Source organism: Pseudothioclava alba, assembly GCF_033100795.1.
Classification (GTDB): Bacteria; Pseudomonadota; Alphaproteobacteria; order Rhodobacterales; family Rhodobacteraceae; genus Pseudothioclava.
Genome location: NZ_JAWLVI010000001.1, coordinates 314,088 through 371,037, shown reverse-complemented (window position 1 = coordinate 371,037; position 56,950 = coordinate 314,088). Strand labels below are relative to the sequence as shown.

At 61.8% G+C, this 56,950-nt stretch carries 52 protein-coding genes (2 of these 52 only partly in view); 28 read left to right on the top strand and 24 right to left on the bottom strand.

What is annotated here, in order from left to right:
* Positions 1-1,686, bottom strand: partial view of a hypothetical protein gene (locus tag RYZ20_RS01800; RefSeq protein ID WP_317670162.1) — the 5' portion only. It extends 534 nt beyond the left edge of the window; the window shows 1,686 of its 2,220 coding nt (coding positions 1-1,686); its start codon is at positions 1,684-1,686; the stop codon falls past the left edge of the window.
* A gap of 165 nt (positions 1,687-1,851) precedes the next feature.
* On the opposite strand from RYZ20_RS01800, the gene RYZ20_RS01795 reads away from it, so the two are divergent.
* The 3 genes from RYZ20_RS01795 (at position 1,852) to RYZ20_RS01785 (ending at position 6,346) form a co-directional block, all read left to right on the top strand.
* Positions 1,852-4,182, top strand: coding sequence for a glycosyltransferase family 2 protein (locus tag RYZ20_RS01795; RefSeq protein WP_317671297.1), 2,331 nt, complete (start codon positions 1,852-1,854; stop codon positions 4,180-4,182).
* Positions 4,179-5,216, top strand: coding sequence for a glycosyltransferase family 2 protein (locus RYZ20_RS01790; RefSeq protein ID WP_317670161.1), 1,038 nt, complete (start codon positions 4,179-4,181; stop codon positions 5,214-5,216). The genes RYZ20_RS01795 and RYZ20_RS01790 overlap by 4 nt, the downstream gene beginning before the upstream one ends.
* Before the next feature lie 179 nt (positions 5,217-5,395).
* A complete protein-coding gene (locus RYZ20_RS01785; protein WP_317670160.1) occupies positions 5,396-6,346 on the top strand; it encodes a phosphoadenosine phosphosulfate reductase in 951 nt (316 codons plus the stop codon).
* Here RYZ20_RS01785 and RYZ20_RS01780 read toward each other — a convergent pair.
* Both RYZ20_RS01780 and RYZ20_RS01775 read right to left on the bottom strand, forming a co-directional pair.
* Positions 6,343-6,678 carry a hypothetical protein gene (locus tag RYZ20_RS01780; protein ID WP_317670159.1) on the bottom strand — a complete coding sequence of 112 codons (336 nt, stop codon included), beginning with the start codon at positions 6,676-6,678 and terminating at the stop codon, positions 6,343-6,345. The genes RYZ20_RS01785 and RYZ20_RS01780 overlap by 4 nt on opposite strands.
* A gap of 115 nt (positions 6,679-6,793) precedes the next feature.
* Entirely contained in the window at positions 6,794-7,018 is a 225-nt protein-coding gene (locus RYZ20_RS01775) for a DUF1127 domain-containing protein (protein ID WP_317670158.1), read from the bottom strand.
* A 185-nt stretch (positions 7,019-7,203) separates the two neighbouring features.
* On the opposite strand from RYZ20_RS01775, the gene pyrC reads away from it, so the two are divergent.
* The 3 genes from pyrC to RYZ20_RS01760 all read left to right on the top strand — a co-directional run bounded on the left by pyrC (position 7,204) and on the right by RYZ20_RS01760 (position 10,662).
* Positions 7,204-8,265, top strand: coding sequence for a dihydroorotase (gene pyrC, locus RYZ20_RS01770; protein ID WP_317670157.1), 1,062 nt, complete (start codon positions 7,204-7,206; stop codon positions 8,263-8,265).
* A gap of 10 nt (positions 8,266-8,275) precedes the next feature.
* The gene (locus RYZ20_RS01765) at positions 8,276-8,956 is read left to right on the top strand and encodes an orotate phosphoribosyltransferase (RefSeq protein ID WP_317670156.1); all 681 of its coding nucleotides are present in this window, start codon (positions 8,276-8,278) and stop codon (positions 8,954-8,956) included.
* A gap of 221 nt (positions 8,957-9,177) precedes the next feature.
* Positions 9,178-10,662, top strand: a complete 1,485-nt coding sequence (locus RYZ20_RS01760) for a replicative DNA helicase (RefSeq protein ID WP_317670155.1) — start codon at positions 9,178-9,180, stop codon at positions 10,660-10,662.
* On the opposite strand, the gene RYZ20_RS01755 is transcribed toward RYZ20_RS01760, so the two are convergent.
* Complete coding sequence (locus tag RYZ20_RS01755) at positions 10,659-11,072, bottom strand: DUF6314 family protein (protein WP_317670154.1); 414 nt, start codon at positions 11,070-11,072, stop codon at positions 10,659-10,661. The genes RYZ20_RS01760 and RYZ20_RS01755 overlap by 4 nt on opposite strands.
* An 82-nt stretch (positions 11,073-11,154) precedes the next feature.
* Between RYZ20_RS01755 and purB the strand changes: the two genes are divergently transcribed.
* From purB to gap (RYZ20_RS01730), 5 genes are all read left to right on the top strand, one after another.
* Entirely contained in the window at positions 11,155-12,459 is a 1,305-nt protein-coding gene (gene purB, locus RYZ20_RS01750) for an adenylosuccinate lyase (protein WP_317670153.1), read from the top strand.
* A gap of 171 nt (positions 12,460-12,630) precedes the next feature.
* On the top strand, positions 12,631-13,698 hold the full coding sequence (locus tag RYZ20_RS01745) for a flagellar motor switch protein FliG (protein WP_411572305.1): 1,068 nt from the start codon (positions 12,631-12,633) through the stop codon (positions 13,696-13,698).
* A gap of 230 nt (positions 13,699-13,928) precedes the next feature.
* Positions 13,929-14,930 (top strand): type I glyceraldehyde-3-phosphate dehydrogenase, encoded by a 1,002-nt coding sequence (gene gap, locus RYZ20_RS01740; protein ID WP_317670152.1) that lies wholly within the window; start codon positions 13,929-13,931, stop codon positions 14,928-14,930.
* Positions 14,931-14,972: 42 nt separating this feature from the next.
* A complete protein-coding gene (locus tag RYZ20_RS01735; protein ID WP_317670151.1) occupies positions 14,973-15,116 on the top strand; it encodes a hypothetical protein in 144 nt (47 codons plus the stop codon).
* A gap of 105 nt (positions 15,117-15,221) precedes the next feature.
* Positions 15,222-16,223, top strand: coding sequence for a type I glyceraldehyde-3-phosphate dehydrogenase (gene gap / locus RYZ20_RS01730; RefSeq protein WP_317670150.1), 1,002 nt, complete (start codon positions 15,222-15,224; stop codon positions 16,221-16,223).
* Positions 16,224-16,289: 66 nt separating this feature from the next.
* Here the strand turns inward: gap (RYZ20_RS01730) and coaD are convergent, their stop codons facing one another.
* The 3 genes from coaD to RYZ20_RS01715 all read right to left on the bottom strand — a co-directional run bounded on the left by coaD (position 16,290) and on the right by RYZ20_RS01715 (position 18,281).
* Positions 16,290-16,781 carry a pantetheine-phosphate adenylyltransferase gene (gene coaD, locus RYZ20_RS01725; RefSeq protein WP_317670149.1) on the bottom strand — a complete coding sequence of 164 codons (492 nt, stop codon included), beginning with the start codon at positions 16,779-16,781 and terminating at the stop codon, positions 16,290-16,292.
* 94 nt (positions 16,782-16,875) lie between these two features.
* Positions 16,876-17,310, bottom strand: coding sequence for a CBS domain-containing protein (locus tag RYZ20_RS01720; RefSeq protein WP_317670148.1), 435 nt, complete (start codon positions 17,308-17,310; stop codon positions 16,876-16,878).
* Between the two features lie 68 nt (positions 17,311-17,378).
* Positions 17,379-18,281: a LysR family transcriptional regulator gene (locus RYZ20_RS01715; RefSeq protein WP_317670147.1), complete on the bottom strand. Its 903-nt coding sequence runs from the start codon at positions 18,279-18,281 to the stop codon at positions 17,379-17,381.
* A 107-nt stretch (positions 18,282-18,388) separates the two neighbouring features.
* Here RYZ20_RS01715 and RYZ20_RS01710 point away from each other — a divergent pair, with 107 nt between their 5' ends.
* From RYZ20_RS01710 to RYZ20_RS01685, 6 genes are all read left to right on the top strand, one after another.
* The gene (locus tag RYZ20_RS01710) at positions 18,389-19,888 is read left to right on the top strand and encodes a CoA-acylating methylmalonate-semialdehyde dehydrogenase (protein ID WP_317670146.1); all 1,500 of its coding nucleotides are present in this window, start codon (positions 18,389-18,391) and stop codon (positions 19,886-19,888) included.
* Positions 19,889-20,057: 169 nt separating this feature from the next.
* Complete coding sequence (locus RYZ20_RS01705) at positions 20,058-21,203, top strand: acyl-CoA dehydrogenase family protein (RefSeq protein WP_317670145.1); 1,146 nt, start codon at positions 20,058-20,060, stop codon at positions 21,201-21,203.
* On the top strand, positions 21,203-22,237 hold the full coding sequence (locus RYZ20_RS01700) for an enoyl-CoA hydratase/isomerase family protein (RefSeq protein ID WP_317670144.1): 1,035 nt from the start codon (positions 21,203-21,205) through the stop codon (positions 22,235-22,237). The genes RYZ20_RS01705 and RYZ20_RS01700 overlap by 1 nt, the downstream gene beginning before the upstream one ends.
* A gap of 31 nt (positions 22,238-22,268) precedes the next feature.
* Positions 22,269-23,141, top strand: a complete 873-nt coding sequence (mmsB, locus tag RYZ20_RS01695) for a 3-hydroxyisobutyrate dehydrogenase (protein WP_317670143.1) — start codon at positions 22,269-22,271, stop codon at positions 23,139-23,141.
* A gap of 141 nt (positions 23,142-23,282) precedes the next feature.
* Positions 23,283-23,486: a YgaP family membrane protein gene (locus tag RYZ20_RS01690; protein ID WP_317670142.1), complete on the top strand. Its 204-nt coding sequence runs from the start codon at positions 23,283-23,285 to the stop codon at positions 23,484-23,486.
* A gap of 51 nt (positions 23,487-23,537) precedes the next feature.
* Positions 23,538-23,867: a hypothetical protein gene (locus tag RYZ20_RS01685; RefSeq protein ID WP_317670141.1), complete on the top strand. Its 330-nt coding sequence runs from the start codon at positions 23,538-23,540 to the stop codon at positions 23,865-23,867.
* On the opposite strand, the gene uvrA is transcribed toward RYZ20_RS01685, so the two are convergent.
* Positions 23,868-26,723 carry an excinuclease ABC subunit UvrA gene (gene uvrA, locus RYZ20_RS01680; protein ID WP_317670140.1) on the bottom strand — a complete coding sequence of 952 codons (2,856 nt, stop codon included), beginning with the start codon at positions 26,721-26,723 and terminating at the stop codon, positions 23,868-23,870.
* A 233-nt stretch (positions 26,724-26,956) separates the two neighbouring features.
* On the opposite strand from uvrA, the gene RYZ20_RS01675 reads away from it, so the two are divergent.
* Positions 26,957-27,319, top strand: a complete 363-nt coding sequence (locus RYZ20_RS01675; RefSeq protein ID WP_317670139.1) for a rhodanese-like domain-containing protein — start codon at positions 26,957-26,959, stop codon at positions 27,317-27,319.
* A 66-nt stretch (positions 27,320-27,385) separates the two neighbouring features.
* On the opposite strand, the gene lpdA is transcribed toward RYZ20_RS01675, so the two are convergent.
* The 5 genes from lpdA to RYZ20_RS01650 all read right to left on the bottom strand — a co-directional run bounded on the left by lpdA (position 27,386) and on the right by RYZ20_RS01650 (position 35,158).
* On the bottom strand, positions 27,386-28,780 hold the full coding sequence (lpdA, locus tag RYZ20_RS01670) for a dihydrolipoyl dehydrogenase (RefSeq protein ID WP_317670138.1): 1,395 nt from the start codon (positions 28,778-28,780) through the stop codon (positions 27,386-27,388).
* Between the two features lie 62 nt (positions 28,781-28,842).
* Positions 28,843-29,400: a DUF924 family protein gene (locus RYZ20_RS01665; RefSeq protein WP_317670137.1), complete on the bottom strand. Its 558-nt coding sequence runs from the start codon at positions 29,398-29,400 to the stop codon at positions 28,843-28,845.
* Between the two features lie 59 nt (positions 29,401-29,459).
* Positions 29,460-30,725 (bottom strand): MFS transporter, encoded by a 1,266-nt coding sequence (locus RYZ20_RS01660; RefSeq protein WP_317670136.1) that lies wholly within the window; start codon positions 30,723-30,725, stop codon positions 29,460-29,462.
* A gap of 60 nt (positions 30,726-30,785) precedes the next feature.
* Positions 30,786-31,844: a tRNA preQ1(34) S-adenosylmethionine ribosyltransferase-isomerase QueA gene (gene queA, locus RYZ20_RS01655; RefSeq protein ID WP_317670135.1), complete on the bottom strand. Its 1,059-nt coding sequence runs from the start codon at positions 31,842-31,844 to the stop codon at positions 30,786-30,788.
* Positions 31,841-35,158 carry an AsmA-like C-terminal region-containing protein gene (locus RYZ20_RS01650; RefSeq protein ID WP_317670134.1) on the bottom strand — a complete coding sequence of 1,106 codons (3,318 nt, stop codon included), beginning with the start codon at positions 35,156-35,158 and terminating at the stop codon, positions 31,841-31,843. Before RYZ20_RS01650 ends, queA begins: the two co-directional genes overlap by 4 nt.
* Before the next feature lie 95 nt (positions 35,159-35,253).
* Between RYZ20_RS01650 and RYZ20_RS01645 the strand changes: the two genes are divergently transcribed.
* From RYZ20_RS01645 to RYZ20_RS01635, 3 genes are all read left to right on the top strand, one after another.
* The gene (locus tag RYZ20_RS01645) at positions 35,254-35,730 is read left to right on the top strand and encodes a peroxiredoxin (RefSeq protein WP_317670133.1); all 477 of its coding nucleotides are present in this window, start codon (positions 35,254-35,256) and stop codon (positions 35,728-35,730) included.
* Between the two features lie 188 nt (positions 35,731-35,918).
* Positions 35,919-37,229, top strand: coding sequence for a DUF5930 domain-containing protein (locus RYZ20_RS01640; protein ID WP_317670132.1), 1,311 nt, complete (start codon positions 35,919-35,921; stop codon positions 37,227-37,229).
* Entirely contained in the window at positions 37,219-37,722 is a 504-nt protein-coding gene (locus RYZ20_RS01635; RefSeq protein ID WP_317670131.1) for a bactofilin family protein, read from the top strand. Before RYZ20_RS01640 ends, RYZ20_RS01635 begins: the two co-directional genes overlap by 11 nt.
* 60 nt (positions 37,723-37,782) lie before the next feature.
* Here the strand turns inward: RYZ20_RS01635 and RYZ20_RS01630 are convergent, their stop codons facing one another.
* The 6 genes from RYZ20_RS01630 to RYZ20_RS01605 all read right to left on the bottom strand — a co-directional run bounded on the left by RYZ20_RS01630 (position 37,783) and on the right by RYZ20_RS01605 (position 45,605).
* Positions 37,783-38,565 carry a DUF2189 domain-containing protein gene (locus RYZ20_RS01630; protein ID WP_317670130.1) on the bottom strand — a complete coding sequence of 261 codons (783 nt, stop codon included), beginning with the start codon at positions 38,563-38,565 and terminating at the stop codon, positions 37,783-37,785.
* Positions 38,566-38,770: 205 nt separating this feature from the next.
* The gene (locus tag RYZ20_RS01625; protein WP_317670129.1) at positions 38,771-39,310 is read right to left on the bottom strand and encodes a P-loop NTPase family protein; all 540 of its coding nucleotides are present in this window, start codon (positions 39,308-39,310) and stop codon (positions 38,771-38,773) included.
* Positions 39,311-39,315: 5 nt separating this feature from the next.
* A complete protein-coding gene (gene prfB / locus RYZ20_RS01620) occupies positions 39,316-40,443 on the bottom strand; it encodes a peptide chain release factor 2 (protein ID WP_317670128.1) in 1,128 nt (375 codons plus the stop codon).
* 74 nt (positions 40,444-40,517) lie between these two features.
* Positions 40,518-43,076, bottom strand: a complete 2,559-nt coding sequence (locus RYZ20_RS01615; protein ID WP_317670127.1) for a penicillin-binding protein 1A — start codon at positions 43,074-43,076, stop codon at positions 40,518-40,520.
* A gap of 105 nt (positions 43,077-43,181) precedes the next feature.
* Positions 43,182-44,408, bottom strand: coding sequence for an N-acetylmuramoyl-L-alanine amidase (locus tag RYZ20_RS01610; protein WP_317670126.1), 1,227 nt, complete (start codon positions 44,406-44,408; stop codon positions 43,182-43,184).
* Between the two features lie 54 nt (positions 44,409-44,462).
* Positions 44,463-45,605 carry a pyridoxal phosphate-dependent aminotransferase gene (locus RYZ20_RS01605; protein ID WP_317670125.1) on the bottom strand — a complete coding sequence of 381 codons (1,143 nt, stop codon included), beginning with the start codon at positions 45,603-45,605 and terminating at the stop codon, positions 44,463-44,465.
* Positions 45,606-45,775: 170 nt separating this feature from the next.
* On the opposite strand from RYZ20_RS01605, the gene RYZ20_RS01600 reads away from it, so the two are divergent.
* On the top strand, positions 45,776-46,522 hold the full coding sequence (locus RYZ20_RS01600) for a DsbA family protein (RefSeq protein WP_317670124.1): 747 nt from the start codon (positions 45,776-45,778) through the stop codon (positions 46,520-46,522).
* 88 nt (positions 46,523-46,610) lie between these two features.
* On the opposite strand, the gene ispG is transcribed toward RYZ20_RS01600, so the two are convergent.
* From ispG to hemA, 3 genes are all read right to left on the bottom strand, one after another.
* Complete coding sequence (ispG, locus tag RYZ20_RS01595) at positions 46,611-47,726, bottom strand: flavodoxin-dependent (E)-4-hydroxy-3-methylbut-2-enyl-diphosphate synthase (RefSeq protein WP_317670123.1); 1,116 nt, start codon at positions 47,724-47,726, stop codon at positions 46,611-46,613.
* Positions 47,727-47,810: 84 nt separating this feature from the next.
* Positions 47,811-48,995, bottom strand: coding sequence for a helix-turn-helix domain-containing protein (locus RYZ20_RS01590; protein WP_317670122.1), 1,185 nt, complete (start codon positions 48,993-48,995; stop codon positions 47,811-47,813).
* 112 nt (positions 48,996-49,107) lie between these two features.
* The gene (hemA, locus tag RYZ20_RS01585) at positions 49,108-50,337 is read right to left on the bottom strand and encodes a 5-aminolevulinate synthase (protein WP_317670121.1); all 1,230 of its coding nucleotides are present in this window, start codon (positions 50,335-50,337) and stop codon (positions 49,108-49,110) included.
* Positions 50,338-50,534: 197 nt separating this feature from the next.
* Here hemA and RYZ20_RS01580 point away from each other — a divergent pair, with 197 nt between their 5' ends.
* Together RYZ20_RS01580 and RYZ20_RS01575 are read left to right on the top strand one after the other, a co-directional pair.
* Positions 50,535-51,911, top strand: coding sequence for a M20/M25/M40 family metallo-hydrolase (locus RYZ20_RS01580; RefSeq protein ID WP_317670120.1), 1,377 nt, complete (start codon positions 50,535-50,537; stop codon positions 51,909-51,911).
* 316 nt (positions 51,912-52,227) lie between these two features.
* Entirely contained in the window at positions 52,228-53,169 is a 942-nt protein-coding gene (locus tag RYZ20_RS01575; RefSeq protein ID WP_317670119.1) for a Kelch repeat-containing protein, read from the top strand.
* 72 nt (positions 53,170-53,241) lie between these two features.
* Here the strand turns inward: RYZ20_RS01575 and RYZ20_RS01570 are convergent, their stop codons facing one another.
* The gene (locus RYZ20_RS01570) at positions 53,242-53,970 is read right to left on the bottom strand and encodes a GNAT family N-acetyltransferase (protein ID WP_317670118.1); all 729 of its coding nucleotides are present in this window, start codon (positions 53,968-53,970) and stop codon (positions 53,242-53,244) included.
* A 32-nt stretch (positions 53,971-54,002) separates the two neighbouring features.
* Positions 54,003-54,467, bottom strand: a complete 465-nt coding sequence (locus tag RYZ20_RS01565) for an outer membrane protein assembly factor BamE (protein WP_411572304.1) — start codon at positions 54,465-54,467, stop codon at positions 54,003-54,005.
* A 97-nt stretch (positions 54,468-54,564) separates the two neighbouring features.
* Between RYZ20_RS01565 and RYZ20_RS01560 the strand changes: the two genes are divergently transcribed.
* From RYZ20_RS01560 to RYZ20_RS01545, 4 genes are all read left to right on the top strand, one after another.
* Positions 54,565-55,143 carry a YceD family protein gene (locus tag RYZ20_RS01560; protein ID WP_317670117.1) on the top strand — a complete coding sequence of 193 codons (579 nt, stop codon included), beginning with the start codon at positions 54,565-54,567 and terminating at the stop codon, positions 55,141-55,143.
* 179 nt (positions 55,144-55,322) lie between these two features.
* Positions 55,323-55,529, top strand: coding sequence for a 50S ribosomal protein L32 (rpmF, locus tag RYZ20_RS01555; protein ID WP_317670116.1), 207 nt, complete (start codon positions 55,323-55,325; stop codon positions 55,527-55,529).
* A gap of 78 nt (positions 55,530-55,607) precedes the next feature.
* Positions 55,608-56,723: a phosphate acyltransferase PlsX gene (plsX, locus tag RYZ20_RS01550; protein ID WP_317670115.1), complete on the top strand. Its 1,116-nt coding sequence runs from the start codon at positions 55,608-55,610 to the stop codon at positions 56,721-56,723.
* A protein-coding gene (locus RYZ20_RS01545; RefSeq protein ID WP_317670114.1) for a beta-ketoacyl-ACP synthase III crosses the window boundary here: on the top strand, positions 56,720-56,950 show its beginning. The gene runs 744 nt beyond the window's last position; 231 of the gene's 975 nt are visible here — the first part of the coding sequence; it begins with the start codon at positions 56,720-56,722; the stop codon falls past the right edge of the window. The genes plsX and RYZ20_RS01545 overlap by 4 nt, the downstream gene beginning before the upstream one ends.

Below are 56,950 nucleotides of genomic sequence, written 5' to 3'. Positions count from 1 at the left end.
CATCGAGGCGCCATAGAATACCACGCGTTCGAACTGATTAAAGAAACCCTCGGTTGCCAACCGGTCGAACTCGGTCTCGACCCAAGCATCGCGATACCATGTCCAGCCCCCCGCCATCACGCCCAGCATCGACCAGCCCTGCTTTTCGATGAACTCGAACCCCCATGGGCGGCGCGTGTCACGCTTGTTCATCGCAATGTCGAGGTTGTCGAAGGTCACGACCAGCGTCTTGCCGCGCGGGATATAAAGGAAGCTATGCACCCCTTCGGCGGTATAGAACCCGTCCTTGCCAGCAAGCTGTTTGGCGATCCGCGCCCAATCCCCGTCGGGGGCGACCTCCTCGGGCGGCTTGGGCGTGAACAGAATACGCGAGATCGTGCTGCCGCCGTCATCCGCTACCGCCTCGACCTGCTCATTGGTGCCGAAATCACGCAGGAAGGGAAAGCTGCCAGAGCCTTTGCGAATATCCATCAGCATCCGGCTATCAGAGTGGAGCGCCGCATCAAGAACGGGCTTCAGATATTTGACTTTATTGACATCTCCGAAACCCGAAAGGTTCAGCAACAGATCCACAGGCCGCAGATCGGCGGCGCGCGTTACCACTTTGATGCGCGCCGGATCGACCCCGCAGCCCTCCAGATGCGCGATATAGCCCGCCACCCAGTCCGAGGGCGCCTCGGGCCAGCTTCCATCCGGTTTCAGATCAATCAGCGTGATGTCGCAATCCCATTTGTCATGTGCCGCAAGCGTCAAAAGCGGCGACGTCCCGCCCAGATCCGCAACCGAGGCCAGATCGCGTAGCCCCAGCTTATCCAGCAGCGCCGGGTCAGCGGTTTTCTGTTCGAACACCAGCTTCGCGCGCCCCTTGATCGGCGCGAATGCGGGCCGTATTTCGTGCTTTTTCAGCAGCTTGTCAAAGAACGATCCCTCGCGTGGGATACCGTTGAATCGCAAGCCCAATTCTCGCTTGTTCGAGGCCCAAAGATGCAGCGCCGTGGTCTGATCGGTCAGCTTCGCCTCGACCTTGTCGGCATCGCGGATCATCATCGTCCGTTCGCGGAAGGTCACGGGGTAAAAGGCCTCAAGCGGCTGCACCTTGTCGTGAAGCCCGTGCTTTTCGACGTAATGCGAGATCATCATCGGCCCCCAGACACCCCAGGGCTGCTGCGTCACATGCACCGGTTCCCCGCGTGCGGCCGCGTTGCGATATTCGTTCTGAAGCGCGGGCTTGATGAATGGCGGAATTGCATAACGATCGCCCATGAAGCCTATAATATCACGCAGAATTTCGCTATCCGCCGGAAGCCCCAACACCGCATTGTTCACCCGTTTCGAATTGGGCAGTTCGTAGCCGAAAACATAGTCGCTCTCATAGGTCATCGGCGCCCAGCAATAGACATCGGTATCGACCCAGATCAGCCCCGGATTCTGCGCGATCATATGGATGCGGAAATAATCGGCAAACAGCGCGAAGCTGTCCTTCTTTTCGTATTTGATAAAATCGTCGGTATCGAGCACCTCGCGCCCGTCACGACGGATCACCCCCTCGGGGACATTCGGAATGTCCTCGTAGGAAAACAGCGTAATCTTCTGTCCCGCATCGACAAAGCTTTTCAGGCAAAGCTGCTCCATCCACGACAGAGTCCCGCCAATCCAAAGCGTGCCAACTTCACGTTCCCGCGCCATTTCCCTGCCCCCTTGGAAAAGCCGTTCCGGTTAGATTTGTGCTAACTTGCCCGAGTTATCTTGGATTTCCAATGCCTAAGCTTGGGTAAATGCGTGCAAGATTTGCGTGGGGCGCAGGTTGTGTTAGGAAAGCGACATAATGGTGAGGCAGGAGTGTAAGTGAGCATGACGCAGGTGATCCGGCGGCAGATGGCGTGTGAGGCCAGCGCGGGCGATGCCCCTGCGCTGCTTGATGCGCTGTCATGGAGCGAAACGGTCGAGGGACAGCCACGCACCGCATTTCGCGCGTTTTTTGCCAACCCGTCCTCTGCGGCACAGATCGCGCAAGTGGAAGGAACCACGATTGCCGAATTACGGGATGTTTCCGGCTCGGTGATGGTGGTGGGCCACGCACCAATAGGGCAGGAAATTACCATCGGCCTAAGCACCGCGCCCGCCCTGCCCGATCAGCCCGCACCGGATTTCGCGCCCACGCGCATTACCGCCGACGCCCCCGAATGGGACATCCTTGAAGGCCGAAATTGCCTGTTTGGCCAGCGCCTTGAGGAGACTGTCGAGACCGTTCTTGACTGGCTGAGCTGGCACTTCGATCAGCACGGCGCGACGGGTGCGGTGATCCTTGACCGTTGCCCGCCAGACAGCGACGCCACGCGCGAGGACGACTTTGATACGGCGCTGCGCGAGGGGCTGGAGACGCGCGAGATCGACATGCGTGTGATCGTGCTTTCCGCGCCCCGCCCCTTGGGCAAACCGGGCTTCGGCCCCGAGAACCACCCGTTCCTCGCCCCCGACGCGCCCGGCAAGGACCGGATGGAGATCCCCGCCCCCGACGAATGGCGCGCGCCCTTGGGGCAAGGCATCGTCTTCGAGATCGTGAAATGGCGGTTTCTGGCGAAAGCGCGCGCGATAGTCACGCTGGATGTCACCGATATTCTGGCGCCCCAAGGCGCGCGGGAAAACATTTTCGATGCCTGCGTTGCCTCTGACAGCGGCGTCGTTCTGATGATCGGGCGGCGCGTCTATCCGTGGCGCGTGCGCGAGGGGCAGCCAGCCCGCTTTGCCGACCATATCTGCCGCCAGTTCGATGCCCGCCGCGGTATGGCGAAATGGGGCTGCGCGCCCGAAAAAGCGGGACTGGAGGCCACATGGCGCATGGTGCGCGTGGCTTATGCGCGCCCTGATCTGAGCGCCGTGCATCCGTTCTGGCGTGCGATGGCGCTGCGGGTGCCGGGGCGCAATGCCTCTGAACTTGCACCGAAAACCTCGTTGGTCGAAGACACCGCACTTCTGAACGCGGCGCGCGAGATCTGGGGCCACAAACCGATCCGCCCCCCCGTCTCAAAGGCCAAGCCCGCCCCTAAGCGCGCGATCGAAGCGGGCCGCACCGCGATTGTCACCACGATGAAGAACGAAGGCCCGTTCATCATGGAATGGATCGCCTATCACCGCGCGATCGGGGTGGACGATTTCCTGATCTACACCAACGATTGCACCGACGGCACCGACGAGATGCTGGATATGCTGGAACGCAAGGGTATCTGCCAGCACCGCGCGAACCCCTGGGTGCCGGGCGGAGAGCTGAAACCCCAGCATGCGGCCTTGCAAGCCGCCGAAGGTGAGCCAGTGATCCAGAACGCCGGATGGGCGATCTGCATGGATGTGGATGAGTTCATCAATGTGAAAATCGGCGATGGCACGCTGAAGGCGCTTTATACCGCGATGGGCGAGGCGAACATGATCTCGCTGACGTGGCGGCTGTTCGGCAATTGCGACGTGCACGACTACGAAGACCGCTATCTGCTGGACCAGTTCACCACCTGCGCCCCCGAGATCGCGCGCAAACCGCATCAGGCTTGGGGCTTCAAGACGCTGTTTCGCAACATTGATCTTTATAAGAAGCTGGGGGTTCACCGCCCGAAGGGACTGATCCCCGACCTTTGGGATCAGGTGAAATGGCTCAACGGCTCGGGCCGCCCGATGCCGCGCGAGATGTTCCGCAACGGCTGGCGCTCGACGCTGGAGACCTATGGCTATGACTGGGTGCAACTGAACCATTACGCCGTGCGCTCTGCCGAGAGCTTTCTTGTCAAACGTGACCGTGGCCGCGTGAACCACGTCGATCGCGACCAAGGCATGAACTACTGGTTCCGCATGAACCACAACGCCGAAGAGGAATGCTCGATCCAGCGGATGATCCCGAGGTTGCAGGCCGAATGGGACCGCTTGATGGCGGACCCCGAAATCCGGGCCGCACACGAGTATTCGGTCGCCGCCCACCGCGCCAAGATCGCGGAATTACGCGCGACCGAGAACTACGAGAAATTCTATGCCGAGCTTTGTTCCGAGAAGTTCGAACGCCTCTCGCGTATCCTGCATGTCTTCGGGTCGAACGTCTTCAACGTCGGGCCTTCGGTGATCCCCGAAGACCTGCATACGCGCGACCTGCCGCCCGATTTCTTCTTTACCGTCGAACATGCCGGGGAGGCCGAACATTGAGCTTTACCGCCATCACCGCAATGAAAAACGAAGGCGCATTCCTTCTGGAATGGGTCGCACATCTTGGGGTGATCGGTTTCGATAATATCCTCGTATTTTCAAACGATTGCGAAGACGGAACGGACGCGATGCTTGACCGGTTGCAGGCGATGGGGCGGCTCACCCATCTGCGCAACCCCGGCCCGTGGGACAAGGGGCCGCAATGGGATGCGCTCAAGGCAGCAGACAGGCATCCGTTGGTGAAAGCGGCCGAATGGATCATGTTCGTCGATGTCGACGAGTTCCCGAATATCCATGTGGGCGACGGCACGGTGCAGGCACTGGTCGCCGCCCTGCCCGAGGCGACCGCGATCCCGCTGACATGGCGGATGTTTGGCAATTGCGGTCAGGTCGCCTTCGAGGACCGCCCCGTCACCGAACAATTCATCCGCGCCGCGCCCGCGCGCATCCGCTGGCCGTGGCGGCTCCAGATGTTCAAGACGCTGTTTCGCAACGATGGCAGCTACCGCAAACTGGGCGTGCATCGCCCCCGCGCGCCCGCGCCCGACGCGACCCCTCGCTGGTTCGACGGATCGGGGCGCGAACTGCCCGAAGTGTTCCACAAGAACCGGCTGTTTTCGGTGACCGGCGAAGACAATTACCAGCTTGCCCAGCTTAATCACTACGCACTTGGCGCGATGGAAAGCTATATCGTGAAATGCGATCGTGGGCGCGCCAACCGCGAGGCATCGGCCTTTGATATGTCCTATTGGGTCGAGCGGAACTTCTGCGACACCGAAGACACGAGCATCGCGCGCTACGCCGCCACGTCCGATGCGGCGCGCATGACGCTTCTGGCGGATCCGGAACTTGCCGCTTTGCACGCACAGGCCGTCGCGTGGCGCAAGGCCCGTTTCGAGGCGCTGATGCTGAACGAGGAATTCCGCGCGCTCTTTGGCAGGCTACTGGTGACGCCCCCCTCTCGCCCGATGCCCAAAGCCCTCGAGGACCGGATCGTTCACTATGGTCAGCGCGCGAACGGGTTGATTTCGTGAACAATCCCCCTGACATCCCGCGACTGTTCCCGAATGCCGGACAATTCGCGGTTATTTCAACTTGTCCCCTTATTCCCGCCAGATTGTCGTAATGTTAGATTAACCATTATGGGGCTTGATCGTCTGAACAGACAGGGGAGCCCTGCGTTATGGATGGTGCAAGGGATTTTTATAAAACGATGCGAGAGCTGAGCGACAGCGAGTGGCAGGAGCGGATCGAGGAAATCGCCGAAACCGAGGGGTATTTCGAACCTTTGGGCGAAGATCATTTTGCCATGTTCGCCGACGAGGGGGCCGTTCTTCTCGTCTCGTTCGAATCGCGCGAGTCGATCCGTCGGCTGCGCGAAAACCAGCTTCCCCTTGGTGCAACGGTGGCGCGCGCGAACGGCTGGTCCAGCCTTACACTTGTCTGTAACCGCGACACATGGTTCCGCGAACCGCGCGTTTTCGCCTATTTCGATCGCCTCGTGGACGATGCATTTTTCGAAGATTTCGACAAAGTTGTTTTCTACGGCGCCGGTCCCTGTGGCTATGCCGCGGCGGCCTTTTCGGTCACCGCCCCCGGCGCGACGGTCCTGGCGATGTCGCCGCAAGCGACGCTCGACCCCAAACTGGCGGGCTGGGACGATCGCTTCCGCGAAATGCGCCGCACCTCGTTCGAGGATCGCTACGGATTTGCCCCCGATATGATGGAGGGCGTGGGCGAGGGATATATCTTCTTCGACCCGTTCGAACCCTTGGACGCGATGCACGCGGCCCTTTTCGCGCGCCCGGGCATCACGCTGATGCCGTGCCGCAATATGGGCAACCAGATCGAGGATATTCTCAGTTTCATGCAACAGCTCGAGCCGCTGTTGACCGCCGCCGGAAACGGCACCTTCAGTGCGCAGAGCTTCTGGAAAATGTATCGCGAACGCCGCAACAGCCCGCGCTATCTGCGCCGGATGGGCTATGCGCTGCAGGATCGCGGGCGCAGTGTGCTGGAGGCGATTTTGTGCCGCAATGTCGTCGAGCGGCTGCAGGGGCCGCGCTTTTTGCAGCGGTTCGAACGGCTGGAGGCACATCTGAAAGACCAGGGGATCACCCTGCCCCCGTCCCACGCGCTAGAACCATCGAAACGGGTCGGTTAGACCTGAGCGCTCGTCGCCTCGTCTTCGTCTTCAGGCTCGTCCCCGTGAAAGCGGCTGACATGGGTCGCGACGCGGCGGGTCTCGATCGAGCGCGAAACCTGTTCCAGAATCACCGTTTCCGGCACGAACAGCGGCGCAGGGGTGAAACTCTCGACTGTTGCGGCCAGTGATAGCCCAAGCGCCTCGAGCGCGCGGATCAGCATCTCGTCGGCGCGCACCAGAATACGGTCGGCCTCGATCTGGCACGGCGCTTGAAATTGGCCAACACACAGGGCCGCCAGCACCAGATCGCCACGCACTTCGGTCAGGGTTTCGTGATTGGAATCGGACATGGAGCCTCCTGTTCTCCGTTTCTGCGGAGCAACCCTAGTATCATGCGCCATAACTCACAGCGCAAGATGCCCGATCAGCGCAGGGCCACCCCCGAAAAGGCTGCCCCCCGGATCCTTACATATAAAAGCGGTCACGGAAGACGTGAAAAACGATGCGGTCGCGGGTCAGCCCCATTTCCGCAAGCTCCGCATCACTCAGGCGGTTCAGCCGGTCGATCTGGGCCGAACGCGAATTGCGCTCTGCGTAAAGGACAAACCCCTCGGCCACAGCATGTGCAACAGCGCGAAGCGTTTTGACGATACCGAAATCATGTCCGGCGTGAGCGGTCGTAAAAGCCATTTGGAACCCTCCTGAGGATTGTGGTCAGGCTGTTCCCTCCCTTGCATTCAACATACGTCACCAAGACTGACCTAACCACCGACAATCCGGCATTCCCGCCATGCAATCTCTGCAGTGCGGCGTTAGCGCTTAAGACGCGCAATCTGACTGGATTCGCGCGCGCGGGCGGTGTAACTGCGGGGATCATGACCCAGATCACCATCCCCCGCCCCGACGACTGGCACCTCCATCTGCGCGACGGCGCGATGCTTCAGGCGGTGCTGCCCGAAACCACGCGCCATTTCGCCCGCGCGATCGTGATGCCGAACCTCGTGCCGCCGGTCGTGACCGCCGCACAGGCCGCCGCCTACCGCGAGCGGATCATGGCCGCGATGCCCGAGGGCGCCACGTTCGAACCGCTGATGACGCTTTATCTGACCGAAGAGACCGATCCGGCAGATGTGGCTGCGGCCCATGCCTCGGGACTGGTCAAGGCGGTCAAGCTCTATCCGGCGGGCGCGACGACCAACTCGGCCTCGGGTGTGCGCGATTTTGACAAGGTGCGCCCTGTTCTGGAAAAAATGGCCGAGATCGGCCTGCCGCTGTGTGTGCATGGCGAGGTGGTGACGCCCGAGGTCGACATCTTCGACCGCGAGGCGGTGTTCATCGAGACCGTGCTTGATCCGGTGCGCCGCGCGACTCCGGGGCTGCGTGTGGTGATGGAGCATATCACTACCAAGGACGGCGTTGATTACGCGCGCTCGCAAGGCGATGATCTGGGCGCGACGATCACCACGCATCACCTGATTATCAACCGCAACCACATCCTCGTGGGCGGGATCAAGCCGCATTACTACTGCCTGCCGGTCGCGAAACGCGAAATCCACCGGCTTGCGCTGCGCGATGCGGCGACATCGGGTGAGGCGCGGTTTTTCCTTGGCACCGACTCGGCGCCCCACGCCGACGAGGCAAAGGAAAGTGCCTGCGGCTGCGCGGGGTGCTTTACCGCAACGAATACGATGGCTCTGCTGGCCCATGTCTTCGAAGAGGACGGCAAGCTCGATAACCTCGCGAAATTCGCAAGCCTCAACGGCCCCGCCTTCTATCGCCTGCCGGTGAACGAGGCGAAACTGACGCTGTCCAAATCCGACACTCCCGCCCAATGGCCCGAGAAAATCCTCTCGGGCGCTGGCCCCGTGACTGTTTTCAACCCCGGTTTCCCGGTCTATTGGACCGTGCAGGACCAAGCCGCCACACCAAAAGAATAAGGACCGGACCATGATCCCCAGCTCCTACCCCGCCCGCGAGGAAATCGCCCGCCTGACCGCCCGCATGTTGCTGGAAATCGGCGCGGTGAACTTTAACACCGATGAGCCGTATACGCTGGCCTCGGGCCTGCCCTCGCCGTCCTATATCGACTGCCGCAAGCTGATTTCGTTCCCGCGTATCCGCTCGACGCTGATGGATTTCATGGCCGTTACCGTGATGCGTGACGCGGGCTTTGAGGCATTCGACAACATCGCCGGCGGCGAGACCGCAGGCATCCCCTTCGCCGCGATGGTGGCCGAGCGTCTGGCGCTGCCGATGACCTATGTGCGCAAAAAACCAAAGGGTTACGGGCGCAACGCGCGGATCGAAGGCGCCATGACCGAAGGCCAGCGCGTGCTTCTGGTCGAGGATCTGACCACCGACGGCGGCTCGAAACTCAGCTTCGTCGATGCGATCCGCGACACTGGCGCGACCTGTGGGCATACGGCGGTGATCTTCTACTACGACATCTTCCCCGAGACCGAGAAAACCCTTGGCGATCATGGCGTGAAGCTGCATCACCTGTGCACCTGGTGGGATGTGCTGGCCGAAGCCCGCTCTCAGGGTGCCTTTACCAAAGAAACGCTGGACGAGGTCGAAACCTTCCTCAAGGCGCCGCGTGCCTGGCAAGAGGCCCACAAGAAGGGCTGATTTTTCTGTGGATCGTTTTGTGGACGATCTGGGGGTGATTTCGGGCGGGAATCGGAAACGGTTTCCGCCCGCTCCATATCTTGTGGTATGCTGCGCCCTGAACCACCAAAAATGCGACAAACCTGATCGGCAAACCCGAGTTATCCACAAAGATTTCCAGATACCCTTCGCCGCCGGAACTGGGCTATTGAACAGCCACACGAGGGGGAATCGAGGCACCTATGAACGACGCAAGCCTGCCGCAATCGGCTGAACCGGCCAATCAGGACACGCTTCCCCATAACATCGAGGCCGAGCAACAGCTGCTTGGCGCGATCCTGACGAATAACGATATTTTCGACCGGATCGCGGCCATCGTGAAGCCCGAGCATTTTTTCGAGCCTGTTCACCAGCGCATCTACGAAGTCACCATCGCGCGTATCCAGAAGAACGCTCTCGCCTCTCCGGTGACGCTAAAGGCGTTCCTCGAAGACGACACGGGGCTGAAGGAACTGGGCGGTCCGGCCTATCTGGCGCGTCTGGCGGGCTCGGCTATCGCGGCCTATGCGGCCAAGGATTACGCGCAGATGATCTACGAGCTTGCGATCCGTCGCGAGTTGATCCGTCTGGGCGGCGACATCTCGGCGCGCGCCAAGGAAGTCGCGGTCGATGACGACCCGAAAGAGCAGATCACCGCCGCCGAGCAAAAGCTGTATACACTGGCCGAGCAGGGTCAGGCCGACAAGGGTTTTGTGAGCTTTCTCAAGGCCGTAACGGAAGCAGTTCAATCAGCAAACGCCGCCTACCAGCGTGACGGCGGGTTGGCTGGCGTTTCAACCGGCCTGCGCGATCTGGACAAGAAACTGGGGGGGCTTCACCCCTCTGACCTTCTGATCCTCGCAGGGCGCCCCTCGATGGGGAAAACCTCGCTTGCGACGAACATCGCCTTCAACATCGCCAAAGCCTATAAGCGCGGCATCCGCCATGACGGCGTAGAGGGCGCAGTCGAGGGCGGCGTCGTGGGCTTCTTCTCGCTGGAAATGTCGGCCGAGCAACTGGCCGCCCGCGTGCTCTCCGAGGCCGCCGAGGTGCCATCGGAACAGATCCGCCGCGGCGACATGACGGAAACCGAATTCCGCCGCTTCGTCGAGGCGGCAAAGGCGCTTGAGACCTGCCCGCTTTATATCGACGACACGCCCGCACTGCCGATCTCGCAGGTTGCCGCGCGGTGCCGAAGGCTCAAGCGGACGCATGGCCTGGACGTGGTGATCGTGGACTACCTGCAACTGCTGCGCGGCACTGGTCGGGGCGAAAATCGCGTTCAGGAAATTGCCGAGATTTCAATGGGGTTAAAGGCCATCGCGAAAGAGCTGAACATCCCCGTGATGGCGCTCTCGCAGCTCAGCCGGACAGTCGAAAGCCGCGAAGACAAACGCCCGCAGCTTTCGGACCTTCGCGAATCCGGCTCGATCGAGCAGGACGCCGACGTGGTGATGTTCGTCTATCGTGACGAATATTATCACGAGCGCCTCAAGCCGCCAGAGGACGACCCGAACTTCGCGGAATGGGTGCAAAAGGCCGAGCGCGTTCACGGCAAGGCCGAGGTCATTCTGGGCAAGCAGCGTCACGGGCCGATCGGCACGGTCGAGGTCGCCTTTGAGGGCCGGTTCACCCGTTTCTCGGATCTGGCGCAACCCTGGCAGGGCGATGGCAGCGAAGGGTTCTAACCCTCCGCCCGCGTATAGACCGTGTGCATCGTGTAATCCTTGCGCGGGCCGGAGACGACCCATTCGGCGCGCCATTCGGGCCAAATGGAAAAATCATAGCACACCTTGTAAAGGTCTGGCGGGCAAAGGTGTTCAGCCACCGGATCGGCAGGGTCGAAGCTGTGGAACGGACGACCGTCGGCGTAATCCACCGCGATCCCAGCCCCGCCGCGCCGCCATGTATAACGCCGCTCGGCCTTCATCGGCTCGTGGCCTTCGAGGTGCAGCTCTCCCACCTCGTGATAGACCAGCGCCGCCCCCTCGCGGACAAAGCTGCACCGCCCCGAAAACCAGCCCTCTGCGGCGCCGTTCGGGCGGATCTGGCGCGCAATCACCCACGCGCCTTCGAAATCTGACAATCTTGGAACCATTACTCTCTAGCCTTTAACTTGCCCCCGGGGCGCGCGCAGTCTAGAAGCCCTGCAACTCCGCTACAACCGAAAGGCGCCGCCGATGATCCCGCGTTATGCCCGCAAGGAAATGGTCGATATCTGGGAACCCGCGACCAAGTTCAAGATCTGGTATGAAATCGAAGCCCATGCCTGCGACGCGCAGGCCGCTTTGGGTGTGATCCCGAAGGAAAACGCCGAGGCCGTCTGGAAGGCCAAGGACGTGGACTTCGACGTCGCCCGCATCGACGAGATCGAAGCCATCACCAAGCATGATGTGATCGCCTTCCTGACCCATCTGGCCGAGCATGTCGGCTCGGAAGAGGCCCGTTTCGTGCATCAGGGCATGACCTCGTCGGACGTGCTGGACACCTGCCTGAACGTGCAGTTGGTGCGCGCCGCCGACATTCTGCTGGCCGGTCTCGACAAGGTTCTGGCCGCGCTGAAAACCCGCGCTTACGAGCATAAAAACACCGTCCGCGTTGGCCGTTCGCACGGCATCCACGCAGAGCCCACCACGATGGGCCTGACGTTTGCGCGCTTCTACGCCGAGATGGACCGCAACAAGAACCGTCTTGAAAAGGCACGTTGGGAGGTTGCGACCGGCGCAATTTCGGGCGCTGTCGGCACCTTCGCCAACATCGACCCGGCCGTGGAAGAGCACGTCTGCGAGAAACTGGGCCTGCGCCCCGAGCCGATCTCGACCCAGGTGATCCCGCGCGACCGCCACGCGATGTTCTTTGCGACCCTTGGCGTCATCGCCTCGTCGATCGAAAACATCGCGATCGAGATCCGCCACATGCAGCGCACCGAGGTTCTGGAAGGCGCCGAGTTCTTCTCGATGGGCCAGAAGGGCTCGTCGGCAATGCCGCATAAAAAGAACCCGGTTCTCACCGAAAACCTGACCGGCCTTGCGCGCCTTGTGCGTATGACTGTGGTGCCCGCGATGGAGAACGTGGCGCTGTGGCATGAGCGCGACATCTCGCACTCCTCGGTCGAGCGCGGCATTGGCCCCGACGCGACGATCACCCTCGATTTCGCGCTGAACCGTCTGGCCGGTGTTGTCGAGAAAATGCTGATCTTCCCGCAGAACATGCTGGATAACATGAACAAATTCCCCGGCCTCGTGATGAGCCAGCGCGTGCTGCTGGCGCTGACGCAGGCAGGTGTGTCGCGCGAGGACGCCTATTCGATGGTGCAGCGCAATGCGCTCAAGGTCTGGGAAGACCGCGTCGATTTCCGCGAACAGCTTCTGGCCGATGAAGATGTGGTCAAGGCGCTTGGCGTCGACGCGATCAACGCGAAATTCGACATGGAATATCACACCAAACACGTCGACACGATCTTCAAGCGGGTGTTTGGCGAATAAGCCCTGCGCAGTTGACGAAACGCCCGGAGTGCCGCCCGCGCTCCGGGCGTATTCATTTTTACCTGTTGGCAGGCCGCGCGTAAGGTGCCCTTAACCGATTTCATGTGATCCTCCGGTTTCGTAACGGATTCGGAGGTTTTTCCGGTGAATGCTCTTGCCCCGCTGCCAGCTATGAATAGCGCTTTGTCGGCGTTCGACGATGCGGGGTTCGGTGCCGCCACGACCGAGGCGCCAAGCGCGCGTATGCGTCTGACGCGCAAGCAAAAAGCAGCGGTGATCGTGCGGCTTTTGTCTTCGGAAGGGGTGAAAATCCCGCTTAATACGCTGACCGACGACCAGCAAGAGGAACTGGCGCAAGAGATTGCCGATCTGCGCCTGATCGACCGAGATACGCTGCACGCGGTGGTGGCCGAGTTCTGCGAACAGCTTGAGGCCGTGGGCCTGGCCTTTCCGGGTGGCATCGACGGGGCGCTTTCGATTCTGGACGGGCAGCTCAGCCCCTCGGCAGCGACACGGCTGCGCCGGATGGCGTCGGGCACCTCGCGTGCGGACCCCTGGGAGCGGCTGACCGGCCTCGCACCCGAGGCGCTGGCTCCCGTGCTGGAGTTCGAAAGCAGCGAGGTTTGTGCCGTGGTCCTGTCCAAGCTCTCGGTCGCCAAAGCCGCCGATCTGCTGGGCAGGATGCCCGGCGAAAAAGCGCGGCGTATCGCCTATGCCGTGTCGCTTACCGGAAATGTCGCGCCTGAAACCGTGCATCGGATCGGGCTGGCATTGGCCGCGCAACTTGATGCCCAACCCGCGCGCGCTTTTGATACCGGTCCCGTGGAACGCGTTGGCGCTATTCTCAACTATTCCGCCTCCTCGACCCGCGACGATGTGCTCAAGGGACTGGAGGAGGAGGATCAGGCCTTCGCCGAACAGGTGAAGAAGGCAATTTTCACATTCACCAATATTCCCGCCCGCATCGACCCGCGCGACATCCCGAAAATCCTGCGCGCTCTCGATCAGCAGCGCCTTGTGGTGGCGCTGGCGGGGGCAAAGGGCGAAGGGCAAAAATCGGTCGAGTTCATCCTCGCGAATATGTCGCAGCGCATGGCCCAAAACCTGCGCGAGGAAATGCAAAATCTTGGCAAGGTCAAAGACAAGGATGCCGAGGATGCGGCAGGCGAGTTGGTTAATGCGATCCGCGAACTTGAAGCAGCGGGCGAGATTTTCCTTGTCGCCGAGGATGAGGAATAGCACCCCGCACCCGATAGCTTTGCCATGCCTCTGGATTCGCGCGATGGCCCCGCACAACAGCCGATCCATACCGGATCGGCCCGCACCCAGCGTTGCGCCCTCGATTCCGAACGCTAACGTTATCGCAACCATCCGATGTTTGCGTTACCATCGGGATTCAGCGGCTTTCCCCCTGCCCCGTCCCCGTGGTATCCGCTCTTCAACTCAGGGACTGACCTCAGGAGAGCGCTATGACCGTCACCATCGGTATCAACGGATTTGGCCGCATCGGCCGCTGCACGCTGGCCCATATCGCAGAGGCCGCGCGCAATGACGTGCAGGTCGTCAAGATCAACGCCACCGGCCCGATCGAGACCAACGCCCACCTGCTGAAATACGACTCCGTTCATGGCCGCTTTGGCGGACCGGTCAAGATCGAGGGCAAGACCCTTGATCTGGGCCAAGGCCCGATCGAGGTGATGTCCACCTACAACCCTGATGATCTGAACTGGGACGGCGTCGATGTTGTGCTCGAATGCACCGGCAAATTCAACGCGCGCGACAAGGCGGCCGTGCACCTTGGCCGTGGCGCCAAGCGCGTGCTGGTCTCGGCCCCCGCCAAGAACGCCGACAAGACCATCGTCTACGGCGTCAACCACCGCGAGCTTCAGGCGCAGCACGAGGTTGTCTCGAACGGCTCGTGCACGACGAACTGCCTCGCGCCGCTGGCCAAGGTTCTGAACGACGCTATCGGCATCGAATCGGGCATCATGACCACGATCCACAGCTACACCGGCGACCAGCCGACGCTGGACCGCCGTCACAAAGACCTGTATCGCGCCCGCGCCGCCGCAATGGCGATGATCCCGACCTCGACCGGCGCTGCAAAGGCACTTGGCGAGGTTCTGCCCGAACTGATCGGCAAGCTGGACGGCACCGCAATCCGTGTGCCGACGCCGAATGTCTCGGCGGTTGACCTGACCTTCGTGGCAAACAAATCGGTAACCGTTGACGAGGTGAACGAGGTCGTGCGCGAGGCCGCGGCAGGCCATATGGGCATGGTTTTGGGCTATGATCCGGAGCCGAAGGTCTCGATCGACTTCAATCACACGACGCAATCCTCTATCTTTGCCCCCGACCAGACCAAAGTGACCGGCGGCAAGCTGGTGCGCGTGCTGGCGTGGTACGATAACGAATGGGGTTTCTCCTGCCGGATGGCCGATGTGGCCGCCGCAATGGGGCGCCTGCTGTAACAAACCGGGGGCAAGCGCCCTCGTATGAGGGGGCGCTTTGCCATGACCAATCCGATAGCCCTTTGGCTTGGAGCTCTGGTTCTGATCGCCGCTCTGGTCGATGCTTTTGCTTTCGACTGGGGCGGTTTCCTTTTTCTGGCGCGCAAAGCGGTGGAATTGATCCACTACGTCGCCTTCTGGCGCTGACGGGCGAATTGCCCGGTTGACTTCTGCTTCGTTTGGTGGTGTTAGCGGTAACACGAAATTCACGTCCCGGCCCGACGTGCCCACTCTTGTTCGAAGGAGACAGTCATGGCTGTTAAAGTCGCAATCAACGGGTTCGGTCGCATCGGCCGCAACGTGCTGCGTGCAATCATCGAGTCGGGCCGAACCGACATCGAAGTCGTCGCTATCAACGACCTTGGATCGGTCGAAACCAACGCGCATCTGCTGCAATTCGATTCCGTTCACGGCCGCTTCCCGGTCGAGGTGAAATGGGGCGAGGATCATATCGACGTCGGCCGTGGGCCGATCCGTGTGACGGCAATTCGCAACCCCGCCGAACTGCCCTGGGGCGACATCGACGTCGCGCTGGAATGCACCGGCATCTTCACCGACAAGGAAAAGGCGCAAATCCATCTGGAAAACGGCGCAAGCCGCGTTCTGGTTTCGGCGCCATCGAAAGGTGCTGACAAAACAATTGTTTACGGCGTGAACCACGACACGCTGACCGCCGAGGATCTGATCGTTTCGAACGCATCCTGCACGACGAACTGTCTCTCGCCGGTTGCGAAAACGCTGCATGACGCGATTGGTATCGTCAAAGGCTTCATGACCACGATCCACAGCTATACCGGCGACCAGCCGACGCTGGACACTTACCACAAAGACCTCTACCGCGCCCGCGCGGCGGCGCTCAGCATGATCCCGACCTCGACGGGTGCTGCGAAAGCTGTGGGTCTGGTTCTGCCCGAGCTGAACGGCAAACTGGATGGCGTCGCGATCCGCGTGCCTACCCCGAATGTCTCGGTCGTTGACCTTGTGTTCGAAGCCTCGCGCGATACCACCGTCGAAGAGGTGAACGCCGCCATTCGCGCCGCCGCCGATGGTCCGCTCAAAGGTATTCTGGGCTATACCGACCGCCCGAATGTCTCGACAGACTTCAACCACAACCCGCATTCCTCGGTCTTCCACATGGATCAGACCAAGATCCTTGACGGGCGGATGGTGCGCATTCTGTCGTGGTATGACAACGAATGGGGCTTCTCGAACCGCATGGCGGATACCGCTGTGGCGATGGGCAAGCTGATCTGATCGCGGCCCTTCCGAAACAAGAAAAGCCCCGGACAATCCGGGGCTTTTTCAATTTATATCAGCGTGTTACGCGAATTTCTTAAGAAGCTCGTTTTTGACCATCGGCGGCACGAATTTCGATACATCCCCGCCAAGCCGCGCGATTTCCTTGACCAGCTTCGAGGCAATCGCCTGCCGACGCGCATCCGCCATCAGGAACACCGTCTCGATCGAGGCATCCAGCGCGCGGTTCATGCCGACCATCTGGAATTCATACTCAAAATCGGCCACAGCGCGCAGCCCGCGCACGATGACATTCGCGCCAACCTCGCGCGCGCAGTCAATCAACAGGTTCTCGAACGGATGCACCACAATCTCGCCGCCGCATCGCGCGGTGATGGCGGCACATTCGCGCTCGATCATCGCGACCCGCTCTTCCAGATCAAACAATGGCCCCTTGTCACGGTTGATCGCCACGCCAATTACCAGGCGATCAACCAGCGCCAGCCCGCGCTCGATAATGTCGATATGACCCAGAGTGACCGGATCGAAGGTTCCGGGATACAAGCCGACACGCATGGGCAACTCCTTTGCATCAGGGGCGCAATTCCGTTACGCGCACGCAACAATATTGCGCAACGAATTGCAAGCACTCAGATGCCGCGTCGCGGCGTCAGTTGCCCATGATCATGCCGGTGAGCGCCTCTTTCTCCATGTTCAGCTTGGACAGCTGCGCTTTCACCACGTCGCCAATCGAGATCAGGCCGATCATTTCGTCGCCCTCCATAACCGGCATATGGCGGAACCGCCCCGAGGTCATCCGTTCCATTACGCTATCGGTGTCATCCGAGCGTGTGCAGCTTTCGATCTTGGCGGTCATGATCCCGTCAACCGCGCCTGACAGGCAGCCCGAACCACTGCGCCCCAGTTCGCGCACGATGTCACGCTCTGAAAGGATGCCCGCGACGCGCTTGCCATCGGGCGAGACAATCACCGCACCGATCCGGCGCGCCGACAAAAGTGCGGCCGCATCGCCAACCGTGGTCCCGGGCGGAACCGTTACCACGCCATCGTCGCCTTTATCCTTCAGAATGTGCTGAACCTGCATCGCAACCTCCCAATTGCTTCGTGTGAACGCTCCCTGAGTGCAAGCGTCCCACGAGGCGCGATAATCTGTCAAGCGGCCTCGCGTGCAAGATTTTCCAGCCGCGCGACCTCGGCCCGCATTCCTTGCCCCAGCACTTCGGCCAGCCGGTTAAGCCGCTCTGAACGCCGGTCATCCGCATGACGGATCAGCCAGAACGACCGCTTCAGAGACAACGCCTGTGGCAGAACCCGCACCACACCGGGCGTAAACGGGATGGCGAAATCATGCACGATCGCCAGCCCCGCGCCCGCGCGCACCATCTGCATCTGCACCGAAACCGAGTTCGACCCGAGCGCGACCGTCTCGCATCCGGTCTGCGCAAAATAGTCCAGTTCCTTGTCGAAAATCATGTCGGGGATATAGCCGATCATCCTGTGACCCTTGAGCTCCGTGAGCGAGGTTATCGGCGGGCTGTTCGCCAGATAGTCGCGATGCGCCGCCAGATGCAGCCGATAGTCGGTCAGGCGTTGCACCGTCAGCCGCCCGGCCGAGGGCGGGGACACCGCAATCGCCATATCGGCCTCGCGTTTGGACAGGTTGAACACGCGCGGCAGGGCGACGAGCTGGATCTCAAGGCCCGGATTTGCATCCGAAATTGTCTTGCAGACCTGCGGCAAAAGATAGTTCGCGCACCCGTCCGGTGCCCCGATCCGCAGCGATCCGGTCAACTGCCCCGCCGTGCCCGACAGCTCTTCGGAGGCGCCCGCAAAGGCCTGCTCGGCGCGTTCGGCATGGGGCATCAGGCGGATGCCCGCATCGGTCAGCGCGTAACCCTGCGGCGATTTCACGAAAAGCTGCGCCGCGACCGCCTCTTCCAGCCGCGCGATCCGCCGCCCAACCGTCGCCGCATCGCATTTCAGCCCCCGCCCCGCGCCCGACAGGCTTTCCGCCCGCGCAACGGCAAGAAACACGCGCAAATCATCCCAATCCATAGCCGAACCATCCTTTGCATAATTGCAAAACACTTTTGCCAGATTTCTTCTTTTCGGGGCATTTTCGCAAGCCTAAACTGCGCCCATACCAATTTTGGGAGGATCACATGCAAGAGATCGGTCACTGGATTAACGGGAAAATGGTCGCGGGCACTTCGGGCCGCTTTTCCGACGTTTACAACCCCGCCACCGGCGAAATTCAGGCGCGTGTCGCGCTGGCGACAGTTGAAGAGCTGAACGCCGCCGTCGCAGCCGCCGCGAAGGCGCAACTCGTCTGGGGCGCCACCAACCCGCAGCGCCGCGCGCGCGTCATGATGAAGTTCGGCGACCTGATCAACCAGCACATGGACGAGTTGGCCGAGCTGGTCTCGCGCGAGCATGGCAAGACCCTGCCCGACGGGCGCGGCGATGTGCAGCGTGGCCTTGAGGTGATCGAGGTCTGCATGGGCGGGCCGGCGATGCTCAAGGGCGAATACACTGACAGCGCTGGTCCGGGGATCGACCTCTATTCCATGCGTCAGCCGCTTGGCGTTGTGGCCGGCATCACGCCGTTCAACTTCCCCGCCATGATCCCGCTGTGGAAAATGGGTCCGGCGCTGACGGCTGGTAACGCGATGATCCTGAAACCGTCCGAGCGCTGCCCCTCGACCTCGATGCGTCTGGCCGAACTCGCGCAAGAAGCGGGCCTGCCCGATGGCGTGCTGCAAGTCGTCAACGGCGACAAAGAGGTTGTGGACGCGATCCTCGACAACGAGACCGTTCAAGCCGTTGGCTTCGTGGGTTCGACCCCGATCGCACAATACATCTATGGCCGCGCCGCCAATAACGGCAAGCGCGCCCAGTGCTTCGGCGGCGCCAAGAACCACATGATCATCATGCCCGACGCAGACCTTGATAAGGCCGCTGACGCGCTGGTGGGTGCAGGCTTTGGCGCGGCTGGCGAACGCTGCATGGCGATCTCGGTCGCAGTGCCGGTCGGCAAGGAAACCGCTGACCGCCTGATCGAAAAGCTGATCCCGAAGATCGAAGCGCTCAAGGTTGGCCCCTACACCGGCGGCGACGACGTGGACTTCGGGCCGGTCATCACCGAGGCTGCAATGAACCGCATCAAGGGGCTTATCACCTCGGGTGCCGATCAGGGCGCGAAACTGGTGATCGACGGGCGCGACCTCTCGATCCAGGGCTACGAGAACGGCTATTATGTCGGCCCGACGCTGTTTGACGACGTCACCCCCGAGATGGACATCTACAAGGAAGAGATCTTCGGTCCGGTGCTCTCGACCGTCCGCGCAGGCAGCTACGAAGAAGCGCTCAACCTTGTCATCGACAACCCCTACGGCAACGGCACGGCGATCTTCACCGCCGATGGCGACACCGCGCGCGACTTCGCAAGCCGTGTGAACGTGGGCATGGTCGGCATCAACTTCCCGATCCCGGTGCCGCTGAGCTACTACACCTTCGGCGGCTGGAAGAAGTCGGCGTTCGGCGACCTGAACCAGTATGGCCCCGACGCATTCCGCTTCTACACCAAGACGAAAACCGTCACCGCGCGCTGGTTCTCGGGCATCAAGGACGGTGCCGCGCTGAACTTCAAAGCGCTCGACTGATGCAAAGCGACGGGCCGCCTGAAAGGGCGGCCCGTATTCTATAAAAGGCCGCGACAGATTTCTGGCCCGATTTCTGGCGCACCGAATGCCTCCCCGGGATCTTGCAAAACTCTTGCAAGAATCCTCAATTAAACATTCGTTCAATTTACTTGGGCCGGGGAGGATACCGATGGATTTCAATCTCAGCGAAGAACAGCAGGCTATTTTCGATATGGCCTATGCCTTCGGGCAGGATGAAATCGCGCCCCATGCGCTTGAATGGGAGGAGGCGGGCACGATCCCGCGCGAGCTGTGGGCCAAGGTCGCCGCGCTCGGGCTTGGCGGGGTTTATGTGTCCGAGGATTTCGGCGGATCGGGGCTTTCGCGCCTTGATGCGACGCTCGTGTTCGAGGCGCTGGCGATGGCCTGCCCTGCCGTCGGCTCGTTCCTCTCGATCCACAATATGTGCGGCGGTATGATCGACAAATTCGGCACCGACGCCGACAAAGCCCGCTGGTTGCCCGACCTGTGTTCGATGGAGAAGGTCTTTTCCTACTGCCTGACCGAACCGGGGTCTGGTTCTGACGCCGCAGCGCTGCGCACCCGCGCCGAGAAAACCGACGCCGGCTGGAAGCTGAACGGCACCAAGGCGTTCATCTCGGGCGGGTCCTACTCGGATTGCTACCTGACAATGGTGCGCACCGGCGAGGATGGTCCCAAGGGCATCTCGACTATGGTGATCGAGGACGGCACGGCGGGCCTGTCGTTTGGCGCGCTTGAGAAAAAGATGGGCTGGAAGGCGCAACCGACCGCACAGGTGCAGTTCGATGATTGCGAAATCCCGTCCGAAAACCTGATCGGGCAAGAGGCCAAAGGCTTTACCTATGCGATGGCGGGGCTTGATGGCGGGCGGTTGAATATCGCGGCCTCGGCCCTTGGGGGTGCGCAACAGGCGCTGAACCAGACGCTTGTGTATATGGGCGAGCGCAAGGCGTTTGGCCGCTCGATCGACCAGTTCCAGGCGCTGCAATTCCGTCTGGCCGAGATGGAAACCAAGCTGCAAGCCGCGCGCACCTTCCTGCGTCAAGCCGCCAGCAAGCTGGACGATGGCACGCCCGACGCCACCAAGTTCTGTGCGATGGCCAAGCTTTTCGTGACCGACGCCGCCTTCGAGGTAGCCAACGAATGCCTGCAACTCCACGGTGGCTATGGATACCTCGCAGACTACGGGATCGAGAAAATCGTGCGCGACCTGCGCGTGCACCAGATCCTTGAAGGCACCAATGAAATCATGCGGTTGATCGTCAGCCGCACCCTTCTGGCGGAGCGCGGCTGATGGATGAGATGATCGCCCGCAAAGAGGGGCGCGCGGGGCGCCTGACCTTTAACCGCCCATCGGCGCTGAACGCGCTCAGTCACCCGATGGCGATGGAGATTGAACACGCGCTGGATGCCTGGCGCGATGACCCCGAGGTATCGCTGGTCGTGATCGACGCGGTCGGGGATCGTGCCTTCTGCGCGGGCGGCGACATTGCCGCCGTCTACCGCGCGGCCCTTGAGGGTGACATGCGGCCCGGGCGCGAATTCTGGGCCGACGAATACCGGATGAACGCGAAAATCGCCGAATACCCCAAGCCCATCGTCGCCTTCATGCAGGGCTTTGTGATGGGCGGCGGCGTCGGCGTGGGCGGTCATGCCTCGCACCGCGTGGTGGGCGAAAGCACACAGGTTGCCATGCCCGAAAGCGGCATTGGCCTGATCCCCGACGTGGGCGGCACTCTGATCCTCGCGCGCGCTCCGGGGCGCGTGGGCGAATATCTGGGCGTGACCGGCGCGCGGATCAACGCAACCGACGCAATCTACGCGGGATTTGCCGACCGTTTCATCCCCGAGGCTGACTGGGGCTCCGTGAAAGCCTCGCTTGTCGAGACCGGCGATATTGCCACCCTGCCCCACGGCGCCCCCCCACCCGAGGCTGGCCGTCTGGCCGATCTGCGCCCTGAAATCGAAACCGGCTTTGGCGGCGCGGACATCCACACGATCAAGGCTACGCTTGAGGCATCGGGCAGCCATTTCGCCCAAGATGCGCTGAAGGCCATCGGGCGCAACTCGCCCCTGTCGATGGAAGCGACGCTGCGCCTTGTGCGGATGACGCGCGCCGATAACACGATCCGCGGCGCATTGGAAAACGAGTTCCGCTTTACCTGGCGCGCCTGCGAACAGGGCGATTTCGTCGAGGGTGTGCGCGCGCAGATCATCGACAAGGACCGCAACCCGCAGTGGAAGCATACTTTGAACAGCCTGCCCGAAGCGGATGTCGCCGTAATGCTGGCCCCTCTGGGCGCTGATGCCCGCATCGAATTCGCGTGAAGAACGCACTGTAAGACACTGGGAGGAAATCATGAAAATCGGTTTTATCGGACTTGGAAACATGGGCGGGCCGATGGCCTCGAACCTTGTGAACGCTGGCCATGAGGTCACGGGCTTTGACCTTGCGGCACCGATGCCCGCAGGCGTCACCAAAGCCGCCACGGCGGCAGAGGCGGCCACCGGCGCGGATGTGGTTATCACCATGCTGCCCAATGGCGCGATCCTGCGCTCGGTCGCAGCCGAGGTGATCCCGGCGATGACCAAGACGGCGGTGCTGTGCGATTGCTCGACCGTCGATGTGGACAGCGCGCGCGCGGTCGCGAAACAGGCAACCGCCGCCGGTCTTGGCGCACTTGACGGTCCGGTTTCGGGCGGCGTAGGCGGCGCAACCAACGGCACGCTGACCTTTATGGTCGGCGGCTCGGCAGACGCTTTCGAGACCGTCAAACCCCTGTTTGACATCATGGGCCAGAAGGCCGTGCATTGCGGCGAGGCAGGCGCCGGACAGGCCGCCAAGATTTGCAATAACATGATCCTCGGCGTCACCATGATCGCCACCTGCGAAGCCTTCGCGCTTGCCGACAAGCTGGGCCTCGACCGGCAAAAGATGTTCGACGTTGTCTCGACCTCGTCGGGCTATAGCTGGACGATGAACGCCTATTGCCCCGCCCCGGGTGTCGGGCCGCAATCGCCTGCGGATAACGGCTACAAACCGGGTTTCGCGGCGGAGCTGATGCTGAAAGACCTGCGCCTGTCGCAGCAAGCGGCGGAATCGGCGGACGCCGATACCCCGATGGGGCAACTGGCCGCCGCGCTTTACACGCAATTCGTTGAAACCGAAGACGGAAAGGGCATGGACTTCTCGGCCATGCTGCCGCGCTTCGAGAAACGCGGTCGCGGCTAATAGCGAAGGTGCCGGGCCTTTCCCGGCACCATCTTTTCATCAGGATTTGAACGCACCAGCGCTTGCCAGTCTGCGCGCAAAGGCGCATGGTTAACACGCGCTATGAGGGTATTCCGCCTTGGCGCATGATGGAGAGTGACCATGTTCAAAACCAATGTTGGCGGGCTTGATAAAATCCTGCGCATCATCGTCGGACTCGCGCTGATCGCGGGATTTTTTCTGAATACCGAGGCGTCGATGCGCTGGCTTTACCTGATCGGGATCGTCCCACTGGCGACCGGCCTTCTGGGTAGCTGCCCGCTTTACTCCCTTTTGGGCAAAAGCACCTGCCCGATGAAGAAATAACCTCGCGCTGGCGGGTTTCCCTTTACCCGTCGCGCCGCTAACCTGCGCCCCATGCGTCGGTTAGTGATCCTGTTATGCCTCCCCCTGCCCCTTGCCGCGCAAGAGCCCGAATGCAAGACGCTCTCCACGGGCGACACGTTCTGCGTTGTGCAGGAGAATGGCGTGAAGCGTTGGGTGCCGCAGCGTGCGCTTGGGCCGCGCTTCGCGGTGGGCGATGATTTCCCGATCTATGACCACTCGATGTTGATGGATCTGAACCGCTATGACCTGCCGCCCGTGGACGGTCATTGGCGCTATTACATCGTCGAAGGGGTCATCTACAAAGTCGATCCCACCTCGAAAACCGTGATCGAGGTGGTGAAGCGTCACTTTGCCCGCTGATTACTCTGCCGCGAGTTTAATCCCAAGCATCGGCGCCAGATAGCGGCCCGTGTGGCTGCGCGGGTTTTTCGCAACCTCTTCGGGTGTGCCGCAGGCGACAATCTCACCGCCGCCATCACCGCCTTCGGGACCGATGTCGATGATCCAGTCGGCAGTTTTGATGACATCGAGATTATGCTCGATCACCACAACGGTATTGCCCTGCTCGACCAAGGAATGCAGCACTTCCAACAACTTGCGCACGTCTTCGAAGTGCAGCCCCGTGGTCGGCTCATCAAGGATATAAAGCGTCCGGCCCGTCGCACGGCGCGACAGCTCTTTCGACAGCTTAACCCGCTGCGCCTCGCCGCCCGAGAGGGTCGTCGCCTGCTGACCCACCTTGATATAGCCAAGCCCGACCTCGACAAGCGCATCCATCTTTTCGCGGATCGAGGGCACGGCCTTGAAGAACCCCTGCGCATCCTCGACCGTCATATCCAGAACATCCGCGATAGACTTGCCCTTGAATTTGATCTCCAGCGTCTCGCGGTTATAGCGGTGCCCCTTGCAGGTTTCGCAGGTGACATAGACGTCGGGCAGGAAGTGCATCTCGATCTTGATGACACCGTCGCCCTGGCACGCCTCGCACCGCCCGCCCTTCACGTTGAACGAGAACCGCCCGGGCTTATAGCCGCGCGCCTGCGCCTCGGGGAGGCCCGCAAACCAGTCTCGGATCGGCGTGAAGGCACCGGTATAGGTGGCAGGGTTCGAGCGCGGCGTGCGCCCGATCGGGCGCTGGTCGATGTCAATCACCTTGTCCAGATGCTCAAGCCCGCGGATCGTCTCGCAAGGCGCTGGCGTCTGGCGCGCCCCGTTCAGGCGCATCGAGGCGGTCTTGAACAGAGTCTCGATGGTCAGCGTCGATTTGCCCCCACCCGACACACCCGTCACGCAGACAAACTTGCCAAGCGGGAAATGTGCGGTCACGTTTTTCAGGTTGTTGCCCGACGCGCCCTCGACCTTGATCTCCTTGCCGTTGCCCTCGCGCCGAAGCGGCGGCACGGCAATCTCGCGCGCGCCGGACAGATATTGCCCCGTGAGGCTCGCCGGATCGGCGCAAATCTCGGCCGGAGTACCGCGCGCCACGATCTGCCCGCCGTGAACGCCGGCGCCCGGCCCGATGTCGAACACATAATCCGCGTGGCGGATCGCGTCTTCATCATGCTCGACCACGATCACGGTATTGCCCTGATCGCGCAGGTTTTTCAGCGTTTGCAGCAGCCTGTCATTGTCGCGTTGATGGAGGCCGATTGAAGGTTCATCAAGCACATACAGCACGCCCGTCAGCCCCGACCCGATCTGGCTGGCCAGCCGGATACGCTGGCTCTCGCCGCCCGAAAGCGTGCCTGCCGCGCGGCTGAGTGTCAGGTAATCAAGCCCGACATTCACAAGGAATCCAAGGCGTTCGCGGATTTCTTTCAAGATCGCGTGGGCGATTTCGTTCTTTTGCTTGCTCAGCGAGGCGGGCGCATCCGCGACCCAGGCATAGGCCTCTTTGATCGACATCTCGACGACCTGCCCCACATGCAGGCCAGCGATCTTTACCGCCAAAGCCTCGGGCTTCAGGCGATACCCCGAGCAGGCGCCGCAGGGGCGGTTGTTCTGATAGCGCTCCATCTCTTCGCGCGACCATGCGCTGTCGGTCTCACGGTAGCGCCGCTCCATATTCGGGATCACGCCCTCAAAACTGCGCGCGACCTCGTAGACCCGCCCGCCTTCGTCGAAGCGGAACTTGATCTCGTCGTCGCCCGAGCCAAAGAGGAACAGCTCTTGCACCGCGCGCGGAAGATCCTTCCACGCCGTCTTGCGGTTGAAGCCGTAATGCGCGGCCAGTGCCTCGATCGTCTGGGTGATATAGGGAGATTTCGAGCGCGCCCACGGACCAATCGCCCCTGTTGCCAGCGAAAGCGTCACATCCGGCACAACCAGCCGTTCGTCAAAGAACAGCTCATGCCCCAGCCCGTCGCACACCGGACAGGCGCCAAAGGGCGCGTTGAACGAAAACAGCCGCGGCTCGATCTCGGGAATGGTAAAGCCCGACACCGGGCAGGCGAAATTCTCGGAGAATGTGATCCGCTCGGGATCGCCCTCGGAGGGCGCGGTTTCGAAAATCGCGATCCCGTCGGCTAGGTCGAGCGCGGTGCGGAAACTATCGGCAAGGCGCGTCTCCATCCCCTCGCGCACGACAACGCGGTCCACCACCACGTCGATATTGTGGCGGAATTTTTTGTCCAGAACCGGCGGCTCCTCAAGCTCGTAGAACGCGCCAGTCACCTTGACGCGCTGGAAACCCTGCTTGCGCAACTCCATGAATTCTTTTTTGTATTCGCCTTTGCGGTCGCGCACGATGGGCGCCAGAAGGTAGCCGCGCGTCCCCTCCTCCATTGTCATCACGCGGTCGACCATATCCTGCACCTGCTGCGCCTCGATCGGCTGGCCGGTCGCCGGGCTATAGGGCGTGCCCGCGCGCGCAAACAGAAGGCGCATGTAGTCGTAAATCTCGGTCACCGTGCCGACGGTCGAGCGCGGGTTCTTCGAGGTCGTCTTCTGCTCAATGGAAATCGCAGGCGAAAGCCCCGAGATGTGATCGACATCAGGCTTGCCCATCTGGTCCAGAAACTGGCGCGCATAGGCGGACAGGCTTTCGACGTAACGCCGCTGGCCCTCGGCATAGATCGTATCGAACGCAAGCGAGGATTTGCCGGACCCCGAAAGCCCGGTAATCACCACGAACTGATCGCGCGGAATATCCAGATCCACGTTCTTCAGGTTGTGTTCGCGCGCGCCGCGCACTTCGATGAATTTCTGCTCAGCCATCGGGGCCCCCTGTTCGTCCCACCCTAGATAGGGGAAGGCGGATGAGTCTCCAATTGAATTTTGCGAACATTAAGCGAACATTCATAAAGTTCAACCGGCTTTTCCGGCAGCACCGCGAAATCTCTTTTACTCATTCAGGATTTGGAATAAATGCGGGCGCAACTTCTTGAATTCGAATTGCGCCTCCCCAGATCAAGGGTGCTTTTCCACGCTGTCAGGCAAAGGACACGGATATGTTCAACTTTCTCCGCCCGAGCGGTGCCTCGGTTCAGCGCATCAACCCGAAGGACGCGGTTGAGCGCCATGCCAAGGGCGAGCTGCTGGTGATCGACGTGCGCGACGCGATGGAACTGCGTCAGGGCAAAGCGGCGGGCGCTCTGCATGTGCCGCTGATGGCGCTGAAAATGAAATGCGATCCCTCCAGCCCCGAGTGCCTGCCCGAACTGTCGGTTGACAAGCCGATTGCGCTTTACTGTGCATCCGGCGCGCGCAGCCAGGGCGCGGGGCAGATGCTGATGCAGATGGGCTACAAAGAGGTCTACAATTTGGGCGGGCTGATGCACTGGTATCAGGCGGGCGGCGCGATTGAGCGCTAAGCGAACCCATAAATGAAATCGGGGGCCATACGGCCCCCTTTTTATTTTCTGTCAGTGCCTTACCGATCAAATGTGAAGTGCGCGGCCATAGGCGTTCAGCACCGATTCATGCATCATTTCCGACAGAGTCGGGTGCGGGAAGACGGTGTTCATCAGCTCTTCTTCGGTGGTTTCCAGCGTCCGACCGATCACATAGCCCTGGATCATCTCGGTCACTTCGGCGCCCACCATATGCGCGCCAAGCAGTTCGCCCGTTTTCGCGTCGAACACGGTTTTCACCATGCCTTCGGCCTCACCCAAGGCAATCGCCTTGCCGTTGCCGATGAAGGGGAATCGGCCGACCTTGACCTCGTAACCCGCCTCTTTCGCCTTGGCTTCGGTCATGCCGACCGAGGCCACCTGCGGATGGCAATAGGTGCAGCCTGCAATCGAGCCGGGCTTGATCGGGTGCGCGTGCTTGCCCGCGATCACCTCGGCCACCATCACGCCTTCATGGCTGGCTTTGTGGGCAAGCCACGGTGCGCCCGCGATGTCGCCAATCGCATACAGCCCCTCGACGCCGGTGCGGCAGAATTCATCCACAACGACATGGGTGCGGTCGATCTTGACGCCAAGCGCCTCAAGCCCCAGCCCTTCGACGTTACCGACAATGCCGACCGCCGAAATAACCGTGTCGAATTCCATCGTCTCGGTCTTGCCGTCTTTTTCCAGATGCGCGACGACCTTGCCTTTTGAGCGGTCCAGCTTGGTCACGGTGGTCTTTTCGCGGATCTTCATGCCCTGCTTTTCGAACTGCTTTTTCGCAAAGCCCGAAATCTCGGCGTCCTCGACGGGCAGCACGCGGTCCATCACCTCGACGACCGTCGTGTCGGCGCCAAGCGTGTTGTAGAAGCTGGCGAATTCAATGCCGATAGCGCCCGAGCCGATGACCAAAAGCTTCTTCGGCATCCGAACGGGTTGCAGCGCGTGCTTATAGGTCCAGACCAGATCGCCGTCAGCCTCCAGCCCCGGCAGGGTGCGCGCGCGCGCGCCGGTTGCCAGAACGATGGCTTTTGCGGTCAGCTCTTCGACGCCCTTGTCGGTCTTGACCGAAACCTTGTCTTTGGCGGGCAGCGTCGCCTCGCCCATAAACACGGTCACTTTGTTCTTTTTCATCAGATGGCCGATGCCGCCCGAAAGCTGTTTCGCTACCCCGCGCGAGCGTTGCACGACCGCGTCCAGATCATAGCCGATCTTGTCCGCCGAGAGGCCGAATTCCTTGGCGCGGTGCATCAGGTGGAACACCTCGGCCGAGCGCAGAAGCGCCTTCGTCGGGATGCAGCCCCAGTTGAGGCAGATGCCCCCCAGATGCTCGCGTTCGACGATCGCGACCTTCAGGCCAAGCTGCGCGCCACGGATTGCAGCAACATAGCCGCCGGGACCGGCACCGATCACAATCATGTCGAAGCTTTGGGCAGCCATTCTACTTCCTCCGTTTGAAAACTAGTTTGCCATTAAACTATTTTTCTGCGTGCATCAATGCCTCAGTTATTTCTAACCGCGAAAGCATATCCACCCTGTGCCAGAAATGCCTCTTCCGCAGCGGTAGACACCCGTCCAAGGTCTTGATTCCGCCACGGAAACCGCCCGAACTCGGCAATCACCCAACGATGTGCGCGAGCATGGCGTTCGTTTTCGCCGGGCATGAATTTGGCGAAAAGCCCGATCCCGCGGTCCTGCATCTCGAGGTCTTCTGAATGCATGAATGGCAGATAAAAGAACTGGCGCATCGGGCCGTTGACGGACTGGTCGAACCCGCGCCCGATCGCATCGACCGCGCCCGCAAGCGCCAGCGCATCCGAGGCAAAGCTCTCGCCCGAGCCGCGAAACATATTCCTTGGAAACTGGTCGAAGACGATAATCCGAGCAAGCGCCCCTTCTGCCGATCCGGCCCAACCGGGCAAACCGCTCGCGCATCCGCCACGCCAAAGCCCGCCGAAGCGGGTTCTGATAAGCACGTCCAGCTCGGGGTCGACACGATACCAGCCCTGCGGCCCGACCTCGTCCAGCCAGAAACTCAATACCGGGGAGATTCTGTCCATCTGTCCCCTCCTGACCCAGTCAATATCTTAACCATAGGTCCGGAGCGGTCCGATTTCAATCAATCCGCTGAAGTGTCGGCCTGCGCCTCTTCCATCTCTTCATAGGCAACCTCAAGCGCTGCCTCCACGGCGACCGGCGTCGCGGTGGGCGAAAGCACGGCGAACCCGCCCATATCCTCGACCGCCATCGCCGGGCGGCGCGACATACGCCAGACCGCATAGCCCGCCAGCCCGATGCACAGAACCGCAAGATACAGGAAATAGCCGTTCGGCCCGATCCAAGCCATCAACCAGCCGGTCACAATCGGGCCGGTAATCGCGCCGACCCCGTTGATGAACATCAACCCCGCCGAGGCCGCAGGCATATCCGACAGGTCGAGGAAGTCATTGGTATAGGCCAGCAGCAGTGAATAAAGCGGGTTCGCAACGCCGCCAATAATCGCTCCGCCGATCAGCAGCACGACAAAGGGCGGATCGGTCAGGAACACCCCCATCATCGCAACCCCGCCGATGATCGAAAGAGCCAGAATCAGCTTGCGCCGGTCCATCCGGTCCGAGAGCCAGCCGATCGGGTATTGCGCGAACAGGCCGCCAACATAGATCGCGGCGACGAAAGACGAAATCTCGCGCACGGTATGACCTGCGTTCGTGCCCCAGACCGAGGCCATCGCGAACAGCGCCGAAAACACGCCGCCCATCACGAAAATGCCGACGCAGCCAAGCGGCGAGACATTGAAGAGGCGGGTAAAGCTCATCCGCTCGATCGCGTCGAAGCGCGGCGCAGGGGTCGCGGCCAGCAAGATCGGCGTAAAGGCGATGGACACCAGAACCGAGGGGATCACGAACAGCATATAGCCCGCCGGATCGGCCGTGTTCAGCAACATCTGCGCCCCCACGATCCCGACCATCTGCACGATCATATAGGCCGAGAGCGCCTGCCCGCGCGTCTTATTCGTGGACGACGCATTCAGCCAGCTTTCGGCGGTGATATAAACACCCGAGAAACAGAACCCGATCAGCACCCGCATCGCCGTCCACGCCACCCAGTTGGGCGCGGTCGCATAAAGGATCAGCACGGCGGAAATCAGCGAGCCAAGCGCCGCAAAGACCCGCACATGCCCGACATTGCGGATCAGCCCCGGCACCATCCGCGAGCCGAACAGGAAGCCCGCGAAATAGGCGGACATGACCACCGACATCTGGAAGGTCGGAATCCCTTCGATCTGGCCGCGAATACCCAGAAGCGTCCCCTGCATGCCGTTGCCGACCATCAGCAGAAGGATACCAAGCAGAAGCGCCCAGGATTGTTTCAGAACATCAATCATCGAAATACCTTTGCAGCGACAAGACAGCCCGTCTAGCCCTTGCTGCGACAGAGTTCAGAGTTATTTGCGACTATCGGGGATCAGAAGCGACGCATCGCCATAGGAAAAGAAGCGATAGCCGTTCCGCACTGCGTGGTCATAGATCTGCCGGATGACCTCTTGCCCCATCAAGGCCGAGACCAGCATCAGAAGCGTCGATTTCGGCAGGTGGAAATTCGTCATCAGCGCGTCAGCGACGTTAAAACGGAAACCGGGATAGATGAAAATATCGGTGGTGCCAAGGAAGGGCGCGATCTGCCCGCCTTTCGCCGCGCTTTCGATCAGGCGCAGTGCGGTGGTGCCGACCGGAATGATCCGCCCGCCCGCGGCTTTGGTCGCAGCGATCTCGGCCGCGGCCTCGGCCGAGACCTCGCCCCATTCGGCGTGCATCTTGTGGGTGGTGACATCCACGACCTTGACCGGCAGAAAGGTGCCCGCGCCCACATGGAGCGTGACCTCGGTAAACTCGACGCCTTTTTGTCGCAACTTTTCAAGAAGTTCCGGCGTGAAGTGAAGGCTGGCTGTAGGGGCCGCAACCGCGCCCGAATGGCGCGCAAACACCGTTTGGTAGTCGGACTTGTCCGCCTCGTCCGGTGCGCGCTGCGCCGCGATATAGGGCGGCAGCGGCATCGCTCCTGCCTCGGCCAGCGCGGCGTCGAAATCATCGCCCGTCAGGTTGAAACCGATCCGCATCTGCCCGCCCGCAACCGCGCGCACCTGCGCCGACAGCCGGTCGGAAAAGTGGATTTCCTCGCCCTCTTTCACCTTGCGCAGAGGTTTCGCCAAGGCCGCCCATTCGCCACCCGGCGCAGGCTCCAGAAGCGTCACCTCTACCTTTGCGACCACCTCGCCCTGCGCGGACTGGCGCGTGCGGGTGCCGCTTAGCCGCGCGGGGATCACCTTGGTGTTGTTCAGCACCAGCCGGTCGCCCGGACGGAACAGATCGACCAGATCGTAAACGTGCAGGTCCGTGATCCGCCCGCCCTCGGCCAGCAAAAGCCGTGCGTGATCACGCGGGCGCGCAGGCCGCGTCGCGATCAGCCCCTCGGGCAGATCGAAGTCGAAATCCTCAAGCTTCATTGTGCCTCCAGCACCGGCGGATCGCGCCGGAAGATGTCGCGGAACATCCCCGGCGTCAGGATCGAGAACGGGTTGACCGAAACCACCGGCGCTTCGTTTGTGCCGGTCAATGAGTAGTTGAACCCGAACAAACCTTCGCCCTTGCGTGCGAAAATTTGCCCGATCCCGTTTACAAGGTAGAACGGGGAAACCACGCCCTGCATGTCGACCTTTCCGCTATCGGGATAGTAATTCCCTGTCAGCGTCACCCCCATCGAGGCGCCGACAGCCTCGCCCCTTGTGACGCTCACCCCTTGCGGGGTCAAGCGGAAGCGGCCGTCGACATCCGAGAACAGAATACCCTCGCCGTTCAATTGCTGCAAAAGCCCGATCACCGAGGCAGCAGACAGAAGCGAGGCCAGCACCGGCGCGTTACTAACCCGCATATTCTTGATCGCAACCGATCCGTCATAGGTCGCGGTTGCCTCGGGGATCAGCGTCATATCCATCGTGCCACCGCGCGCGCGCTCGAATACCCCCGAGGCCGCCAACACCTTGCCCGCATCATCGGACAGAACCCGCACCGCCGTGCGCCCGTTCTTGGCGGGTGCCAAAGTTCCGGTCAGCGCAGCCGTCCCGTTCAAATGCCCCGAGAAGTTGCCATTCAGCCCGCCGCGCGTGCTCAGATCGCCGCGCACTTTGGTCAGCGCGAGGGAATCGGATACCTGCACCCGATCAAGCGCCACCGAAATCCGGCTGCCCCCCGACCGTCCGCCTCCTGATCCGGTGTCGGGATAGCGGCGCAGATCGAAGACGCCGCCCGTCACCGCAACATCGGGATCTGCCGCGCCGTGCCCGATCAGATCGGCGCTGCCGTTAAACCAGTTCGAGATAACCAGCTTGCCAAAGCGCGCGCGCTCCAGCCCGCCATCTTTGTGCAGGCTGACCGAGCCTTCGGCCGTCAACCCCGGCGCCTCGAGCGTCATCGCCTCGACCGACGCCGGTTCGCCCAGATGCCCCGCCATCGAGAGCGATGCCTCTCGCGCCTCGCCAAGCGACCAACCGATCTGCGGCACGCGCAACCCGATCCCCGCAAGATTGCTGTTCAGGCGGTAAGCAGTCTCCTTGCCCTCGATCAGATCCAGCTCCAGATCGGCCCAACCGGCCCCCGAAAATGCGCCCTTCGGCAAGCGAATATCAAACGTGTCCAGCGCCGCCTGATCGAGCCGGATCTGCCCGTTGACGTAGGATTTTCCCTTTTCTTCCTTGGCGAAGGATTGTTGCCAGCGTGCCTTGAACGGCACCTCGGAAAGCGTGCCCTCGCCTGACAGCGCAAGCCCGTTCCGGTCCGCCGCCAGCATCAGTTCGGGCGCAGCCAGAACCCGCCCCGGCACCACACTCTCCGAGGTCACGTCGGTCAGCCGCGCATCGACCTTGAACCCGACCTCCCCGGCCTCGATCTTCGGTTTCAGATCGAACCGCAACTCGGTATGGGCATCGGCCCAGCCTTGCGCGAGGTTAGTCGGGCGGTTGGCCTTGCTCAGAAACTCGAAGGGCGGCTGATCGAGCAGCGACAACGCAGCGGGGATCGGCGAGCGGGTGCGCAACCGGACCACCGCAGGCGCGGGCTTGATGCGCACATCAGGCACGACCAGAACCGTATCGGCCACCTCGACCATGCCGCCAGACGGCGCAATCACATGGCCCTCTTCCACCATCAGCCCGTGGCGCGCCCCCACGATCGAGGCAAATCCCCGCCCCTGCCGCACGTTCGGCAAAGTGTTGAGGATGCGCACCTCGGCGCCTCGAAATTCATAATTCAGCGCCAGACGCGGTTCCTGCCCCGGCAAGAGGCGCAGCGCCGAGGTCACATTATGCAAAGCCCCCGTCGCGACGTTTTCGGCCACCCAGTCGCGCGTGTCGGGCACCAGACCCGTCGGCCAAAGCCGCAACAGGTGCTCTGATCCGATCTCGTTGATCGCGGCGTCCATCCGCACATTCCAGCCCTCAGGCGCAACACGCGCCTGCCCCCTGGCGCTTAGCCGCGTGGCCTCGGCCTGAAGCTGCAACTGCCCGACATCAAGCGTGAACGGATCAAGCCGGAGCCGCACATCCGCCGCCCCCGAGGTAAACACCGCAGGCTCCTGAAACAGCCCTTCGGGGTCAAGCTGCAACTCCTTGATCTGGACCTGCGCCAGAAGCGACTTGGGCAGCCCCCGTTCGAGATCACGCAAAAGCGCCTGCCCGTTCGCCTGCAAGCGCATGGCGCGGCTGTCGAAACTCAGCTCCGAGAAGGAGACCCTCCCCTCGGCGGGCAGGTATTCCAGATAGACCTTGCCCCCGTTCATCGCGACAGAGCCCCTGTCGGGCGCAGGCCGCACCACGCCGCGCCCGATTTCCAGAACCGCGTTCAGCGTGCCGAACTCGCCCTTCGTATCCAGCCCCGAGCGCAGCGCCCCCGAAATCGGCGCATCAATCACCTGAAGCGCGGCCAGCGCGGGCGATTGCACCGCAAGATCGCCCGAACGCACATTGCTGACGCGCGCGGAGAAGCTCGCCGCGAGGCTGTTCTTCTGCGTGCTAGCGCTCAGGTCCACCCGCGCAGGTGTATCCCCCTCGCCGCCGATCCCGAACCCCAGCGACAGCGAGATCGCCTCCGGGCTTTGCGTCAACCACAGCAGACCATCGCGCACGGTCCAGACCTTGTCGATCCGCTGATCGACAAGGCGGATCTGCACATCCTCGGCCAGCACCTGCTCGAGCGCGGCAAAACCGGCGGTGCGCAGAACGTCTTCGACCGCCTCCAAGGCAGCGCTCGGGCTTTCAGGGGCGACGGTGCGCGCGTCCCCCAGACCAATATCAAGATCAAGCCGCCCGTCCGGCAGACGCTGGAGAGCCAGCTCGCCACCGCGGATACGGAACGAGCGCGCCTGCAGCTTGCCGCGCAAAAGGGGTTGCGCCCAAAGCGTCGCACGCAGCTCGGGCAGACGCGCGATCGGGGTGCCATCGGGGCGCGTGAACAGCACCTCATGAAAGCGGACGCGGGGTTTGATCCCCTCATCGACGATCACATCTGCCCCACCCGTCATCGCAATGCGCAGCTTGCCTTCCAGCGCCTCGTTCGCGCGATCCTCGACCCGCGAGACCAGCCCTTCGGGCAAGGCCAGCGCCCGATGCGTGACCGCGAGACCAAGAAACACTATGAAAACAACGACCAGAGGCAGACTGAGGAGCATCCACAACCCAAGGTGCCGCCCCGCCGGACGCGGGCGGGCAACGGGCGCCTTGGCCTCGGACCCGTCCTCTTGCGGGCTGCGCTCGGTTTCGTCGGACATCCTACCCCGGCCTTGGCGAAGTTTTCCCTTCGCCCCTTTATTCGCCAATATGGTGAATTACTTATAGGGTCCAGGCAAGAGAGAAGGAGCCAGAAATGATCGCAATCGGCGAAACCGCGCCCGAGTTCACCCTGCCCGCCACCGGCCCCGCCGCGACGCAGGGTGTGCTGACCCTGTCGTCGCTGCGCCCCGCAAAGGTGGTTTTGTATTTCTACCCCAAGGACGACACACCCGGCTGCACGACCGAAGCGCTGGATTTTACCCGTCTGGCCGCCGAATTCGCCGCCACCGGAACCCATGTCATCGGAATTTCCAAAGATACGCTGGCCCGCCATGACAAGTTCTGCACCAAGCACGGGCTGGGGATCACGCTCGTCTCGGATGCCGATGCCGACACCTGCGAGCGCTACGGCACATGGGGCGAGAAGCAGAATTACGGGCGCACCTACATGGGGATCGAGCGCACGACGGTGCTGATCGACAGCACCGGAGCGGTTGCCCGCCTCTGGCCGAAGGTGAAGGTCAAGGGCCACGCCGACGAGGTCTTGCAGGCCGCGCGCGATCTGGCCTAAGCGCCAGATCGGCAAATACCCGCCCATTTCCCAACGAGATCATGCCCTTGCCTTGACCAGGCAGGGGCATTTTCGGTTGCGTCCCTGCGCGCGCGGTTGCTAAAGCCTTTCTACCAGTTCTGGGACCGCCGCAGCTTGCCTGCGGATCAACCGGCCCACACGGACGACCCGAAGACAGGAAGAACCGTTTGCCTAGACGCGTTATCAACCGCCTGAACCTGAGCCTCGAACGCTGGCTCCCCGAGCAGCGTCTGTTCATGAAGTCTGACGACGCGACGCGGTTCATCCGCCTGCAGCCGCTGACACAAGCGGGGCTATTGGCCACGGGCGGGATCGTGTTCACCTGGTCGATGATCGCTACCGCGCTGCTGTTTATCTCGGGGCTTTCTGCCGGCAGCCAGAACGAGGCGATCGTCGCAACCGCCGCCTTCGAGGCGCGCCTTGATGCGCTGTCAAAAGAGCGCGACCAGCGCACGACCGAGGCGCTCGAGGCACAGGCGCGCTTCAAGACCGCGCTGGAACAGGTCTCGCAGATGCAGTCGCAGCTTCTGAACTCGGAAGAGCGCCGCCGCGAGCTGGAAACCGGTATCGACGTGATCCAGACCACCCTGCGCCGCACCATGGGCGAGCGCGACAGCGCGCGCGCCGAAGCCGCACGGCTTGCATCGGGCGGGCAGCAATCCTCTGGCCCGACACTTGCCGCACGCGCCGACGAGATGGAGCAGACCCTTGCCCTTCTGTCGAGCACCCTTGGCAATACCGCGAAAGAGCGCGACAGCGCCGCCAAAGACGCGGATACGGCACGACTTGAGGCCGAAGAAATCGCGCTGGAAAAACGCCTCCTCGAAGAGCGCAACGACGAGATTTTCTCGACGCTTGAGGGCGCGGTGAAAGTGTCGATGGAGCCGCTGGACAAGATGTTCCGCAACGCCGGTATGAGCCCCGACGACATCATTTCCCAAATTCGCCGCGGTTATGCCGGAACCGGCGGTCCGCTTTCGCGCGTCTCCCTGTCGTCGAAAGGCGCAGAGCTCGATACCGAACGCGCGGCAGGCATTCTCGACCGGCTCGACGAAATGAACATGTACCGCATCGCGGTCGACAAGCTGCCTTTTGCCCTGCCGGTCAAGGCAGGAACCTTTCGCTTTACCTCGCCCTTCGGGCATCGCTGGGGACGGCTGCACGCGGGCGCCGATATGGCTGGCCCTGTCGGCACGCCGATCTATGCGCCCGCCGATGGCGTCGTCATCAAGGCGGGGCGTGAATCGGGCTATGGCAATGTCATCAAGATCCAGCACCAATACGGGATCAAGACGGTTTACGGCCACCTTTCTCGATTCCGCGTGAAGGCGGGTCAAAAAGTCTCGCGCGGGGAAAGGATCGGTGATATGGGGAACACCGGCCGCTCGACCGGACCTCATCTTCACTATGAGATCCGCATGGGCGATACCCCGATAAACCCGATGAAGTTCATCAAGGCTGGAAAAGATGTTTTCTAAGAGCAAAATCCACGAACCCGGCCCGAAAGCCGCTCAGGACTCCAAAGACACCTCGACCGACGCGAAGGCTCCTCTGGTGCCGCGCCCCGGATCGGATTTCGCAAGCACTTCGCGTTCCAAGGCTCCGGCCTCTGTCCTGTCCGCCGATCTGACGGTCACAGGCAACATCAAGACCACGGGCGATGTGCAGATCGAAGGCACGCTCGAGGGCGACATTCGCGCGCATCTGCTGACGGTAGGTGAGACCGCGACCATCAAGGGCGAGATCATCGCCGATGACGTGGTGGTCAACGGCCGTGTGATCGGTCGCGTGCGCGGTCTCAAGGTCCGCCTCACCTCGACCGCTCGTGTCGAAGGCGACATCGTGCACAAGACCATCGCGATTGAATCGGGCGCCCATTTCGAGGGCTCGGTGCAGCGTCAGGAAGACCCGCTTGGCGGCGCCGGTGCTCCGCGCATCCCCGCCCCCGCACCTGCCGCCGACAACGCCTGAGTTGACGGATACTGAATAAAAGGCGGTCCCTCGGGGCCGCCTTTTTCGTTGCGCAACAGGTTATTCCGTCAGCGCGCGATACATATGCCAGCTCGCATGTCCCAGCAGCGGCAACACCACGAACAGCCCCAGAAACAGCGGCACCATCCCCAAAAACAACAGCCCCGCAATCGTCGCTGCCCAGATCAGCATCGAGGCCGGATTGGCCAGAACCGCCTGCACCGAGGTAATAATCGCCGAGATGAAATCGACCTCGCGGTCCAGCAAAAGCGGCAGGCCAACGACGGTAAAGCTGAACAGAACCACCGCGAACAGCCCCCCGATCGCCGAGCCAACCGCCAGCATCACAAACCCGTTCGGCATCAGCAACGTCTCAAACGAGTTCGAGATATTGGTCAGCGCCTGCGTCCCCATGAACAGCGCAAAAGTCGTATGCGCGACAAAGACCCAGAACATGAACATCAGCAAGATCACCATTGCCATCGAGGGCAACTGCCGGTCTTTTTGCGCCATGCAGCAGGCGATGACCTCGCGCCACATCAGGGGTTCCCCCGCCTCAAGCCTGCGCGACACCTCGTAAAGACCGATCGCGGCAAAGGGCGCAAGCAGCGGAAACCCGAGGATAAAGGGGAACAACCACCATTCCTCGCCCCGCGACGAAAACACCGCCCAAAGCACAATCCCGCCAAAGACATAGAAGCCCGAAAAGAAAATCCCGAAGGCTGGCGCGCGCATGAAATCACGCAAGCCCGCCCGCAAGACCTCGGGGACCGAACCAATCTTCATATCCTTGATTCTAGGCAGCTCGGACGGCTCGGCCGACCGATTGACTGCTTCGCCCATGATACCCTCCCAAGCATCACCTGTATAAGCGCAGACCTGCGTTGGGGCCGCTCTCCCGAAGGGGCGCCCTCCCAAGGCGTTGCCCTTCACGATCCCTGCGCAGTCTCTGCTGTGCCAGAATGCGCGGGGGGCGCGGGCCTTGCAAGAAAATCTCTAGCCGCGCAGCAGCAATGCGCGCGCAGCATCAACTGCGCCAGATAAGAGGTTAAAATTGCTCCAGAACTTCGTCCAACAAAGACACCATCGGCAGGGCGGTATTCAGGCGCAGCACCGGCGCCTCCTGGCCCGCCAGCCAGCTTTGGTGCCGCTGCCACGAGCGCCCCGAGAAATAAGGATCGTCATAAGAGGCCGCCCATTTCAGAAACTTTTGATGGATCTGCACCATGTCCCCACCCGGCTTGATCCGGTCGCCAAAGCGTGCAGCCTCGCGCCTGCGCAGCCGTGCGAGGCGCAGCCCCGCAGGCATCGAAAGAAACACAATCAGATCGAGATCGCCAAGGATCGTATCGCCCCAGCCATCGGCAGAGCCGGACAGAACCCAGCCTTCGGGATGGCTGGCCTGCGCCGTTGCGATCATCGCAACGCGCTCGGCAGGCGGGTGTTTGTCGGTGAAGGGCGGCTCGGACGGACGCCAGTAGAAATCATCAATATCAAGATGTGCAAGGCCGCGTGCCTCGGCCAGAGCACGACCAAGGGTCGAGCACCCCGATCCTGCGGCGCCGGTGATATAGACCCGCGCCGCCATTGCTATTAGTCCTGCCCCTGCGCGTCGGCGCGGGATTTTCCATCAACCCCCATCGCCAAGGTCGCCGCCATCAGCCCGTCAAGATCGCCGTCCAGAACCCCTTGGGTGTCCGAGGTTTCAAACCCCGTGCGCAGGTCTTTCACCATCTGGTAGGGCTGCAGAACATAGGAGCGGATCTGGTTGCCCCAACCCGCCTCGCCCTTGTTTTCATGGGCTTCGTTGATCGCCGCGTTGCGCCGCTCCAGCTCCATCTGGTAAAGGCGCGATTTCAGCGCATTCATCGCGATTTCGCGGTTCTGGTGCTGCGACTTCATCGACGAGGTCACGACGATATTCGTCGGCAAGTGGGTAATCCGCACCGCCGAGTCAGTGGTGTTGACGTGCTGACCACCCGCACCCGAAGACCGATAGGTGTCGATGCGGATGTCGGAAGGGTTGATCTCGATCTCGATATTGTCGTCCACAACCGGATAGACCCAGACCGAGCTGAACGAGGTATGCCGACGCGCCGCCGAATCGTAAGGCGAGATACGCACAAGGCGGTGCACACCCGATTCCGACTTCAGCCAGCCATAGGCATTGGGGCCAGTGATCTTGTAGGTCGCGGATTTGATACCCGCTTCTTCGCCCGCGGTCTCGGCCTCAAGCTCGACCGAGTAGCCCTTCTTCTCGGCCCAACGCACATACATACGCGCGAGGATCGAGGCCCAGTCACAGCTTTCCGTGCCACCCGCGCCCGAGTGAATTTCGAGATAGGTATCGTTGCCGTCCGCCTCGCCATCCAGAAGCGCCTCAAGCTCTTTGGCCGCCGCGTCCTCGCGCAGCGCCTTGAGCGAGGTTTCGGCCTCTTTCACGATCTCGGGGTCTTCCTCCATCTCGCCCAGTTCGATCAGCTCGACATTGTCGGTCAGATCGCGCGAGATGCGCTGGTAGGTCTCGTATTTATCCATCAAGGTCTGACGCTCACGCATCAGCTTTTGCGCCCGCGCCTGATCGTCCCACAGCGTCGGGTCCTCGATCATCGCGTTGAATTCCTCGATCCGGTGAGGCGCGGTCTCAAGGTCCATCCGCTGCCCCAGAAGGGTCAGGGATTTCTTGATCTGCTCAACGATGTTTTGCATCTCGGCGCGCATGGGACTTCCTTAAAATAGTGCTGGCCCGCGTGATACGAGAAAGCGCCCCGTCCCGCAAGCCACGAGACAGGTGCTTAATAAAGCCCGCCCGAGGTGAGCGTGCCGAAATCGGCCTTCTTCGGGATCACCTTCACCTGCCCCGTCGAGGTGGTGATCTGCTGACCCGGATCGTCGGTTTCGCCTTGCGCAAACAGCGGCAGGTTCGACCCCATCGCAAAACCACCGTCGATCACGATGCCGATGCCGGCCATTTCCTGATCGTCGCGCAGATATTCGACGACGACGTGATCGCCCTCGGCATCCTCGGGCAGATGCTCGCCGCTAAAGCGGTTGATCTTGACCCAGTGGCCACCCGGCGGCACGCGGAAGCTGGAGCCACCGAATTTCTTGACCGCTTCCTTCATGAAGGCGTTGAACACCGGCACGCATAGCGTCCCGCCATAAGCGCCCGCTCCCAGCCCGCGCGGGTTATCAAAGCCCATGTAGCAGCCCGCCACGATGTTCGAGGTATAGCCGATGAACCAGACGTCTTTCGCGTCGTTCGTGGTGCCGGTCTTGCCCGCCACCGGCACCGGCAGGTTCACCCCCTTGCCCGAGCCACGCTTGACCACGCCTTCCATCATCGAGGTGAGCTGGTAAGCGGTGATCGCATCCATCACACGCTCGCGGTTCGAGGCGATGCGCGGCCCCTGCCCGTCCGGCAGCTTCGGCTCGGCGCAGGTTTCGCAACTGCGCTGGTCGTGGCGGTAGATCGTGCGTCCATAGCGGTCCTGCACGCGGTCAACCAGCGTAGGCTCGACCCGCTCGCCGCCATTGGCGAACATCGCATAGGCAGCGACCATCTTGAACATGGTGGTTTCCTGCGCACCAAGCGCGTTGGCCAGAAACGGCTTCATCGGGTTGTAGACGCCAAAGCGCTCCGCATAGCCCGCGACGGTCTCCATGCCGATTTCCTGCGCGATACGGATCGTCATCAGGTTCCGCGATTGCTCGATCCCGGTGCGCACAGGCGTCGGGCCGTAAAACTTGTTCGAGGCGTTCTTGGGTCGCCACAGCCCCTGCGGCGTGTCGATCTCGATCGGCGCGTCCACGACAATCGTCGCGGGGCTGAACCCCGAATCCATCGCCGCCGCATAGACAAACGGCTTGAACGACGAACCGGGCTGGCGCATCGCCTGCGTCGCGCGGTTATAGACCGTCGCCTGATACGAGAATCCGCCCTGCATCGCGATCACGCGGCCGGTGTTCACGTCCATCGCCATAAAGGCGCCTTCGACCTCGGGGATTTGGCGCAGCGTCCAGCGCACGAACGAGCCGTCCGCATCCGAAGTCATCGCGCGCACCAGCACCACGTCACCGACCTCAAGCAGGTCAGCCGCGACCCTGGCCTTCGGCCCAAGCTTGCCGCTATCCAGAAGTTTACGCGCCCATTGCACGTCTTTCGCGGGCACCCAATGACCGTTGCCCTCTTCGGCGATACCCTCAATCCCGATACGCGCATCCTGCTCGCCCAGTTTCAGGACAACCGCCGGACGCCAGCCGGGAATATCGCGCGGCGCCTTGTCATCGGGCAGTTCGGCCAGCGCGGCGCGCCAGTCGGCCTCGGACCCAAGGCGATCCGCGTCGATTTTCACGCCGGTTCCGCGCCAGACACCGCGCCCGCGGTCATAGCTTTCCAGCGCCTCGCGCAGCGCGTCACCCGCCTGCGCCTGCATCGCGGGATCAACGGTCGCGCGGATCGTCAGGCCGCCGCCGAAAAATTCATCCTCGCCAAAGGTGCGCGACAATTGGCGACGGATTTCATCGGTGAAATAGTCGCGCGGCGGAAGCTGCTCGCGGAAGGGTGCATAATCGCCGTTTTGCACGGTGCGGAGCGGCTTCTCCTGCTCGGCCTTCATCGTGGCCTCGTCGATGCGCTCATCCTCGAACATCCGGCGCAGCACATAGTTGCGGCGCAGGCGCGCGGTCTCGTAGTCGCGCACCGGATGAAGGGCGGCGGGCTTTTTCGGCAGCGCGGCCAGATAGGCCGCCTCGCCGTATTCAAGCTCGGACAGGGTTTTGTTGAAATAGGTCTGCGCGGCGGCGGCCACCCCATACGAGTTCTGCCCGAGGTAAATCTCGTTCAGGTAAAGCTCCAGAATACGGTCTTTCGGCAGAGCCTCTTCAACGCGGGCGGCCAGGATCAGTTCCTTGATCTTGCGCTCGACCGAACGATCCGAGGACAGCAGAAAGTTCTTCATCACCTGCTGCGTGATCGTCGAGGCGCCGCGCACATTGCTGCCGCGCGAAAGCACCGCATCCTTCAGCGCACCAATCATGCCGCGCGCGTCATAGCCCTTGTGGAAATAGAAGTTCTGGTCCTCTGCCGAAACAAAAGCCCCCTTCACCACATCGGGAATCTCGTCGATCGGCACGAACAGGCGCCGTTCCGAGGCGAATTCGTCGATCAGGCGCCCCTCGCCATTATAGATGCGCGAGATCGTCTTGGGGGTGTATTGCGACAGCTGTTCATGGCTCGGCAGGTTGCGCGAATACATCCAGAAAATCGCGCCCACCACCACGGCCCCAAAGAACGCCGCAGTGACCAGCCACGAAAACAGGCCGCCGATTGAAGACAGAAGGAACCGAACCACTATAAACCCCCGAGCACGGGGCAGCGCGCCCCATTTGAGGGCTGCTATAACGCGCGCGCGCGGGCGGGTCAAAACAACTCCGCCTCACTTTGGCGAGAACCTGCCCTATTGGCGCAACAAACGCGCCTCGGCGGCATCCGCCTGCGCCCAGGTTTCGATCCCGCGCAGGATTGCCGCCGCCATCCGCGCGCGCCACTCCGCATCCAGAAGCCGCGCGCGATCCGCAGCCGAGGACATAAAGCCCAGTTCCAGCAGCGCCGAAGGGAAATCCGGCGATTTCAGCACCGAGAAATCCGCCGCCTGAATCGCATGGCGGTGCATTTTGATGCCGTCGGTTTTCATCGCGCCCGCAAGGGTTTGCGCCAGACGCAGGCTGCGCGGACGGGTCTCAGCGCGGGCTAGCTCCATCAGGATCGTCGCGACCTCGTCGTCATGCCCCGACAGATCGACCCCTGCCAGCAAATCCGCCCGATCATGCCGCTCGGCCAGCTTTTGCGACGCCGCATCGCTGGCCTCTTGATCGAGCAGATAGATCGTCGCACCCGTCACATTGGTTTCAGGCACCGTATCGGCATGGAGCGACAAAAACAGATCCGCCCCCGAGGCACGCGCGACCGTGATCCGCGTCTCCAGCGGCACAAAGACGTTTTCCTCGCGCGTCATCAGCACACGGATGCCCGCACGGCGGAGCGTATCGCGCAGCTCGCGGGCGAAGCCCAGAACCAGAACCGCCTCTTGGCGCCCTTCTACCTCGGCCCCCGGATCAATACCGCCGTGGCCCGGATCAAGCACCACCAGGAGCGGCCCTTCGCCTGTCTGGCGGGTCTTCGGCGGCTCGACCGCCGCCGGTTGCGGCAAATCCCAAAGCGCCGACTCCGGCACACCAGAATGCGCCTTGAATTCTTTATTATCAACTGGCTGCAAGGCAATATTAATCTGCGCAGCCCCGTCCATCCCTTCGGTCAACTCGACGGTTTCAACGATCATCGCTGGCCCCGAAAGCTCTGCCACAAGCCGCGACCAGCCGGGCCGAAACGCCCCCCACCGCAAATCCTGCACCAGACCTTCGCCCAGCAAATCCTGCGGTGCCGCGCGCGAGAAATCCACCTCGCGGAAGTCCATTACCAGGCGCGGCGGCTGATCCAGAAGGAAAGCGCGGTAAGGCACGGGCTGCGTGAGGCTCAGGCTCAGTTCCGTCTGCCCGCCCGTTTCCGCGATATGACTTTGCCCCGCGTCCAGATAGGCCAGCGCCGACAGATCCTGCGCCTGCGCAGCCCCCAGCCACAACCCGACCGCCGCCCCGATTGCGTGCAAAACTCCGATGCGCCTCATGCCCTGCCCTTTGCTTTTCCACGCAGTATAGCGCCCCTCGGGCGGAGACGAAAGTCAGCCCCGTGCCGCCATAAAGGCTTGCAGCCGCTTCAACCCTTCTTCGATCCGCGCGGTCGATTGCGCGTAAGAGAAACGTAAGGTCTGCGCGCCGCGATGCGGATCGAAATCCAGCCCCGGTGTCACCGCCACCCCCGCCTGATCCAGAATATCCCGCGCGAATGTCAGACTGTCGTCGGTAAGATCAGAGATATCGGCATAGACATAAAACGCCCCGTCCGGCGGCGCGATTTTGGTGAAACCGGCCTTCGGCAGCCCCTCCAGCATCAACTGGCGGTTCTTGGCATAGACCGCGCGGTTGGCCTCTAGCTCGTCAATGGCATCAAGCGCCCCAAGGGCCGCCACCTGCGAGGCATGTGGCGGGCAGATGAACATATTCTGCGCCAGACGCTCGACCGTGCGGATATGCGCCTCAGGCACCACCATCCAGCCGATCCGCCAGCCCGTCATCGAGAAGTATTTCGAGAACGAGTTGATGACATAGGCCTGATCCGAGACCTCAAGCGCGGACACCGCGCGCCCCTCGTAATGCAGCCCGTGATAAATCTCGTCCGAGATTACCGCAATATCGCGCGCCTCCGCCTCGGCCATCAGCGCGGCCAGCTCGGGTCTACCCAGCATCGTGCCGGACGGATTACCGGGAGACGCCAGAATAAGCCCCTGAATACCCTCAGGAATTTCAGACGGCACCGGCTGATAGCGGTTCTCGGGGCGGGTCGGGATGCCGACCGGCTCCACCGACATCGCGCGCAGGATCTGGCGGTAGCTTGGATAGCCCGGCTCGCCAAGCGCCACCTTGTCGCCCGCGTCGAACAGCGCCGAAAACGCCAGCAGAAACGCCCCCGACGAGCCCGCCGTCACCACAACCCGCGCGGGGTCCAGATCGACGCCGTAGCAGCGCTTGTAATGGGCCGCGATGCCTGCCCGCAACTCGGGCAGACCAAGCGCAACTGTATAGCCAAGCGCCTCTCCATCCAGCCGCTCGGCCAATACCGCACGCGCGGCTTTAGGCGCGGGGGTTGCTGGCTGGCCTACCTCCATATGCACGATGTCACGGCCTGCCGCCTCGGCGGCGCGGGCGGCCTCCATCACATCCATCACAATAAAGGGATCGACCTGACCACGGCTTGAGAAACGCATGTTTTGCCTCCATTCTGCGCGGGCTTTTATACGCGGATAGGATGTGTCGCGCCGCGCGGCAACCCCTGACGCACCGTCGCAGCCCCTGGCTTTCGCTTGCATCGCCTGACCGGACGCGCCATCAAAGCACCAAGCCAAAGTCCCTCGGGGCGCCAGATACAGGAACAATTATGACCCGCAAGATTTTTGCCGCACTCGCCCTTTCCTCCGCGCTGGCCCTGCCCGCCTCGGCATTCGACATTTCGGACATGACCGAGGGCGAAAAAGCCGCCTTCGGTGAGGCCGTGCGCGACTATCTGATGGAAAACCCCGAGGTTTTGATCGAGTCGATCAACGTGCTCGAACAGCGCCAGCAAGCGCAGGAAGCCCAAGACGATGTGACGCTGGTCGAGACAAACGCGAAGGACATCTTCGAGGATGGCTATTCGTGGGTCGGCGGCAATCCCGAGGGCGATGTGACGATGGTCGAGTTTCTCGATTACCGCTGCGGCTATTGCAAGAAAGCCTATGAGGCGGTCGAGAAACTTCTGAAGGAAGACGGAAATATCCGCTTTATCATCAAAGAGTTCCCGATTCTGGGCGATCAGTCCGATCTGGCTGCGCGCTTTGCTGTTGCGGTTCAGCAGATCGCGGGCGATGGCGCCTACGTGGACGTCCACAACACGCTGATGACCTTCCGTGGCGACATCACGATGGACAGCCTCAAGCGTCTGGCCGAAACCAAATCACTGGACGCCGACGCTATCATCAAGCGGATGAACGAAGAGCCCGTCACTGCGGTTCTGCGCCAGAACCACCAGCTTGCCGCGCGCCTCAAGGTCTCGGGGACGCCCGCCTTTGTGATCGGCACGGAAATGATGCGCGGCTACGCGCCCTACGAGACGATGGCCTCGATCGTCGACAGCCAGCGCGACTGATCGGGTGCAGACAGCGGGGGCGTAGTCCCCCGACGAAAACGGGGGGCTCGATGCCCCCCGTTTTCGTATCCCCTTGATGGCGGATCGGTTATTCTGCGGCCTCTGCCTCAAGCTCCGAGGCACGCTTTTCAACCAGCTCGACAATATGGTCGATCATCTGCTCGTTGCTCATCTTGTGGCTCTGCTTGCCCGCGAGATAGATCATCCCCGAGCCAGCCCCGCCGCCGGTAAAGCCAATATCCGTCATCAGCGCCTCGCCCGGCCCGTTCACCACGCAGCCAATGATCGACAGGCTCATCGGGGTTTTGATGTGTTCCAGCCGCTTCTCCAACGCTTCGACCGTTTTGATCACGTCAAACCCCTGACGCGCGCAGGACGGACACGAGATGATCTGAACACCCCGCGTGCGCAGCCCCAGAGATTTCAGGATCTCGAAGCCCATTTTCACTTCTTCCACCGGATCGGCCGACAGCGACACGCGCAGCGTGTCACCGATCCCCGCCCAAAGCAGGTTGCCCATCCCGATGGCCGATTTCACCGTCCCTGCCATCAGCCCGCCAGCCTCGGTAATGCCAAGGTGGATCGGCGCGTCCGTGGCATCGGCCAGCGCCTGATAGGCGGCGGATGCCAGAAACACGTCCGACGCTTTCACCGAGATTTTGAACTCGTGAAAATCATTGTCCTGCAACAGCTTGATATGGTCGAGACCGGATTCCACCATCGCATCGGGGCACGGCTCGCCATATTTCTCCAGCAGGTGCTTTTCAAGCGAGCCCGCGTTCACGCCGATACGGATCGAACAGCCATGATCGCGCGCGGCGCGGACGACCTCTTTCACGCGCGCAGCGTCCCCGATATTGCCCGGATTGATCCGCAGGCAGGCGGCGCCCGCCTCGGCAGCCTCGATCGCGCGTTTGTAATGGAAATGAATATCCGCCACGATCGGCACAGGGCTTTCGCGGCAAATCTCGCGCAGCGCCCGCGTCGAAGCCTCGTCCGGGGTCGATACCCGCACGATGTCCGCCCCGACTTCTGCCGCGCGCAAAATCTGATCCAGCGTCGCACGCACGTCCGAAGTGTCGGTATTCGTCATCGTCTGCACCGAGATCGGCGCATCCCCCCCGACCGGCACATTGCCCACCATGATCTGACGGGACTTGCGACGATAGATATTACGCCAGGGACGAATAGGATTGTGCGACATGGGACAGACTCCTTCGGAACTCGGCCGGACCCTAGGCCAGCCACCCCGGAAGAGCAACGGCTGTTCTACCTGACATTGCAAGGGTTATTGCCCCGCCATCGCCCCCTTGATCGAGCGCGACGCGTCGGCCACGGCGATCATCGTGGCCAGATCCTGATCCTTCGCGATGTCGGCAACCGCATAGGTCTGGGCCAGCGACTCGGGCGAAAGCTCGATATTCTTTGTGACCTGGCCGCGCGAACCGACAGGCCCATGCGCCACGCCATTCACCGCGAAATAGATCGCGCCCGACTCGCCGGTGCGCATGACCGGGGCGTTTTCCAGCTTGGGCAAAGCGAACCGCTCGCCCGCATCAAGAACCTTTTCAAGGATTACCGAGCCATCCGCCGACACGACGCTCACCCACGAGGGCCGCACAGCCAGAATCTCGACCGCAGGCGCATCCTCAGCCAGCGTGCGCACGGGCTGCATCGCGGCAAGAGTGGTCCCAGCCGTCGTATCGTCCGAGGCCATCGTATCCGCAGCCGCCAGAAGCCCCGTGTTAGTCGGGTCGATCGCGGAAATCGGGCCGTCGCGCGACACAAACTTGGGCACATCAAGCGCTTGCGGACGATACAGGCGATCCGTGGTCTCGATCTGCGGGCGGATGTCCAGCGCCTGTGCGTCTGCCACCTCGATCGGCGTCACCGATTGCAACGGGTCCAGCTCGGCAACGATGCCGGGCGCCTGATCGACAGGGGCAAGCTGCACGCGCTGCACTTCTTGCAGGACCGACCAGCCGCCATACCCAATCCCCCCCGCCAGCGCGAGCAGCACCAGCAGCGAGCCAACGGCACGCGGCTCGATCCTGGTCCAGATCGCCTCGGTGCGCGGCACGAAAGAGGCGTTCGGGTTTGCCAAAGGCTCGGCCATAACGGGCTTCGGCGCCTTGGGCCCCGAAGCCGCAGCAGCCATACCGTGCGTGGGGGTAAAATCGGCCTCGATGCAGAACCGCTCGAACGCCCAGTCAGGCTCCATCCCCAGATAGCGGGCGTAAGAACGCACATATCCGGCGACAAAAGACGGGGTTTCAAAGGCCGAAACATCCGCCGCCTCGATCGCGGCGATATGCGAGGCTTTGATGCGGAGTTCACGCTGGACATCAAGCAGCGATTTGGCAAGCGTTGCCCGCTCGCCACGCATCAGATCGCCTAAGCGAAGCTCGAAATCATCGAACCCTTTGGGTTTGAACGCCTCCTTCGCAGGAGGCTGGTTCTTCCGCCCGATCATGCTGCCCGTTCCTGCCCCGTTCGCGAACAAATGTCGATTCGCGAACTGAATACGCTCATCATTACAAAAGAGTTACCACAGGACCGAGAGCTTTGCACTCGCGGAAAAGTGCTTAAGCGCTCTCTTCGGCACGATTCAGCGCACAGCGCGACCAGAGGCTGTCGAGCGACTTCACCAGATGGTCGATCTGGTCCGAGGTATGCACCGGCGAGGGTGTGAACCGCAGCCGTTCAGTGCCGCGCGGAACGGTGGGGAAGTTGATCGGCTGAACATAGACCCCGAAGTCCGACAAGAGCATATCCGACAGCACTTTGGTATGGATCGGGTCGCCGATGATAACCGGCACAATATGGGTGTCGTGGTCAATGATCGGCAGGCCAAGCCCGCGCAGGCGGGTCTTCAGGATTTTTGCGTGAAGCTGCTGCGCGTCACGCAGCTTTTGCCCCTCTTCCGTCTTCAGGAAGGCAATCGAGGCCGCAGCACCGGCCGCAATCGCAGGCGGCAGAGAGGTGGTGAAGATAAAGCCCGGCGCATAGGAGCGGATCGCATCGACCAGCTTGGCCGAGGCTGCGACATAGCCGCCGAACACACCAAAGGCCTTACCCAGCGTGCCGTTGATCATATCGACGCGATGCGCGATCCCGTCGCGTTCAGAGATACCGCCGCCGCGCTTGCCATACATGCCGACCGCGTGGACCTCGTCGAGATAGGTCAGCGCGCCGAATTCATCTGCCAGATCGCAGAAGCCTTCGATCGGACCGACATCGCCATCCATCGAATAGATCGACTCAAAGGCGATCAGCTTGGGTGCCTGCGGATCATCGGCTGCCAGAAGCTCGCGCAGATGGTCCAGATCGTTGTGGCGGAAGATGCGCTTCTGGCCAGCGCCACGGCGAATCCCCTCGATCATCGAAGCGTGGTTCAGCTCGTCCGAATAGATAATCAGGCCGGGGAACAGGATGCGCAGCGTCGAAAGCGTGGCGTCATTGGCAATATAGGCCGACGAGAACACCAGCGCGGTCTCCTTGCCGTGCAAATCCGCAATCTCGGCCTCAAGCCGCTTGTGATAGGCGGTCGTCCCCGAGATATTCCGCGTCCCGCCAGAGCCCGCGCCAACCGCGTCCAGCGCCTCGTGCATCGCGGCCAGAACCGCCGGATGCTGGCCCATGCCCAGATAGTCGTTCCCGCACCAGACCGCGATTTCCTGACGCTTGCCGTCGGGGCGGTTCCACATGGCATTCGGGAAATTGCCCTTCTCGCGCTCGATGTCGATGAAGGTCCGGTAACGGCCTTCGTCATGCAGCCGTTGCAGCGCCTGGTCGAGTGCGAGATCGTAGTTCATTGCCGGTTTCCTTGCCTGTTCGCTGGGACGAGCCGTAGCGGCCCTGCATACGCGCCACCTTGATAAAGGTCAAAAACTTCACAAGGGAAGCCAAAAATGCCGCGAAAAATCACCTTTTACCACGTTTGCGCGTGGTTCGGGCGCTGGACACTGCCGCGCGGAACGCTAGGCTCTGGCGCAAATTCAGGAGTATCCCCATGTCGCTTGAGCAAGTTCTCGCCCGCATTGACGCCGCCCTCCCCGAGGCAACCGACCGCCTGATGGAGCTTCTGCGCATCCCCTCCATCTCGACCGATCCGGCCTTTGACGCCGACACCGAGCAAGCGGCTGACTGGCTGGTGCGTGACCTGCAATCCCTTGGTTTCAAATCAGAAAAACGCCCGACACCGGGCCATCCGATGGTTGTGGCCCGCCATGAAGGCGCGGGGCCGCATATCCTGTTCTATGGCCATTATGACGTGCAGCCGGTCGATCCGTTGTCGCAATGGGCGCGCGATCCGTTCGACCCGGCGATCGAGGACACCGCCAAGGGCAAGGTGATCCGCGGGCGCGGGTCATCGGACGACAAGGGCCAGTTGATGACCTTCATCGAGGCCTGCCGCGCTTACAAAGACGTGAACGGCTCCCTGCCCGGCAATCTGACCATTTTCCTTGAGGGCGAGGAAGAATCAGGCTCGCCCTCGCTTGTGCCTTTCATGAAAGAGAATGCCGCCGAGCTGACCGCCGATCTGGCGCTGATCTGCGACACCTCGATGGTTTCGCTCGGTGTGCCCTCGATCGCGGGGCAGTTGCGCGGGATGCTGAAAGATGAATTCACCCTGCATGGGCCGCGCATCGACCTGCACTCGGGCCATTACGGCGGCCCTGCCCTGAACCCGCTGCGCGAGATCTCGCGGCTGATCGCCTCGCTCCACGATGATGCGGGTCGCGTGACGGTCGAGGGCTTCTATGACGGTGTGCCGGAGGTGACGCCCGCGCAAAAGGCTCAATGGGCGGATTGCGGCTTTGACGAGGCCGAGTATCTGGGCAGTGTCGGTATGAGCCGCGCGCATGGCGAGGCGGGCTATTCCACGCTGGAACAGCAATGGGCGCGCCCGACGATCGAGATCAACGGCCTGTGGGGCGGCTATCAGGGCGCGGGGTCGAAAACCGTGATCCCGGCCGAGGCGCATTGCAAGATCACCTGCCGTCTTGTCGGTGCGATGGACCCCGACGACGTGCGCCGGAAGCTGCGCGCCCATATCGAGGCCCGCCTGCCCACGGATGCCCGCATCACATGGGACAACAACCTCGAAGGCTCTCCGGCGGCGGTGATGAACACCGCGCGGCCCGAGTTCGAGGCCGCCCGTCAGGCGCTGTCAGATGAATGGAACCGCGAGGCCGTGATCGTCGGCATGGGTGGCTCGATCCCGATTGCGGGCTATTTCAAGGAAATCCTTGGAATGGACGCGATGTTGATCGGCTTCGCCAATGATGACGACGCGATCCATTCGCCCAACGAGAAATACGACCAGCAAAGCTTCCACAAAGGGATGCGGTCCTGGGCGCGTATTCTGGATCGTCTGGCGAGGTAAGTCCGGACCCTAAATCGGGTCGGAGCAGGCAAAACCTGCTCCGGTCAGAGCGGTGGCATCAACAACACTCGCGGATGGCCCTAATGGCGGGAGTGCGGGACATTGCTGCCGCTTGATACAGCAACCCAAACGTCTGCTTTTCCGCCAAGTCTAAACCATTCAGCTAAATAAAGTTGATCGGACCAGCCGCCGTATCCGAATACGATCATGAATTCAGTCGATCAGTTTGAGACAAGCCATTTTTCTGCCAGATTTATCATAATGATACCAGATTTATCATAATGATAAAGGTGTTCATTATTCACCGGCTTGTTTTATGGATTATTTGACACATGGTATTCGGCGCGACATTGCCCTTGATGCGACGCTTGAGACATACGACGTTGAAATGCTCAAACTGCTCATCGGGCAGGGCGCTGACGTCCACCAGATCACTGATATTTCGCCTTTCACCGAAAATCCGGAGCGCATACGGGATGCCGAGGGCAATCCCGCAATCCGCGCCTATATCGCAGCGCTGCTAGAGGCAGGTTGGACTGTGAATGACCTCGAAGACCTCGCACGTGAGCAGATCCGCTTTGTCACCGAGGCCTACCTGTTGCCGAAGCAAGCGGTCAAAGCGCCTGGCTTCAGGGATGGGGCCGGAGAGGTTCGTGGCAAGAGCAACCCCGAAGAACGGACCCGACCCTTTTACCTTGAGATGCTGCGCACGGGAGACAGCTCGTATAACATGCAACAGCGGTTTCCGGGACTGCCAGACGTTATCTGGACGGCAGACCGTTTCGGGCAATCGACAACGCAGCTTGAAGACGGTCGCTGGGTTCAGATCGGCGGTGAGCACGAAGATCATTACATGAGCGAATTCGTCATTTTCAATGATGTCACCGTCTATTCGCCAGACGCGCCCCCACGCATTTTCTTCTATCCAACGTCGATTTTTCCGCCAACGGACTTTCACTCCGCGACATTGGTTGGCGATACGATATGGATTGTTGGTGGGCTGGGCTACTCGAGGGAACGCCGATCGGACACAACGCCGGTGTATTGCCTAGCCCTGAGTGATTTTAGCATCACCAAGATTGATACCACCGGTGAGTTTCCAGGTTGGATACATAGACACCAAGCCAAGTTGACGCAAAAGGGGATAGTTGTCATAGGTGGCAAAACCGAGCCCGGCTATCAAGATAATCGGGCGACTTACTTGCTCAATCTTGAGGCGCTAGTCTGGGAGAAAGTTTCCAGAAGCGGTGATTCGTAGACTTTACTGCATCAATCAAATTGGGCTCTTAGCTGTCGTCCGCGGCAGGGCAGCTCCCAGCTTGCGAGGCCGTTACCCCGCCACAGCGCGCAGGGCGCGGGCGCGGGCTTCGGGGATGGTGGCGGTCTCGATCAGGGTAAAGACGTGGAGCGTGTTCAGGTCTCGGTCGATCACCGCGTGGTCGCTGACCTGCCCGCCCATCCCGAGGTAAGACCGCAGCAGGGGCGGCATTTGCGGCAAGGCGCGCTCGGGCGCCGACACCGGCCCCACCAGCGCCGGATAATCCAGCGTCTCGGGCGCGCGCTTGCCAACGCTCCGCGCCTTGGGCAGCAGATGGCGCGCGGCAAGCACCGCCAGCGCATCGCGCACGGGCCTCCAGTCAGTGCCAGAAAACGACGAGCACCCGATCAGAAACCGCACGCCCCGCGCATCCACAAGCCGCGTGATGCCCGCCCACGCAAGGCGCAAAATATCGGGGTCGCGCAGATCGGGGAGCACGCAGAAGCGGCCTAGCTCCAGAAACGGCCCCTCAAGCCCCGCCAGGGCCGCCAGATCGTAACGCGCGCCGGAATAGGTGGTTTGCAGATCGGCTCCCGCCACCTGCAACAGCCGCAGACAGGCCAGCAGGTCGCCCGAGGCAATATCCTCGATCAGCAGGTGGTCACAGCGCGCATCAAACGCATCCGCATCCGAGGCACCACCCCGAAAGCACCGCCCCCGCAGGTCTTGCGCCGCCGCAATATCCTTGGGCGCGCGCGACAGGCGCACCCGGTAACGGCCTTTCTCGAACCCGAACTCCATGCCCCCTGCCCGCCCGCATACCGGGCATCAGATCAGCGTTTGAGGATTTGCGCCGCGTCCACGCGCCCGAAGCTGCCGAGGAACTGACGCAGGAAGCCCACGCCCTTGATCGAGGTCTCGGTCACGCGGCGCGACAGCACCACAACCTGCCCGTTCTCAAGACCGAAACGCTCGACATTTTCGACCTTACCCTTGTCATCAAAGGACACGGCGACAACCTGACGATCGACCTCTTGCGGCGCGCGGGCGCCGAACTGCTTCCAGCGCGAGCCGACGTAATACCAGCCCGAGCCTTCCAGAATCCCCGAAGAGGACGGCCGCCCGATCGCCGTGCCAACATCCTCACGGGTGGACACACCGACCTCGATCTGCGCCAGATCCTCGTCGCTCGGGATATAGCCGTGATTGGTGTAAACCGCCGAGCAGCCCGAAACGGCGAGCACACCAATTACAGCGCCAATCATCGCGCCGCGCCGTGTCATCATAGTCTTGCCCAAGCCGACCCCCTTGCCTCGCTGCCTCCAGCCTTTTATCCCGATTACAACATGAGCGCCCCGCCCTCAAGCACGATGCGCCATCCGTGAAAGGAACGATATGAGCGACGCCCCGATTTCCAACAATGACCTGCCCTGGAGCCACCCGTTCCGCGTGGCAGACCTGCCCGGCCGCAAAGCGACACGCTTTGACATCTCGCCCGATGCCGCAACGCGGGCGCAGATTGCCGAATGGGCGGGGATCGACGCGCTGAAAAGCCTGTCGTTCAAGGGCGAGTTGCGCCCCGCAGGCAAACGCGATTACACGCTGACGGGCACGTTTTCGGCGCGCGTCGTGCAGCCCTGCGCGATCACCCTTGCGCCAGTTACAACCAATCTGAACGAAGCCGTCACGCGGCACTATATCGCGGGCTACGAGATGCCGACCGCCGAAGAGACCGAGATGCCCGAGGACGAAAGCATCGAAGCCCTGCCCGTGGTAATCGACGCCGCCGCCGTCGCGCTTGAGGCGCTGGAACTGGCGCTGCCGCTGTTTCCGCGCGCCGAGGGCGCCGAGCTTGGCGAGGCACAGGTCACCGAGCCGGGCATCAAACCGATGACGGACGAGGATACCCGCCCCTTCGCGAACCTTAAAAACCTGCTCTCGGGCGGCAAAAATGAAAGCGATAACAACGACTAACACGAATTTCCCGGGGGGATGCGAGATATACTCAAGAAACCCCTTGCGCCGTGACAGAATCTCGCTATGTTCCCGGCCTCATTCGAAGTTTTGGGTTCGCACCCGGCCCGCTTATGGCGCCAGTGACGATACTCCCGTGAAATCAGGGTCTTATGACCCCCGAACACCGAGGTTGAGACATGGCTGTCCCTCAGAATAAAGTCACGCGGTCGCGCCGCAACATGCGCCGTGCACATGACGCTCTCGTCGCTGGTAACCCGGCCGAGTGCCCCTCCTGCGGCGAACTCAAGCGCCCCCACCACGTTTGTGGCGCTTGCGGTCACTACGACGATCGTGAAATCGTCGCAGTCGCAGAAGAAGTCGACCTGGACGAAGACGCAGCATAAGTTCGTTCCGGAGGCTGCCTGACGGACCGTCGCTTATGCAGGAGCTTCTGCAAGGACCGCACGAAAGGCACCACCGGCATGGATAAGACTGCGAACGATCAAGACATGGCGTCGGCGCTTGCCGGCGCCGTTGTCATATCAGTTGACGCGATGGGCGGCGACCGCGGCCCTGCGGCGATTGTTGGCGGTATTGCCGAGGCCGCAAAGCACAACTCCGGCGTTCATTTCATCGTTCATGGCCGCGAGGCCGAGCTGGCGCCGCTGATCGCGGCGGCTCGCCTGTCGGACATCTGCACCCTGCGCGACGCGCAAGACGTGGTGACGATGCAGGACAAACCCTCGCAGGTCATGCGCACGGGTAAAAACACCTCGATGTGGTCCGCGGTCGAATCCGTGCGCGCGCATGAGGCCGAGGTGGCGGTTTCGTGCGGCAATACCGGCGCGCTGATGGCTATTTCGATGCTGCGGCTGCGCAAGATGGCGGGCGTGAACCGCCCCGCGATCGCCTCGTTCTGGCCGTCGCGCAATCCCGCTGGCTTCAACGTGATGCTTGATATGGGCGCCGATGTGAAAGCCGACGCCCCTGACCTTCTGACCTATGCGCTGATGGGCACCTCTTACGCACGCAACGCGCTTGGCCTTGGCCTGCCGCGCGTGGGACTGCTGAACGTCGGCACCGAGGAACACAAAGGCGGCTCGGAACTGAAAGCCGCCTTCGACCTGATCAAGGCCAACCAGAGCACAGGCGAGTTTGAGTTCGTCGGCTTTGTCGAAGGGAACGATCTGCCCTCGGACCGCGTGGATGTGATCGTGACCGACGGGTTCACCGGAAATATCGCGCTGAAGACCGGCGAAGGCACCGCGAAATTCGCGGGCGAGCTGATGAAAGAGGCGTTTACCGCGACGCTTTTGTCCAAGCTTGGCGCGCTGCTCGCAATGGGGCCATTGAAGCAACTCAAGGCCAAGATCGACCCGCGCCGCGCGAATGGCGGGGTGTTTCTGGGTCTGAACGGCACGGTCGTGAAATCGCACGGCGGCGCCGATGCGACGGGTGTTGCGGCGGCGCTTGATCTGGCGGTAAAGCTGGCAAAATCCGGCTTTAGCGCGCGGATGGCAGCACGGGTTGCCTCGGCGAGACAGCCGGTGCAGGATGCCGCAACGGAAACCAAAACCGCAGGCGAGACGCAAGCATGACAATCAGAGCCGTGGTCCGAGGCGTCGGGCATTACCTGCCCGAGCGCGTGGTCGAGAACGCAGAATTCGAAGCCACACTCGACACGTCGGACGCGTGGATTCGCTCGCGCTCGGGGATCGAACGGCGCCATCTGGCCGCCGAGGGCGAGACCACCTCGCAGCTTGCGATCAAGGCCGCCGAGGCGGCTCTGGCCGATGCGGGGCTGACGCCCGAGGATATTGACGCG

Excerpts from the sequence above, each read along its gene's own strand:
- RYZ20_RS01705 (WP_317670145.1), top strand. The coding sequence starts at position 20,058 with ATGGATTTCAATCTCAGCGAAGAACAGCAGGCTATTTTCGATATGGCC.
- plsX (WP_317670115.1), top strand. The coding sequence starts at position 55,608 with ATGGATAAGACTGCGAACGATCAAGACATGGCGTCGGCGCTTGCCGGC.
- RYZ20_RS01720 (WP_317670148.1), bottom strand. The coding sequence starts at position 17,310 with ATGCAGGTTCAGCACATTCTGAAGGATAAAGGCGACGATGGCGTGGTA.
- RYZ20_RS01710 (WP_317670146.1), top strand. The coding sequence starts at position 18,389 with ATGCAAGAGATCGGTCACTGGATTAACGGGAAAATGGTCGCGGGCACT.
- RYZ20_RS01630 (WP_317670130.1), bottom strand. The coding sequence starts at position 38,565 with ATGGGCGAAGCAGTCAATCGGTCGGCCGAGCCGTCCGAGCTGCCTAGA.
- RYZ20_RS01745 (WP_411572305.1), top strand. The coding sequence starts at position 12,631 with ATGAATAGCGCTTTGTCGGCGTTCGACGATGCGGGGTTCGGTGCCGCC.
- hemA (WP_317670121.1), bottom strand. The coding sequence starts at position 50,337 with ATGAACTACGATCTCGCACTCGACCAGGCGCTGCAACGGCTGCATGAC.
- RYZ20_RS01605 (WP_317670125.1), bottom strand. The coding sequence starts at position 45,605 with ATGCGTTTCTCAAGCCGTGGTCAGGTCGATCCCTTTATTGTGATGGAT.
- mmsB (WP_317670143.1), top strand. The coding sequence starts at position 22,269 with ATGAAAATCGGTTTTATCGGACTTGGAAACATGGGCGGGCCGATGGCC.
- RYZ20_RS01575 (WP_317670119.1), top strand. The coding sequence starts at position 52,228 with ATGGATTATTTGACACATGGTATTCGGCGCGACATTGCCCTTGATGCG.
- RYZ20_RS01765 (WP_317670156.1), top strand. The coding sequence starts at position 8,276 with ATGATCCCCAGCTCCTACCCCGCCCGCGAGGAAATCGCCCGCCTGACC.
- RYZ20_RS01685 (WP_317670141.1), top strand. The coding sequence starts at position 23,538 with ATGCGTCGGTTAGTGATCCTGTTATGCCTCCCCCTGCCCCTTGCCGCG.
- ispG (WP_317670123.1), bottom strand. The coding sequence starts at position 47,726 with ATGTCGCACAATCCTATTCGTCCCTGGCGTAATATCTATCGTCGCAAG.
- RYZ20_RS01600 (WP_317670124.1), top strand. The coding sequence starts at position 45,776 with ATGACCCGCAAGATTTTTGCCGCACTCGCCCTTTCCTCCGCGCTGGCC.
- uvrA (WP_317670140.1), bottom strand. The coding sequence starts at position 26,723 with ATGGCTGAGCAGAAATTCATCGAAGTGCGCGGCGCGCGCGAACACAAC.
- RYZ20_RS01660 (WP_317670136.1), bottom strand. The coding sequence starts at position 30,725 with ATGATTGATGTTCTGAAACAATCCTGGGCGCTTCTGCTTGGTATCCTT.
- RYZ20_RS01590 (WP_317670122.1), bottom strand. The coding sequence starts at position 48,995 with ATGATCGGGCGGAAGAACCAGCCTCCTGCGAAGGAGGCGTTCAAACCC.
- RYZ20_RS01675 (WP_317670139.1), top strand. The coding sequence starts at position 26,957 with ATGTTCAACTTTCTCCGCCCGAGCGGTGCCTCGGTTCAGCGCATCAAC.
- gap (WP_317670150.1), top strand. The coding sequence starts at position 15,222 with ATGGCTGTTAAAGTCGCAATCAACGGGTTCGGTCGCATCGGCCGCAAC.
- RYZ20_RS01795 (WP_317671297.1), top strand. The coding sequence starts at position 1,852 with ATGACGCAGGTGATCCGGCGGCAGATGGCGTGTGAGGCCAGCGCGGGC.
- lpdA (WP_317670138.1), bottom strand. The coding sequence starts at position 28,780 with ATGGCTGCCCAAAGCTTCGACATGATTGTGATCGGTGCCGGTCCCGGC.
- RYZ20_RS01625 (WP_317670129.1), bottom strand. The coding sequence starts at position 39,310 with ATGGCGGCGCGGGTCTATATCACCGGCGCCGCAGGATCGGGGTGCTCG.
- rpmF (WP_317670116.1), top strand. The coding sequence starts at position 55,323 with ATGGCTGTCCCTCAGAATAAAGTCACGCGGTCGCGCCGCAACATGCGC.
- RYZ20_RS01610 (WP_317670126.1), bottom strand. The coding sequence starts at position 44,408 with ATGAGGCGCATCGGAGTTTTGCACGCAATCGGGGCGGCGGTCGGGTTG.
- RYZ20_RS01715 (WP_317670147.1), bottom strand. The coding sequence starts at position 18,281 with ATGGATTGGGATGATTTGCGCGTGTTTCTTGCCGTTGCGCGGGCGGAA.
- purB (WP_317670153.1), top strand. The coding sequence starts at position 11,155 with ATGATCCCGCGTTATGCCCGCAAGGAAATGGTCGATATCTGGGAACCC.
- RYZ20_RS01635 (WP_317670131.1), top strand. The coding sequence starts at position 37,219 with ATGTTTTCTAAGAGCAAAATCCACGAACCCGGCCCGAAAGCCGCTCAG.
- pyrC (WP_317670157.1), top strand. The coding sequence starts at position 7,204 with ATGACCCAGATCACCATCCCCCGCCCCGACGACTGGCACCTCCATCTG.
- RYZ20_RS01665 (WP_317670137.1), bottom strand. The coding sequence starts at position 29,400 with ATGGACAGAATCTCCCCGGTATTGAGTTTCTGGCTGGACGAGGTCGGG.
- RYZ20_RS01690 (WP_317670142.1), top strand. The coding sequence starts at position 23,283 with ATGTTCAAAACCAATGTTGGCGGGCTTGATAAAATCCTGCGCATCATC.
- RYZ20_RS01755 (WP_317670154.1), bottom strand. The coding sequence starts at position 11,072 with ATGGTTCCAAGATTGTCAGATTTCGAAGGCGCGTGGGTGATTGCGCGC.
- RYZ20_RS01785 (WP_317670160.1), top strand. The coding sequence starts at position 5,396 with ATGCGAGAGCTGAGCGACAGCGAGTGGCAGGAGCGGATCGAGGAAATC.
- RYZ20_RS01570 (WP_317670118.1), bottom strand. The coding sequence starts at position 53,970 with ATGGAGTTCGGGTTCGAGAAAGGCCGTTACCGGGTGCGCCTGTCGCGC.
- RYZ20_RS01650 (WP_317670134.1), bottom strand. The coding sequence starts at position 35,158 with ATGTCCGACGAAACCGAGCGCAGCCCGCAAGAGGACGGGTCCGAGGCC.
- RYZ20_RS01780 (WP_317670159.1), bottom strand. The coding sequence starts at position 6,678 with ATGTCCGATTCCAATCACGAAACCCTGACCGAAGTGCGTGGCGATCTG.
- queA (WP_317670135.1), bottom strand. The coding sequence starts at position 31,844 with ATGAAGCTTGAGGATTTCGACTTCGATCTGCCCGAGGGGCTGATCGCG.
- prfB (WP_317670128.1), bottom strand. The coding sequence starts at position 40,443 with ATGCGCGCCGAGATGCAAAACATCGTTGAGCAGATCAAGAAATCCCTG.
- gap (WP_317670152.1), top strand. The coding sequence starts at position 13,929 with ATGACCGTCACCATCGGTATCAACGGATTTGGCCGCATCGGCCGCTGC.
- RYZ20_RS01775 (WP_317670158.1), bottom strand. The coding sequence starts at position 7,018 with ATGGCTTTTACGACCGCTCACGCCGGACATGATTTCGGTATCGTCAAA.
- RYZ20_RS01700 (WP_317670144.1), top strand. The coding sequence starts at position 21,203 with ATGGATGAGATGATCGCCCGCAAAGAGGGGCGCGCGGGGCGCCTGACC.
- RYZ20_RS01735 (WP_317670151.1), top strand. The coding sequence starts at position 14,973 with ATGACCAATCCGATAGCCCTTTGGCTTGGAGCTCTGGTTCTGATCGCC.
- RYZ20_RS01580 (WP_317670120.1), top strand. The coding sequence starts at position 50,535 with ATGTCGCTTGAGCAAGTTCTCGCCCGCATTGACGCCGCCCTCCCCGAG.
- RYZ20_RS01760 (WP_317670155.1), top strand. The coding sequence starts at position 9,178 with ATGAACGACGCAAGCCTGCCGCAATCGGCTGAACCGGCCAATCAGGAC.
- RYZ20_RS01645 (WP_317670133.1), top strand. The coding sequence starts at position 35,254 with ATGATCGCAATCGGCGAAACCGCGCCCGAGTTCACCCTGCCCGCCACC.
- RYZ20_RS01560 (WP_317670117.1), top strand. The coding sequence starts at position 54,565 with ATGAGCGACGCCCCGATTTCCAACAATGACCTGCCCTGGAGCCACCCG.
- coaD (WP_317670149.1), bottom strand. The coding sequence starts at position 16,781 with ATGCGTGTCGGCTTGTATCCCGGAACCTTCGATCCGGTCACTCTGGGT.